We start from the raw sequence: 55,816 nt of genomic DNA, 5'->3' as shown, positions 1-55,816 counted from the left end.
GCCGGGTGCGGATGCGGCGGAACTGACAGACTGTCGATGAAGGTTTACCGGACGAGGACCACGGAGGCGGCGCGGTGTCGGATGCCAGGACCCCTGCGCAGATCGAGGCGGACATCATCAGCAGGCGCGAGCGGCTTGCGGTGGTACTCGATGAGATCGGGGTGCGGGTGCACCCGAAGACGATCATCGGTGACGCGAAGGCGAAGGTCGCCGGGACCGTGGACCGGACGGCCGGACGGGCGTACGTGGCGGTGAACCGGGCGGTGTCGGACGTGCGGGCCCAGTTCGTGTCCGAGACGGGCGGCCCCCGGCTGGAGCGTGTGATTCCGGCGGCGCTGCTCGCGGTGGGCGTGGTCGGCCTGGTGGTGGTGTCCTCGCGGCGCGGCAAGCGCTGACCCCTCGCGCGTGCGCGGCCCGGCGCCCGGTAGGTTGCGGGGCGTGAGCGAGAACAGCGACGACAAGCTGCCCATCCGGATGCTGCACGACCGAGTGCTGGTCCGGTCCGAGTCGCCCGAGGGCGAGCGGCGTTCCGGCGGCGGCATTCTGATTCCCGCGACGGCCGCGGTCGGCCGTCGGCTGGCGTGGGCCGTGGTGGTGGCGGTGGGGCAGAACGTGCGGACGGTGGAGCCGGGCGACCGGGTGCTGTTCGACCCGGAGGACCGGGCGGAGGTCGAGGTGCGGGGTGTGGCGTACGTGCTGATGCGCGAGCGCGACCTGCACGCGGTGGCCGCGGACCGGTTCGAGGGCTCGGAGGATTCGACCGGGCTGTATCTGTAGCTCCGTGGCGTGGGCGAGGGGCCTGGTGACAGCTGTCACCAGGCCCTTCGCCTGTTTTTTGCTACGGTGGTGGGACCCCGACGAGACGCGCCGTACCGGGTTCCGCAAAGACGACGCACCCGTGTGGTTGGCGTGTTCTGTCTCGTCGGAGGTGCTGTCGTGGCGTGGGTTCTGCTGGTCGTCGCCGGTCTGCTGGAAGTGGCCTGGTCGATCGGGATGAAGTACACGGAGGGGTTCACCCGGCTGTGGCCGAGCGTGTTCACGGGTCTGGGGATCGTGGCGAGCATGATGCTGCTGTCGCACGCGGCCCGGACGCTGCCGATCGGTACGGCGTACGGGGTGTGGGTCGGGATCGGCGCGGCGGGTGCCGCGGTCCTGGGCATGGTGGTGCTGCACGAGCCGGTGACGGCGGCCCGGATCTTCTTCGTGTGCCTGCTGCTGGTGGCCGTGGTCGGGCTGAAGGCCACCTCGGGGCACTGAGGCCCGCGCCGCGCCCGGTTCAGGGGCGGGTGCTGGGGGCCCGGGTGCCCTGGGGCCCGTCGAGGAAGCCGCCGATGTCGCCGCCCCCGTCCCCGCCGTCGCCCCCGGTGCTCCCGCCGCCGTCCCCGCCGCCCGTGTCCGCCCCGCCGCCCGTCGTGCCGCCGTCGCCGGTGCCTCCGGCCGGGTTGTCCGTGGTGCCGGGGGTGGTGCGCGGGGCGGAGGGGGTCTGGGACGGGGTGGTGCGCGGGGTGCGCCGGGGGGTGGCGGAGGGGGTGCGGCGGCCGGTGTCGCCGGGGGCGGTGGACTCGGCGGTGGGCAGCGCGGTGTCGCCGGTGCCCTCCTCCACGTCGAGGTCGAAGTCCTGGGCGGGGGTGCCCTTCAGGGCGGCCCCGGTGTACTGGGCCCAGGTCTCGGCGGGGGCGCCGCCGCCGTTGATGCGGGGGAGTCCCAGTGCGCCGTAGAGGGACTTCTGGGCGCCGGTGTCGGGGTCCTGGCCCATGACCGCGATGACGGTCGCGAGGCCGGGGGTGTAGCCGGCGAACCAGGCGGCGCGGTCCTCCTCGGCGGTCCCGGTCTTTCCGGCGGCCGGGCGGCCCGCGCCCTGGGCCGCGGTGCCGGTGCCGCCCTCGACGACGCTCTGGAGGATCGAGGTGGTGGTGTCGGCGGCCTCGCGGCTGACGGCCTGCTTCACCGTACGGCCGGGCAGGGCGACGTTCTCGCCGTCCTTGGTGACCTTGCTGACCAGGACGTGGGCGCCGTGCTTGCCGTGGGCGGCGAGGGTGGCGTACGCCTCGGTCATGTCGAGGACGCTGGCGGTGGCGACGCCGAGGGCAATGGACGGGGTGGGGGTGAGGTCGGAGGTGTCCTCGGGGATGCCGAGGCCGACGGCGGTGCGCCGGACCTTCTCGGGGCCGACGTCCTCGGCCATCTGGGCGTAGACGGCGTTGACGGACTTGTCGGTGGCGGTGGACACGGTGATGGGGCCGTAGCTGCGGTCGTCCTCGTTGGCGGGGTCGTAGCCGGTGGGTCCGTCGGGGCCTTCGACCATGCGCTTGTTGGTGCCGTCGTAGATGGTGCTGGGGGTGATGCGGCGGCCGTCCTGGGTGGTGGAGTCGTTGGCGACGGCGGAGGTGAAGACGAACGGTTTGAAGGTGGAGCCGACCTGGTAGTCGCGGCGGGTCGCGTTGTTGACGTACTGGCGGGTGTAGTCGATGCCGCCGTACATGGCGACGACGTGGCCGTTGGCGGGGTCGATGGAGGCGCCGCCGACGCGGACGTTGCGGTCGGGTGCGCGGTCGTCGTCGGTCTTGGACATGACCTTGTCCTCGACGGCTTCGACGAGGGCGGCCTGCTTCTCGCGCTGGAGCGTGGTGGTGATGCGGTAGCCGCGGGTGGCGAGGGTCTTCTCGTCCAGGATGTCGTTGCCGACGAGGTAGTCCTCGACGGCCTTGACGATGTAGCCGCGCTGGCCGGAGAGGCTGTTGGCGGGCTTGACGGGGCCGGGGACGGGGAAGGTCATCGCGGCGCGCTCGGCGGGGTCGAGCCACTTCTCCTTGACCATGCCGTCCAGCACGTAGTTCCAGCGGGCGACGGCGGCGGCCTTGTTCTCGGGGTGGGCGACGACGTCGTAGGCGCTGGGGGCGTTGAGGAGGGAGGCGAGGTACGCGCCCTGGGCGGTGGTGACGTCGCCGACGTCCTTGCCGTAGTACGCCTGGGCGGCGGCCTGGATGCCGTAGGCGTTGCGGCCGAAGTAGCTGGTGTTGAGGTAGCCCTCCAGGATCTGGTCCTTGGACTGCTCGCGGTTGAGCTTGATCGAGATGAAGAATTCCTTGACCTTGCGGACGACGGTCTGTTCCTGGCCCAGGTAGTAGTTCTTGACGTACTGCTGGGTGATGGTCGAACCGCCCTGTTTTCCCTTGCCGGTGAGGGTGTTCCAGCCGGCCCGGAACATCGCCTTGACGTCGACGGCGCGTTCGGAGTAGAAGTCGCGGTCCTCGGCGGCCAGGACCGCGTGCCGGACGGTGCGCGGGACCTGGGCGAGCTTGATGTTCTCGCGGTTGACGTCGCCGTCGCGGGCGATGACGGTGCCGTCGGCGTAGAGGTAGACGTTGGACTGGGCGGTGGCTTTGGCGTTGGCGGCGGGGATGTCGACCAGCTGGTAGCCGGCGAGGAACCCGCCGATCAGGATCAGGGCGATGAGGAGTACGCCGCCGAGGACCATGCGCCAGGTGGGGACGAGCCGCCGCCAGCCGGTGCGCTTGGGGCGCTCGGCCTTGCCGGGCTTCTTCGCGCCGGTGTCCTCGCCTGCCGGGGGGCCTTCACCGGCGGCGGGGGCGGCGGCGTCGGCAGGCAGGTCCCTGGGGGCCCAGCCCGGGGGGTCGGTGTCTCCGTTCTGCTGCTGTGGCTCGTCGCTCATGTCGGTGCAGACTCCTCGGCCGCGGTCAGTTCCCCCATAGTGCCCTTTTCTGGCGCATATCCCTCGGATCGACGGCCGAAAAGCGCTCGCGGCGGCCGGTCCGGCTGGATTAGGGTTCTGCGCTTTGGTGTCCACGCACGGTGCGGCACCCGTTGTCGGGGAGGCGGTTGCTGTGCGGGTCTACGCGGTGGTGGCGGCGGGCGGTTTCCGCCGTTACGCCACCTATCGGATCGAGACGGCGGCGGGGGTGTTCACCAACACCGTCTTCGGCTTCATCCTCGCCTACACGTACATGGCGTTGTGGGACGAGCGGCCCCGGCTCGGCGGCTACGACATGCCCCAGGCGCTCACGTTCGTCTGGCTGGGCCAGGCGCTGCTGATGACCTGCGTGATGATGGGCGGCGGCTTCGAGGACGAGCTGATCGAGCGCATCCGCACCGGCGACATCGCGGTGGACCTGTACCGCCCGGTCGACCTCCAGCTGTGGTGGCTGGCGCAGGACTTGGGGCGGGCGGCCTTCCACCTGCTGGGGCGCGGCATCGTGCCGATGGCCCTCGGCGGCCTCGCGTTCGACCTGGCGCTGCCGGGGTCGCCGGGGCCGTGGCTGGCGTTCCTGGTCGCGGTGGCGCTGGGTGTGGTGGTGAGCTTCGCGATCCGCTATCTGGTGGCGCTGTCCGCCTTCTGGCTGATGGACGGGGCGGGCGCGGCGCAGATCGCCTTCCTGGCGGGGCTGTTCTTCTCGGGGATGCTGCTGCCGCTGAGCCTGTTCCCCGGGCTGCTGGGCGAGGTGGCGCGGCTGCTGCCGTGGTCGGCGCTGCTCCAGGTGCCGGCGGATGTGTTCCTGGGCAAGCACACGGGCTGGGGTCTGGTGCGGGTGTACGTGTTCCAGGCGTCCTGGGCCGTGGTGTTGCTGCTGGTGGGGCGGATGGTGCAGTCGGTGGCGACGCGGAGGGTGGTGGTCCAGGGTGGCTGAGGTGGCGGAGGCGGCCGTGCCGGAGGTGGCGGCGGAGGCGGTGTTCGCCCCGCGCCCGCGGCTGGTCGAGGGGGTGCGGGCGTACGGGCTGATCGTGTCGATGTGGCTGCGTTCCACGATGGCGTACCGGGCGTCGTTCCTGATGACGGCGGTCGGCAACTTCACGGCGACGGCGTTCGACTTCGTGACGATCATGCTGATGTTCGCGCACGTCGACGCGCTGGGCGGCTACACGCTCCCGGAGATCGCACTGCTGTACGGGGCTTCGGGGACGGCCTTCGGCCTGGCGGACCTGCTGATGGGGTCGATGGACCGGCTGGGCCGCCGGGTGCGCGACGGCACGCTGGACACGTTGCTGGTGCGGCCCGTCCCGGTCCTCGCGCAGGTGGCGGCCGACCGTTTCGCGCTGCGCAGGCTGGGGCGGATCACCCAGGGGCTGCTGGTGCTGGGGTACGGGCTGGTGGCGGCGGACATCGACTGGACCCCGGCGAGGGCGGTCGTGCTGCCGCTGATGCTGCTGAGCGGGTCGGTGATCTTCGGGGCGGTGTTCGTGGCCGGCGGGGCCTTCCAGTTCATCGCGCAGGACGCCTCGCAGGTGCAGAACTCGTTCACGTACGGGGGCAACACGCTGCTCCAGTACCCGCCGACGATCTTCGCGAAGGACCTGGTGCGCGGGGTGACGTTCGTGGTGCCGCTGGCCTTCGTGAACTGGTTGCCGGTGCTGTACGTGCTCGGCCGGGAGCTGCCGTTGGGGCTGCCGTCCTGGGTGGCGTTCCTGCCGCCGGTGGTGGCCACCGTCTGCGCGGCCGGGGCGGGCGTGGCGTGGCGGACGGGGCTGCGGGCGTACCGGAGTACGGGAAGTTGAAGGACGGGAGAGGGAGCGGCATGGGTACGGACACGAGTACGGCCGGGCGTACGGGCGCCGGGTCGGCCTTCATCGAGCTGGACCGCCTGGAGAAGGTCTTCGACGTCCGCCGCCGGACGGGCTTCCTGCGCGGGGAGCGGCGCCAGGTGCGGGCGGTCGACGGGATCAGCTTCCGGGTGGAGCGCGGCGAGATGGTCGGCTACATCGGGCCGAACGGGGCCGGCAAGTCGACCACGATCAAGATGCTGACGGGCATCCTCACACCGAGCGGCGGCTCCCTGCGCGTCGCGGGCATCGATCCTTCGCGGGAGCGTACGCGGCTGGCGCACCGGATCGGTGTGGTCTTCGGGCAGCGCACGACGCTGTGGTGGGACCTGCCGCTGCGCGACTCGTACCGGCTGATGCACCGCATGTACCGGGTGCCGGACGCGCGCTTCCGGGCCAACCTGGACCGGTGCGTCGAACTCCTCGACCTGGGCGAGCTGCTGGACGTGCCGGTGCGTCAGCTGTCGCTGGGGCAGCGGATGCGCGGCGACATCGCGGCGGCGCTGCTGCACGATCCCGAGGTGCTGTACCTGGACGAGCCGACGATCGGCCTCGACGTGGTGTCCAAGGCCAAGGTGCGGCAGTTCCTGCGGGACCTGAACGCGGAGCGCGGGACGACGGTGCTGCTGACGACCCATGACCTCACGGACATCGAGCAGCTGTGCAGCCGGGTGATGGTGATCGACCACGGCCGGCTGATGTACGACGGGGCGTTGGCCGGGCTGCACGAGGTGGGGGAGAGCGAGCGGACGCTCGTGGTCGACCTGGAGCGCGAACTCCCGCCGATCCGGCTGGAGTCGGAGCCCTCGGTGCGGACGGTGAAGGTGGAGGGGCCGCGCCAGTGGCTGGCCTTCCCGGCGTCCGCGTCGGCGGCTCCGCTGGTGGCGCGGATCGCCGCGGAGTACCCGTTGGCGGACCTTTCGGTACGGGAGCCGGACATCGAGGCGGTGATCGCGAAGATGTACGCGTCCGAGACGGCCGGGGGAGCCGGTGACGTGAGCGCGGCCGTTCAATAGGCTGCGTTCCATGACGAGCGAACTCCCCGATATGCGCGCCTCCGACGCCGAACGTGAACGTGTTGCCGAGATCCTGCGTGAGGCGGTCGCCGAAGGGCGTCTGGAGATGGAGGAGTTCGAGCAGCGCCTCGACACCGCTTACAAGGCGCGGACGCACGGCGACCTGGAACCGCTCGTCCGCGATCTGCCGGCCGTCGGCTCCGCCTCGTCGGCGCCCGCCGCCGTGCGGCCCCGGTCGGGCTCGGCGGCCCGCTGGTCGGAGCGGATCGGCCGGCCCGCGACGTCCACCGGCGGTTTCGCCTTCTGGGGCGGTTTCCGCCGCCGGGGCAACTGGACGGTCGGCCGGGTGTTCACCGCGTTCTCGATGTGGGGCGGCGGCGACATCGACCTGCGCGAGGCGAACTTCGAGTCCCGCGAGACCGTGATCCGCTGCTTCACGATCATGGGCGGGCTCCATGTGACGGTCCCGCCGGACCTCAATGTGGAGGTCCGGGGCATCGGCATCATGGGCGGCTTCGGGGAGCACGCCAAGGACGAGTCGGCCCCCGCGCCCGACGCTCCCCGGGTCCGGATCACCGGCTTCGCGCTCATGGGCGGCGTCGGGGTGGAGCACAAGCGCGCCAAGGCGGAGAAGCAGCGGCTGCGGGAGGCCGAGCGCGAGCGCGGGCGCCTGGAGAAAGGCGACCGCTAGGGCCTGTCCGGCTCAGAGCGCGTCGACCGTCGCCTTCTGCCCGGTCAGGGCGTCCACGTCGAGCAGCCCCGCCAGACGGGCGTACCCGGCGTCGTTGAGGTGCAGGTGGTCGCCGGAGTCGTACGCGGCGAGCAGCTGCCGGGGGTGGGCCGGGTCGCGCAGGGACAGGTCGAAGTCGACCACCTTGTCGAAGACCCCGCCCGCCCGGATCTCCGCGTTGACGTGCTGCCGCACCTGCTCCCCGCCGGCCGTCCAGACCGCCGAGCCCCGGTAGGGCATGAGGGTCGCGCCGATGACCTTCAGCCCGCGCGCGTGGGCCCGCCGGGTGAGGTCGCGCAGGGCGTCGGTGATCCGCTCGGGGTCGGTCTCCCTCGGGAGCGCCTGGATGTCGTTGATGCCGAGCGCGATGACGACGGTCTTCGCGCCGGAGACGCCGAGGACGTCGCGGTCGAAGCGGTCGAGGGCGCGCGGGCCGATGCCGTCGCGCAGGAGGCGGTTGCCGCCGATGCCCTGGTTGGCCACCGCGTACCGGCCCTGCAGCCGGTCGGCGAGCACGTCGGGCCAGCGGGTGTTGGCGTCGGTGGTGGAGCCGGAACCGGCGGTGAGCGAGTCGCCGAACGCGACGAGCGTCCCGGTCGCCTTGGTGTCGCCGCCCCGCACGTCGACGGCGGTGAGGTAGCGCCACTGCGTGGTGGCCCAGGTGCCCCGGTCGTCCTCGGTGTACGAGGTCTGGTGGCTGTTGGGGTGCGCGGTGACCGGCCCGTCGGCGGTGGGGGTGCGCAGGGTGACCACGAGGTCGGCGTCGGCGGCGACCGGGACGGCCACGGCGTCGCTGACGGTCTGCCCGCCGGCGGCGACCGTGACGGCGGAGGCCCCCCGGAACGTCACGGGGCGGGTGTTGACGGTGACGCGGTCGATGAGGAGGGGCTGCGTACCGAACAGGTTGGACAGCGTGAGCCGGGCCTCGGTGCCGCCGGTGCTGGTGTGCACCACGTTGCGGATGACGCGCCGGCTCTGGTCCTCCGCCTGCGCCGGGTCGGCCACGCCCATCACGGGAGCCGCCGCCCAGGTGGCGAGCCAGTGCCCGGAGGAGTGCGCCGGGGCGGCCGGGCTGTGCGCCACGCCCTGGGGAGCCGTGGCGGCGGCGGCCGTCGCCCTGTCCCCGTTGAACAGCAGGGAACCGGCGAACGCCACGGCTGCGGCGAGCGCGGCGGTACCCGCCACGAGGGCTATGAGCAGGGCGTACCCCTGGCGCCTGGGCATGGGCGGTGTGTCTCCTTGCGGAAAAGAGGAAGAGCGGGAGTGGACCCGTTCCCATGATGCGGCAGGGCGCGGGGAACTCGACGTGCGGTCCGGGAGTAGGTCAGGTAGGCACAATGCGTAGCGGACGCCTGGGGCTGTGCGTACGCGGACGGGTGGAGCGGATGGAACGGATCGACGGAACCGGCCGGACCGAGCGGGGAGAGCTGCCCCCGGGGCCCGGTGGGAGGGCGAGGCCCGGCGGGCTCGCCTCGTTCGCGTACACCGCGGCGGACGAGGAGAAGCGTCGTGGCGTACGCCGTATGAAGACCACGGCCACCGGCCTCCTTCTGCTGGTCGCGCTGGTGTACGTCCTCGCCACCTGGGCGAAGAACGAGGGGGTGAGCGGCTGGCCGGGCTTCGTCGCGGCGGCCGCCGAGGCGGGCATGGTGGGTGCGCTGGCGGACTGGTTCGCCGTCACGGCCCTCTTCAAGCGTCCGCTCGGTCTGCCGATTCCGCACACCGCCATCATTCCCACCAAGAAGGACCAGCTCGGGGCCTCCCTCGGTTCCTTCGTCGGCGAGAACTTTCTCTCCGGGGACGTCGTACGTGACCGGATTCACTCGCTGGGCATCGGCAGCCGGGTCGGGGCGTGGCTCGCGGAGCCGGCCCACGCGGACCGGGTCACGGCCGAGCTGGCGACCGCGCTGCGCGGGGCGCTCACCGTCCTGCGGGACGCGGACGTCCAGGCCGTCGTCGGCGAGGCGATCACCCGGCGGGCGAACGCGGCGGAGGTCGGCCCCGGCCTCGGCCGGATGCTGGAGAAGATCGTCGCGGACGGCGGCCACCGCAAGCTGGTGGACCTGGTCTGCGCCCGCGCGCACGACTGGCTCGTGCTGCACGGCGACTCGGTGATGGACGCGGTGCAGGGCGGGGCGCCGGGCTGGACGCCGCGGTTCGTCGACAAGCGGGTCGGGGAGCGGGTCTACAAGGAGCTGCTGCGCTTCGTCACGGAGATGCGGGACATGCCGGGGCACCCGGCGCGCGGGGCCATCGACACGTTCCTCGCTGACTTCGCGACCGACCTCCGGACGGACTCGGAGACCCGGGACCGGGTGGAGCGCCTGAAGTCGGAGATCCTGGGGCGCGGCGAGGTCCAGGACGTCATCGCCTCGGCCTGGGCGTCGGTGCGGGCGATGGTGATCGCGGCGGCGGAGGACGAGCAGAGCGAGCTGCGGCTGCGCGCCCGGGCCTCGCTGATGTCGCTGGGCGCCCGGCTGGCCACGGACGAACGGCTCCAGGGGAAGCTGGAGGGGTGGCTGGAGGACGCGGCGGCGTACGTCGTGACGACGTACCGGACGGAGATCACGTCGCTGATCAGTGACACGGTGGCCGGCTGGGACGCGGACCAGACGTCCCGCAAGATCGAGGCCCACATCGGGCGTGACCTGCAGTTCATCCGCATCAACGGCACGGTGGTGGGGGCGTTGGCGGGGCTGGCGATCTACACGGTGTCGTGGGCGCTGTGGGGCTGAGGGGGCCCCGGGGCGGGGGCCCCGGGACCGCTTCGGTCAGGACGCCCGGCGGGTGACCGCCCAGGACGCGGCGGCCACCGTGCCCGCCACGGTGAAGACGGCGGGCCAGGCGCCGACCTTCTTGGCCAGCGGGTGGGAGCCCGCGAACGCCGCCACGTAGGCGGTGGTCAGCGCGACGGCCGCGCGCGGGCCCGCCTGCCGGTTCCACTCGTACGCGGCGACGCCGCCCGCCGCGGCGAGCGCGACCCCGCCGAGCGGGCGCTTGCGGGTCCACCGCGCGACGGCGTAACCGCCGACCAGTCCGCCCGCCGCCACCGCCGCTGCCGGCACCTTCGCCATCGCGGTCACCTCCGCCTTCGTCCATGTCATCGGTGTGCGCCCGGGGCGCTCGTACGCGCCCCGCGCCCGGCGCCGCACCGGCGCCCGGACCGAGGCTAACGCGCGCTTCCGCCCTCCCGTCGCGGAGGGGGTGCACAGGCGTTTACCCTGGGGGTGAACATCCGTGCACCCCCTTCATCCGCCACCGAGTCGGCAACGGAGAGCCATGCCTGCGGACATACCCGCCCCCGCCGCCCCGACGGCCCCCGCGGCCCAGGCCCCGCACCCTCGCTTCGCGGTGGGCGTGCTGGCCTTCTGCGGGGTCGTCGTCGCGGTGATGCAGACGATCGTCGTCCCCCTGCTCCCGCACATCCCCGAACTGACCGGCGCCACCCCGGCCGCCGCGAGCTGGCTGGTCACCGTCACGCTGCTGACGGGCGCGGTGTTCACGCCCGTGCTCGGCCGGGTCGGCGACATGTACGGCAAGCGGCGGGTGCTCGTCGCCTCGCTCGCGGTGCTCGTGGTGGGCTCGGTGCTCTGCGGGATCAGCTCCCACATCGGCGTGCTGATCGCCGGGCGGGCGCTCCAGGGCGCCGCGATCGCCGTCGTACCGCTGGGCATCAGCATCCTGCGCGACGAACTGCCGCCCGAGCGCGTGCTGTCCGCCGTCGCGCTGATGAGCTCCACCCTCGGCATCGGCGCCGCGGTGGGCCTGCCGATCGCCGCGCTCGTGGTGGAGAACTTCGACTGGCACACGATGTTCTGGGTCTCCGGCGTCATCGGCCTCGTCGACATCGTGCTCGTCCTCGCCTTCGTACCGGAGTCCCCGCTCCGCAGCCGCGGCCGCTTCGACGCGCTCGGCGCCCTCGGCCTGTCCGGCGCGCTGGTCTGCCTGCTGCTCGCGGTGACGCAGGGCGGCGACTGGGGCTGGACCTCCGGCCGCACGGTCGGCCTGCTCGTGGCGGCCGTCGTGGTGGCGCTGGTCTGGGGGGCGTACGAGCTCCGCGTCGCGACGCCCATGGTCGACCTGCGGATCTCCGCCCGCCCGGCCGTCCTGCTCACCAACGTCGCGGCCCTGCTCATCGGCTTCGCCTTCTACGCGAACTCCCTGGTCACCGCCCAGATGGTGCAGGAGCCGAAGGCGACCGGATACGGGCTCGGCGCCTCGCTCGTCGTCAGCGGTCTGTGCCTGCTGCCGGGCGGGGTCGCGATGGTGGCGCTCTCGCCGGTGTCCGCCCGGATCTCCGCCAAGCACGGCCCCAAGGTGAGCCTGGCCCTGGCGGCGGGCATCATCGCGGCCGGTTACGGGGTGCGGTACTTCACCAGCCACAGCCTGTGGCTGATCGTCGCGGGCGCCACGGTCGTCGCCTCCGGCACGGCCATCGCGTACTCGGCGCTGCCGGCCCTCGTCATGCGCGGGGTCCCGGTCGGCGAGACCGGCGCGGCGAACGGCCTGAACACCCTGATGCGCTCGATCGGCCAGGCGTTCTGTAGCGCCACGGTGGCGGCCGTCCTGGCCAACCTCACCTTCCGGGCGGGCGGCCGGACCGCGCCGACCCTGCACGCGTACCAGCTGGTCTTCGTCATCGCGGCGGGCGCGGCGCTGCTGGCCCTGCTGGTCACGCTCATGCTGCCGGGCCGCGAGCCCGCCGGGGCGGGTACGGTCGAGGAGAGCCGCACGGCGCCGGTCACCCCGACGGGGGGTGGGCGGCCGGCGGGAATCCAGGAGGGCGCATGACCGGCGGCCAGGCCATCGCCGCGACCCCGGCCACGGACACCGGCACGGGCCGGGACGCCATCCTGCGTGCGGCCCGGCGGGCGTTCACGCAGCGCCCGTACGCGGAGGTGACGATCCGGGGGATCGCGGCGGACGCCGGGGTGAGCCCGTCCCTGGTGGTCAAGCACTTCGGCCGCAAGGAGGAGCTGTTCAACACGGTGGCCGACTTCGGGCCGGCCGCCGCGGAACTCTTCGACGCCCCGCTCGACGTGCTGGGCCGCCACCTGGTGGTCACCCTGGTCACCCGCCGCCGGGCCCTCCAGTCGGACCCGCTGCTGCGCGTCGTCTTCTCCCTGGGCAACCAGGACGAACGCTCCCTGCTCCGCGACCGCTTCCAGGAACAGGTCACGGACGCGCTCACGGCCCGCCTCCCCGGCGAGGACCGCGCCCTGCGCGCGGAACTCCTGGCCGGCCACCTGCTGGGCCTGGGCGCGACGCTGAGCCTGCACCGGGAGGGCGCGGGGGCGTCCGCGACGCCGGAACGCATCGCGGACCTGTACGCGCCGGCCCTTCAGCGGCTGATCACGGGCAACACCTAGCCCCGCCGGCGTTTGAGGCGCGGGGTCCGGGGCAGAGCCCCGGTTTCGGGAGGGGGCGGGGTGGAGAACAGCCCCACCCCGGGCGCCCCTAGCGCGCCGCGTTCCGCCAGACCGTCACGTCAAGCGTGATGTAGTCACTCGGGGAGTCCTCCGGCGAGTGCCCCTGATAGGTCACCAGCGCCATGTGCCCCGTGCCCGTGGTGACGCACACCTGCCGCCCCTTCGACAGCTGCTCCAGGGGGATGGTGTCGGCGAACCGGGTCTCCGAACGGCAGACGTCCAACGAGCCCTCCTGCCCCGGGTCGAGCAGGGTGAGGCGACCGCCCTCGCTCTCCGCGTCAAGGTATCCGGATTCGTACGTCAGGTCGTACCCGCCATCCGTGCCGTCCTGCGGCCGGACATCCGAGTCCCCGAACGTCAGGTGATACCCCCGCGTGAGGTTGATCCCGTTGAAGTCCTCGGGCGTCGGACTCGACGTGGCCGTGGGCATCGGGTTGGTCTCGTCCGACGCGCCGTCGTCCCCCGACTCCGTCGGCTCCGCACTCGGCTCCGAACTGGCCTTCGGCGCGGACGAGTTCTTGTCCTGGGCGGTGGTGTCGCTCTGCGAACCCTTGTCGTCGTCCTTCTGCGACAGGAAGTACGCGGTCCCCCCGCCCGCCACACCGACCAGCAGCGCGGCCACGACCGCGATCGCGGCCACCCGCCCCCGCCGCTTCCTGGGCGCGGGCGGCTGCGGCGCCGGCTGCGTGACGTGCGACTGCGGCGGCACGCCCCCGCCGGGGTACGCGGGCCCCGGCCCCGGATACCCGTACGAAGGCTGCTGGGCGGCCGGATACCCGTACGCCGGGGTCTGCGCGGAGGGGGCCGAGGGCGCACCGTACGCCCCCTGCCCCACCGGCGCGGGCCCCTGCCCCGGCGCGGGCGTGACCGGCGGCCCGTACCCGGGGGGCGGGGTGCTCGGGGCCGGCGTCGTGGGCGAGTAGGCGGCCGGAGCCGCGGGCGCGGCGGCCACCGGCGGCGCGGCCGGGGCGGTCGACGGCGGCGGCGGCGTCTGCACGGGCGCCGGCGCGGCGGCCCGTACGGTGATGTCGGCGGCGACCGGCTGCGGCAGCCAGTCCTCGGGCCGCCGCAGCACCGTCTCCGCGTTCGCGGTCTGGCAGAGCCGGATCACCTCGGCCACCGACGGACGGTCCTGCGGGTCCTTCGCCAGGCAGCGCCCCACGAGCTCCGTCAGCCGCTCGGGCACGCCCGTGAGGTCCGGCTCCTCGTGCACGATCCGATAGAGCACCCCGTGCGAGGTCCCCTCGCCGAACGCGGGCGTCCCGGTCGACGCGAACACCGCGACCTGGCCGAGCGCGAAGATGTCCGTCGCGGCGGTCACCTTGCGCCCGGCGGCCTGCTCGGGCGCCATGAACGACGGGGTGCCGATCGTGACCCCGCTGCCCGTGAGCGACGTCGCGTCGGCCGCGTACGCGATGCCGAAGTCGATGACGCGCGGCCCGTCCGCCGCGAGCAGCACGTTGGACGGCTTGAGGTCGCGGTGGACGATCCCCGCCCCGTGGATGACGTGCAGCGCCTCGGCCATGCCCGCGATCAGCAGCAGCACCGCCTCGACGGGCAGCGCGCCGTGCTCCACGACCGCGTCGGCGAGCGAGGGGCCCGGCACGTAGGCGGTGGCGAGCCACGGCTGGGCGCCCTTGGTGTCGGCGTCGATCACGGGCGCGGTGAACAGCCCCTGCACGCGCTGCGCGGACTGCACCTCCTGCGCGAACCGCCGCCGGAACTCCGCGTCCTCGCCGAACTCCGGCCGGATCACCTTGATCGCGACGGGCCGCCCGCCGGGCGTGTACGACAGGTACACCTTGCCCATGCCGCCCGCGCCGAGCTTGGCGGCCAGCCGGTATCCGGCGATGGTGGTGGGGTCGTCAGCCGCGAGGGGCTGGAAGACCTGCGAGGCGCCGCCTCTGCGTGGCTGCTGACCGCTCATGTACTCGTAACTCCCCCGGAGAGCGCTGCTGTAGACACGGCACCTTATCCAAATCCCGGGGCCCTGCGGAGCGGTGGGAGCGCGGAGGTTCAGCCGGACGGGGGGAACGCGAACCGCACGCCCGTGGCCTCCTCCGACACCTCCCACAGCCGCCGCCCCGTCGCCGCGTCGGCCGCCCCGGCGGACAGCCGCACCCGGGTGGGCGCGCCGCGCAGTTCGCCCCTTCCGTTCGGACCGATGAACTCGCCTCCCGCCACGGCCGGTTCGGCCGCCGCGTACAGCTGCGGCAGCGCTCCTCGGCCGGGGGTCTGGGCGAGGGGCTTGAGCACGCGGCCGAACAGCAGGGAGACCAGGGCGACGGGTCCGCCGGTCTGGAGGTTGGTGGCGGTGTAGCCGGGGTGGGCGAGCAGGCTGCGGACCGGGCTGCCGGCCTCGGTGAGACGGCGGTGCAGCTCGTGGCCGAAGACGGCGTTGGCCAGCTTGGACTGGTTGTAGTAACCCATCGGCGAGTACCGCCGTTCGCCCGTGAGGTCGTCGAAGTACAGGTGGGCCTTGCGGTGGTTGGGCGAGCTGACGGTGACGACGCGTGGGTCGGTGCCCGCCGCCAGCAGGTCGAGCAGCCGCCCGGTGAGCGCGAAGTGGCCGAGGTGGTTCGCCGCGAACTGCACCTCGTGGCCCTGCGGGGACAGCGTCCGGGGCGGCGCCATGACCCCGGCGTTGTTCACGAGCACGTCGAGGTGCGCGTGGTCCGCGCGCAGCTTCTCCGCGAACGCGCGCACGGAATCGAGGTCGGCCAGGTCGAGCCGGCGCACCTCCAGCCGGGCACCGGGCTGCTCGGCGGTCAGCTCCGCCGCGGCGCGGCGCCCCTTCGCCTCGTCGCGTACGGCGAGGACCACGTGCGCGCCCCGGCGGGCGAGGGCCCGGGTCGTGGCCAGGCCCAGCCCGCTGTTGGCCCCGGTGACGACGAAGACGCGCCCGGTCTGGTCCGGGATGTGCTCGGCGGTCCAGCGTTCCTGCTGTGTCATACGGCATAGACTGCCTCGCATGGCACCAAGTGTCAACGTGGCATGTGGTGTCATGCAAGGCGTGGAGTACCGTGAAGGGGTGAGCACTCCCCGGACCACCCTGGCCGAACGCAAGCGGCGCCTGGTCTCCGACGAACTGACCGAGTCCGCCCTGCAGTTGCTGGCCCTGAAGGGCTTCGACGCGGTCACCGTGGACGAGATCGCGGCGGCGGCGGGCGTCTCCAAGCGGACGTTCTTCCGCTACTTCGCCTCCAAGGAGGACGTGGTCGTCCAGTTCCTCGCGGACATGGGCACCGGCATCCGCGCCGAGCTGGCCGCCCGCCCCGCCGCCGAACCGCCGTCCGTCGCCCTGCGCCACGCGGTCTGGGTGCCGCTCGGCGCGTGCGCGGACCACGGGGACCGGGCGCTGCGCGTCGTACGGCTGATCCTGCGCACGCCCGCGCTGCTGGCCCGCTTCCTGGAACGCCAGGCGCGGTGGCGCGACGACCTCGCCCAGGAGCTGGCCGAGCGGCTGGGGCGGGACGCCGAGGCGGACCTCTACCCGAGGCTGGCGGCGGGCATGGCGCTGAACGCCTTCGACGCCGTGCTGCACCGCTGGAGCGCCGACGGCTCCACGGAGACCCCGGCGGACCTCACGGACCGGGCGTTCGCGGTCATCGCCCCGGCGCTGGACAGCCCTTAGCCATGCCCGGAAGCCGTCATTCCCGTTGCCTGCCACGGGCACCCGTTCGATCATGAACGGCCGACGGCCTCCGCGTACCGGTGGCCGCCCCCGGACGAAAGGCTCCCCGTGCGCAAGCTGGTGTACTTCATCGCCGCCACCCTCGACGGCTTCATCGCCGCCCCGGACGGCTCCGACCCCACCGGCCCCGGCGGCTTCTGGCCCATCCCGGAGGACTACCTCAAGCACCTGATCGCCGAGTATCCGGAGACCCTGCCCGGCCCGGCGCGCGCCGCGCTCGGGGTGACGGCGGAGGGCACGCACTTCGACACGGTGGTGGAGGGCAGGCGCTCGTACGGGATCGGCCTCGACGCCGGGCTCACGGACGCCTACCCGCATCTGCGGCACCTGGTGTTCTCCCGCACCCTGGGCGAGAGCCCCGACCCGGCCGTGGAGCTCGTCGCGGGCGATCCGGTCGCGCGCATACGGGAGCTGAAGCAGGAGGACGGCAAGGACATCTGGCTCGTCGGCGGCGGCGAGCTGGCCGCCTCGCTCTACGCGGAGATCGACACGCTGATCCTGAAGCTCAGCCCGACGACGATCGGCGCCGGCATCCCGCTGTTCGGCAGGGGAGCGGCGTTCGAACCGGCCGCCTGGACGCTCACGGACCACACGGTCCTGGGGAGCGGAGCGGCGTATCTGACGTACCGGCGTGCCGGGGCCGCCGGCTGAGTCGCCGAGACCGGCCGGCCGGGGCCGCGAGCCCCCGCCGGCCGGCACCGGTCACGCGGCGGCGCAGGCCGCGCCGCTGAGGGTGAAGGCGGCCGGGGCGGCGTTCGTACCGCTCTGGCTGCCCGTGAAGCCCACGGTCACCGAGGAGCCCGGGGCGATCGTGGAGGTGTACGAGGCCGGCGCGACGCTCACCGAACCGCCGGACTGCGTGGGCGTGCCGCCCCACATGTTGCTGATGGTCTGCCCGTTGGCGAAGGCGAACCCGAGCGTCCAGCCGTCGATCGCGGCGGTGCCCGTGTTGCGGATGGTGATCTCGCCCTGGAAGCCGCCCGGCCACTGGCCGACCACCTTGTAGCCGACCGAGCAGCTGCCCGCCGGGGTGGTCGTGCCCTCGTCCGTGGTCACGTTCACGGCGGCCGACCGCGCCGAACGGTTGCCGGCCGCGTCCCGGGCGTAGACCGCGAAGGAGTACGCGGTATCGGCGGTGAGGCCGGTCACGGTGACGCCCGTCGTGGCCGACGAGGCGACCCTGGTCTCCGTACCGCCGCTGACGCGTACGACGTCGTATCCGGCGACGGCAACGTTGTCGGAGGACGCGGCCCAGGTCAGCGTGGCCGAGGTGTCGGTCACGGCGGAGGCGGCCGGGGTGCCCGGGGCGGTCGGGGCCTCGGTGTCCTCCTCGGCGGGGCCGCCGTAGACCGTGGCCTCGACGGAGGTCTCCGCGATGCCGTTCGCGCCGTGGAAGATGCGCTCGCCCCAGGAGCTCAGCTGCGCCGGGTCGAAGCCGATGGCCAGGTCGAGGATCGGGTCGGTGTTGCCGCTCCACGACCAGGCGATCCAGCCGAGTCCGAGCCGCTGCGCCTCGGACATCATGGTGTCCTCGTCCGGGTCGCCGTACTGGTCGGCGGGCCCGCCGAACTCACCGATGACCAGCGGCAGTCCGGCGTCCACGAAGGTGTTCAGATAGTCGGTGACCTTCTGGGCGGTGTTGTAGACGCTGTACATGTGGATCGAGAAGAGCAGGTTCCCGGTGGTGTCCGCGTCGTACACCGCCTGGGCGTTGTCCCGCATGACGTTCTGCCAGTCCTGGCCCCAGTTGGGCGCGTCGACCATGATCGTGTGCGCGAACCCGGCGGCGCGCAGCTTCTTGATCGCGGCGGTGGTGGGGGCGGTCCAGCCGGCCGGGTCGGTGTTGCCCCAGGGCTCGTTGCCGATGTTGATGACGACGTAGTCCTCCTGGCCCTGGAGGACGTCCTTCAGGGAGATCCAGTAGTCGGCCGCGTGGTCCAGCGTGCCGGCGGCGGAGTCCTCGCCGTATCCGGTGGTGTCGTGCACCTCCAGGACGCAGATGAGCCGGTTCGCCTTGCAGTCGGCGATGACGGCGGCGACGTCGTCCGGCCCGTTCTCGCTCCAGCGGTAGCCGTCGGACAGCACGACCCGGACGGTGTTGGCGCCGGTCGCCTTGATGTCGGCCAGGGACTGGGTTTCGCCGGGGTACCAGGTGTGCGCGTGGTTGACACCGCGCATGATGAAGTCGTTGCCGTTGCCTTCGACCAGCTGGCCGTCGCTGATGTGCAGCCCGGTACCGGCGGCGGGCGCTGCGTGCGCGGGGGCCAGGGCGCCGAGGGAGAGGAACCCGAGCAGGGTGGCCAGGACGGTGAGGATGACGGAGGCGGGACGCTTCGCCGGATGTCTCGCTGTTCTCACTGCGGCTCCAGAGGGGGAGGAGGGGTGGTCCACCGATGTGGGAGCGCTCCCACACCTGAGTGGACCCATGAAGCCATTCGGTCAGGGGCACGTCAATAGATCGGACGACTCGGGTTGAGGGAGGCAGGGTTCAGATTCGTTCCGCCGGACTGTCGGATTCGGTGGACACCGTTCGTCGTCTTCATGGAACGTTCGGCACGGCAGCTAGGAGACCGCTCATGAAGTACGTGTTGTTCATCGCCACCGACCCCGCCGGGGAGCACACCGACGAGAACCCGGAGGCGTGGGTCGAGAAGTGGAACGGGCGCGGCGTCCGGCGGGAGGGCATGCCGCTCAAGCCCGTCGGGGAGACGAGCACGGTCCGGGTCCGCGGGAGCGAGGTCCTGGTCACCGACGGCCCGTTCGCCGAGACGGCCGAGTGGATCGCCGGGTACGACCTGCTGGAGGCCGCCGACCTGGACGAGGCGATCGAGGTCGCCGCCTCGCACCCGATGGCGACCGCCGGCCGCATCGAGATCCGCCCCGTCGAACCGCTCGACCACGGCACGGGCACCGGCGACGTCCCGCACGAGGGCGACGCCCCCGCCTCCCGCTTCCTGGCCCTCGTGCGGACCGACCCGGCCGCGCCGCCGCACCCCGTGGACCCGGCCGAGGTGGCCGCGTGGGTACGGGACGGCCTGGCGTCCGGCCGCTACCTGGGCGGCGAGCACCTGAGCCCGGTCGAGGACGCCACGCTCGTGCGGCGACGCGGGGGCGAACTCCTGATCGCGGACGGCGGGTACGCGGACGTGCCGGAGTGGGTCACCGGGATCGTCTTCGTCGACGGGGACCGGGAACAGGCGCTGGAGTACCTGGGGCGGTGCCCGATGGCCCGGTCGGGGCTCGTGGAACTGCGCGAGTTCCGGCGGGACTTCGGGTGAGCACGGGGCCGGGGGCCGCCGGCGACACCGCGCCGGCGGCCGTCCGCGCGGCGCTCGCGGCCGCCCACCGCGCCGAATGGGGCGCCGTGTTCGGCACGCTCGTCCGCCTCACCGGTGACTGGGAACTGGCCGAGGACTGCGCGCAGGACGCGTTCGCCCGCGCCCTGCCGGCCTGGGAGCGCGACGGAGTGCCGCGCAGCCCGGGGGCGTGGCTGGTGACCGCCGCCCGGCGCCGCGCCGTGGACGTACTGCGCCGCCGCACGACCGAGCGCGACCGGATCGCGGAGGCGGCGGCGCTGGAGGAGGCGTACGAACCGGCGCCGCCCGGCGACGAGCGGCTGAGGCTGATCTTCACCTGCTGCCACCCCGCGCTCCCGCTCGAAGCCCGGGTGGCCCTCACGCTGCGCGCGGTCGGCGGCCTCACCACGCGCGAGATCGCCCGTGCGTTCCTGGTCGGCGAGGACACCGTGTCGCAGCGCATTCTGCGGGCCAAGCGGAAGATCGCCGCCGCGGGCATCCCGTACCGCGTACCACCGCCCGGCGCACGCGCCGAACGCCTCGGCGGGGTCCTCGCCGTGCTCTACCTGATCTTCACCGAGGGATACGCGCCCAGCGACGGCAGCGTCCTGCGCGACCAGCCGGCCGAGGAGGCCGTCCGGCTGGCCCGGCTCGTCGTGGCCGAGGCCCCGGACGAGCCGGAGGCCCGTGGCCTGCTGGCCCTGCTCCTGCTCCAGCACTCCCGCCGCGCCGCCCGGCTCGGCGCGGACGGCCGCCTGGTCAGGCTGGAGCACCAGGACCGCACGCTGTGGGACCACGCGCTGATCGCCGAGGGCGCCGTGCTCGCCCGCGAGGCGCTTCCGGCGGGCGGCCCCTACGCGCTCCAGGCGGCGATCGCCGTCGAGCACGCCCTGGCGCCGGACGCCACCGCCACCGACTGGGCGGCCGTCGTGGGCCTGTACGACCGCCTCCTCGCCCTGCGCGCCGGCCCCGTCGTGGCCCTCAACCGGGCGGTGGCCGTGGGCATGCGGGACGGACCGCAGGCCCAGCTGGAGGCCGTCGACGCGCTGGGTACGCCGAAGGAACTCGCGGGCCACCACGCCCTCCCCGCCGTGCGGGCGGACGCGCTGCGCCGCCTCGGCCGTACGGAGGAGGCGGCGCGGATGTACGAGGCCGCGAGGGCGGCGGCGCCCAACGAGGCGATCGCCGCGGAATACGCGCTCCGGCTGACCGGCCCGGGGCACCCGAGGAGAGGGACACCGCACGATGGCTGAGACCGACCGGAACGAGATACGCGCCCGCATCGCCAAGGGCCTCGTCTACACCGAGACCGAGGCGGCCTTCCTGGCCCCGGCCCGCCGTGCGGACGAGATCTTCGCGTACAACGGGACGCCCCCGTCCGACGCGGGGAGACGGCGTGCGCTGCTGACCGAGATCTTCGCCTCGGTGGGCGAACGCACGGTCCTCCAGGCGCCGTTCCACGCCGCCTTCGGCAGCAACGTGCATCTCGGGGACGACTTCTTCGGCAATGTGAACCTGACGTTCGTGGACGACGCGGAGATCCGCATCGGCGACGGCGTCATGATCGCCCCGAGCGTGACCCTGACGACGACCGGCCACCCGGTGCACCCCGCGCGCCGGGTGGATTTCGGCCGCTTCTCGGAGCCGATCGTCATCGAGGACAAGGTGTGGATCGGCAGCAATGTGGTCGTCCTGCCGGGCGTCCGCATCGGCTACGGCTCGGTCATCGGCGCCGGCAGCGTCGTGAGCCGCGACATTCCTCCGATGAGTGTCGCGCTCGGCGTGCCGTGCCGGGTGGTCCGGCCGATCACGGACGAGGACCTCGCCACGCGTACCTGAGAGCTGTCCTCAGGCGGCCGCGCTCACCAGGCCCCGTGGTACCGCACGCCCAGGATCAGAGCGGCGACCGCCGTCGCCAGGAACACGATCCCGCCGACGATGTTCCGGGACCCCACCCGCAGATGGGCGATGATCGCGCCGATGAAGTAGAGGATCAGCCCGCACGCGGCGAGCGTGCCGAGCGCGGGCACGGCGAACCCGGCGAGCAGCCCCAGGGTGCCCGCGGCCAGGCACATGCCGAGCCAGGGGACGTACGTGCGGGGGATGCCCTTCATGTCGGCCTGGGACTTCGGGTATTCGTGGCCGATGAGGTAGGTCACGGCGGCGGCGCCGTTGAAGAAGACGCCGAGGACGGTGACCGTGAGGTATGCGGTGCGCATGCTTTTCTCCGCTCCTGAGGGGAAATGTCGCAGGCCGCCCCGGAGGAGGGACGTCGCTCTCCCGCTCCGACGATCGAGGGCGGTGTTCCGTGAGGTGATCGGCCGGTCGGACGGGTGAGATCACGGTCACACCGTGCCGGCGGAGCTCGGGGTCCCCCGGCCGCCCGGCTCACCGCACCGACCGCCCCCCGGGGCGCTCGGTCAGCGACTCCGCCAGCCGGTCCGCGAGCGCGGTGATCCACTCCAGTTCGGGCCCGCCGCGGGCAACCCGGAATCCGTGCCGCCGGGCCCAGAACGCCGCCTGCACGGCGTGCAACTGCGCCCACCGCCGCACCCGTTCGCGCTCCAGCTCGGCGGCGTCCGCGAACACGTCCACGATGCGGTGCACGGCGTCGCTGAGGTCGTGGGCGCCCGGCCCCGCTACCGCGAGGGCGTACGCGCGGGACTTCATCAACGCCCCCGCGTCGTACGCCGGGTCACCCACGTACCCCTTGGGATCGACGGCGAGCCAGGGCTCGCGTCCGGCCCGCAGGATGTTCCGCCCGTGCAGGTCGCCGTGGACGAGCGTGCCGGGCTGCTCCCGCCCCAACTCCCTCACGGTGGCGAGGGCGGCGTCCAGGACGGCGCGCGGCAGGGCGTGCGCCAGCTCGGCGGCGTCCCTGCGCAACTCGTCCTCCCACTCCCCGGCCCGGTCGCTGAGCCGGGGCAGCCCGTCGGGCGCGGGCACGGCCAGCCGCCGCCCGAGCCGCGCGGCGACGGCCACCACCTCGTCCCCGTCGACCGCCTCGGCGAGCGTCACCGGCGAGACCCGCTCCAGCAGCATCGCGTACCGCTCGGCGTCCCGCTCGTACAGCGCGACGGCCCCGCGCCCGCCCCAGGCGACGAAGGCGTCGGCCTCGTGGTCGTTGCCGGGGTGCGGGAAGGAGACCTTGAGCACGGCGGGCGGCGTGCCGTCGCGGCGTACGGGGACGATGACCCCGACCCCGCCGTGCAGGACGTCGCCGTCGGGCGTGCAGCCCCACGCGTCGGCCACGTCCGCGACGAGTGCGGGGAGTCCGGCGATCCACTCCGCCCCGGGGTCCCCTTCGCGCGCGATCGTGGTCCGCGCGAACTCTTCCGGAATGACGATCACCCGGGCACCCTACGCGGTCGGGTCACGGCTCGACTCGCAGATGCCGCCCCCAGACCTGGGCCTTGCGGAACGGCCCGTCCCCGTCGCTGGTGTGCTGCGACGCGTCGAAGGCGACCCAGTACACGAACTCCCCGTCGTGCGCCTGAGGATGGCCGTTGGGCTCGGGCACGCCCAGGGCATCGATGGTCCCGGCGAACTCGACGGCCTGCCACGGCCCGTCCCACGCCTCGTCGCGTACCACGACGACCCGAGTGCCGGGGGCCATCGCCCCGGGCGGCCAGGCCCGGCTCAGAACCGGGAAGTGGGGCCGCCAGCCGGGCCGGACATACGGCACCGGCCCGTCCCACGGTTCGCGGTGGCGCCGCCCCTCGTGGTTGGCGTTGCGGGGCAGGTACCCCCGGAAGAGGTCGGCGCCGCGCAGCCCGTCGTGGAGCTGCCCGGCGCACTCGGTGACCGGCGAGAGGGAGGCGGGATCGACGGCCCGGAAGACACCGCCCTCCAGCCGGAACGCCTGGCCCTCCTCGGGGCCGGTGCCGCAGGCCGCGACGAGCCTGCCGTCGCGGAAGGCGGCCGCGTACTCGTGGAGCAGTTCCCCGCCGAAGGTGCTGTCGCTGATGACGACGACGGGTGCGGCGAGGCTGAGGAACGACCCCAGCAGGAGGTCGGTGTCGTCGAACGCGTCCAGCGGATCGGGCATCACGGGCACGCCCGCCGCCTCGCGCCAGGCGTCGAGCGCGGGTGGCGTGAGCGCGCGCGGGTCGTACCCGAGCCCGCTGACGGCGTGCGCCAGCTCCCAGGGGGCGGGCAGCACCCAGCCCTCCGGGAGGGCGGGGTCACCGGTGCGGGGCGCGTACGCGGACCCACCGGGGATCGCCAGGTCGTAGAGGGGCAACGTGCTTGCGTCGAGGGTGAGTGCGCAGTTGAGGTGAAAGCCCATGAAGAGCATCCTCGCGTACGCCCCCGAAGGAGACCCCGCGATGACCGTGACCATCCGCCCCGCCGGCCCGGACGACATCCCGCCCGGGGTGCAGTCGGATGGAGTGGATGGGGGACACGGACAACGCGCGGGCGCTGGGGTTCTACGGGGCGCTGGGCTTCGAGGTGGTGGAGGGGAAGGTGGTGTACCGGGTGGGGGCGGAGGGGTGAGCGGGCGGGTGCGGTGAACGGGGAGCTGCGGCGACTATGCGGCACGGTCATTTCGCAGGGCCTGGATGAGCCAGGGGTACACCGGGATCAGGTTCGGCACTACCTGCCAGCCGTTGACGATCCACACCAGCCGCCAGTACCGGTCCACCCGGGAATCGTGCGCCTCTTCGAACTGCTGGGCCATCCAGTCCCGGAACTCCGTGTCAGGGGTGCGCGCGAGCGCCTCGGCGAAGCGGTGCACGAGGTCGTCGATGACGGGTGCGCTCCGGTCGCTGAGCGGGTCGATGCCCGACTCCATGGCTTCGGCCACCTTCTGGCGGGTGAATTCCATCAGTTCCTCACCGGCACCGCATTCGACGTCGAGCGGGCGCCCGGCGGCCTGACGTACGGCCGTCCGGCGCATCCGGGCACGGAAATCCTCGTCGCCGACCAGCTCGGTGAGCTCCACCCATGCGGCGACCTGCTCGCTGGTCGGATCATCGGGGAGGTCGGGAGTGGCAGCGCGGACCATGGCCACCGCGGTCGGGTCGGCATCTACTGTGCCGAAGGTGCCCTCCACGAAGTCGTCGATCAGACGTCGGCGTTCCTCGCCGGACAACTGTGTGAGTCTGTGCATGAGTGTGGTCTCCTCAGGACCGGACCCGCGTCCGGCCACGACTCGCAGAACGCTCCGACGCAGTTGCAGCACCCGGATCTGGACGTCCATGGCGTCGGCGTGCGCCGCGGCGACTTCCGCCACCGAGAGCTCGCGGTCCAGTACCCGTTGAATGGTGGCCAGATCCATGCCCAGCTCGCGCAATGTGCGCAGGAGTTCCAGACGCATCAGTGCGTCGAGGTCGTAGAGCCGGTAACCGGCGGGGCTACGGGTGGTCGGCGCTACCACCCCCGAATCGGAGTAGAACCGGATGGTCCTCACGGACAAGCCGGTCCGCCGGGAAAGCTCCCCGATCGAGTAGAGGGTCGTAACGTCCATGTCCCCCACTCTGCTGTCTCCAGTCACTGGAGACTCAAGGCCATTCCCGAGCAGTGCCCGACCACGACACGTCCTCCGAGCGGCATGCGACACCGCTCGCTGGCGGCCTACGGTAACGGGCCCTTGGACCCAATCATCAGAGGCTCACCCCGCCCCCCCCTCGTCCTTCGCCCCCTCGCCTTCACGGCCGAGGAGATCCGCGAGGTCGTCGCCCTCTACACAAGCAACCCGGCGTACTGGCGCGTGGCGGGCGAGTACGACCCCGACGACATCCAGGCGGCGCGCGTCGAGGGCGATCTCAGAGGGGAAGCCGGCACGGAGGGCGGCGAGGTGCTGCTTGCCCGGGACGGGGGAGGGCGCCTCGCGGGGATCGTCTGTCTGCTCGACCGCCATCCGAAGGACGGCCTGCCCTGGATCGGGCTGCTCATGGTGGACGGCCGCTCCCGCCGCTCGGGGCTGGGGCGGCGCCTCGCCGGGCTGCTCGAGGAGCGGTTCCGGGACGAGGGGCGGAGCGGCGTCCGGCTCGCCGTACTGGAGAACAATCCGGACGCCCTGGCCTTCTGGGGCTCCCTCGGCTGGCGCGAGATCGACCGACGTCAGGACCTGGCCCACGACCGGCCGTGCGTCGTCATGCACAAGGACCTGACCTGAACGGGAGGCGCTCGCCGTTCTCGTCGCCACTCACCGCCGGGCGGCGGTGAGTGGCGCGGCCCCGTGACGGCGGCCGGTCGGTCGCTCAGACTGTGTCGAATTCCCCTGCCCTGACACCTTCCACAAACGACGAGAACGCGTTGGTGGAAACCGACATCCGAGGGCCGTCGGCCTGCTTGGAGTCACGGACGGGGACATGGCCGCTCGTGGTGGCGAGATTGACGGCGACCTCGATGCAGTTGCCGCCGTTCGAGCTGTACGAGGACTTGCACCACTGAAGGGAATCGGTCGTCACGGAGTGCCCTTTCGCAACTGGCTGATCTTGGCCACTGACGCCGCCTGAGACAGCGCCTCGCCTTGCAGTTGATGGTAGGCGGTGAGCATGGGCACTACGAACGACGGTTCTCGGTCCACGTGCCCTTGCGCTTGGGACTCGGCGTAGGCGACGACAGACCGGTCGGAGAGAGTCAGCAGGTTGACCGGCAAGTTGAAGGCCCGCCGGGCGCCTATGGCGAAGGGTGCCACGTGTAGCAACCAGTTGGGGCGCGCGGCCAGCTCCTCCAGCCGTTCCAGCTGGGCGTTCATGACCTTCGGTCCGCCGACGGCCTGAAGCAGACAGCTTTCGTCCATGACGACGAACACCATCGGTGGCCGGGGTCTGACCAGCGCGGCCTGCCGCTCCAGCAGGAACGAGACGCGTTCATCGGCCTGTTCGGCGGTGATGGACCCCCGTTGCAGATCGCCCTCGGCCACGGCTCGCGCGTACTCCGGGGTCTGCATGAGGCCCGGAACGATCCCGACCTCGAACAGCCGGATCTCCACCGCACGCGCCTCGTAACCCACGTACTCCGGGAAGCCCTCCAGCAGGCTGCCGTGCCTCATCTCGCGCCACTCACGCTCGAACGAATCCGGCGTGCCGACGAGTTCGAGCGCGACGTCCAATCTCCGCGAGAACGGCAGGGTTGCGGATTTGCGACCAGTTTCGATCGCGGAGACGTGGCGGCCCGTGCAGCCGACCATCGTGGCGATGTGATCCTGAATCCAGCCGCGCGCCTCCCGCATCCTGCGTAAACGCGCGCCGTACGCCGCCTGGGGTGACGCGTCCGGATTCAGCTCCTTGATGTTGACCAATATGCCCTCCCTGGCCGCCACGTTGATGACTTTGCGAGGCTAGGTCACGCTGAGCGCGTCTGGTAGTGAAACCGCTACGGAGGGACACGAAAGCGTGCCTGTCGAAGAGCATCGAACCGCGCCGGCTTCCGGCCCGCTCCCCACCCGAACCGACGACGAAGACCCCCCGGGCCGCGAGTCGCGGCGGGACCCGGACCTCTCGCGTTACGCGTCACTCGCGGCGTTCCCGCCCTGCCGGTGCGGGGCGCCCGTCTGCCCGGACAGCTCGCCGAAGGCCGGGGCGTCGGCGGACGACATCCGCGCCCGCGTACGGGAGACGAACGCGATCCACGCGAAGTACCGCCTGTGACGGCGCGCGCCACGTCGGCCACACGCAGACCGAAGAAGCGGAAGGGGATGAACGAGGTCATGAAGGAAACGACGGCGCCCGGCATCGCGGTACGCGTGGACGGGGGCGGGGACGGCCTGCCCGGCACCCCGTGGCCCGGCCCCCAGGACCCGCCCTCGCCGGACGGTGGTCCGGGCGTGCCGAACCCGCCGAAGGGCGGGGCGGCGGCATGAGCGAGCAGATGGTGACGGCGCGTCCCACCCGCGAGGAGGTGGCGTACGCCCTGACGAGTGGTGGCGTCCTGAAACCGGGCTGGGTGGATGCCTATGCGCGGGTGCCCCGGCAGGCGTTCCTGCCGGACACGATCTGGCCGTACGACATGGCGACCGGGCGGACGGTCCACGTGTCGCGGACGGAGGACGCGCAGGCGTGGCGCGGGTACGCGAACGCGGACGTGCCGATCGTGACGCAGTGGGACGACGGGGAGCACGCCGGCCGCGTACCGGGCCGGCTGTCGACGTCGTCGGCCTCGATGCCGAGCGTCGTCTTCCGGATGCTGGACGAGCTTGCGGTGGACGACTACTGCCGCGTCCTGGAGATCGGCACGGGGACGGGCTGGAACGCGGCGCTGCTGGCCCACAAGGTGGGCGAGGAGAACGTCGTCAGTGTGGAGGTGGACGAGGCGGTGGCGAGCCGGGCGCGCGAGGCCCTGGACCGCTTCTTCGGCGCCCCGGTGGAGGTGATCCACGGCGACGGCCGGGCGGGGGCGCCGGGGCGGGGCGTGTTCGACCGGGTGATCGCCACGTGCGGGGTGCGCGAGATCCCGTACGCGTGGGTGGAGCAGACGCGGCCCGGGGGTGTGGTCGTGGCGCCGTGGGGCACGGGCTTCACCCATGCCGACGCGGTGCTGCGGTTGACGGTGGACGCGACGGGGAAGAGCGCGACGGGCAGGTTCACGGGCCCGGTGGAGTTCATGAAGCTGCGGGCGCACCGGTCGGCCCCGATCGACCACGAGTCGTACGCCTCGGGACTCCCGTCCGCTCCGACGGCGACGACCACCTCCGACGCGGCGGCTGCCCTGGCGGCGACCGACCGCTTCAGCCCGCTGACCTTCGCGCTGGGCCTCCGCGTCCCCGCCTGCACGTACGTCGCCGCCGGGAAGGTGGGCGGCACTCAACCGCACTGGTTCTACGGCCGCAAGGACCGGTCCTGGGCGTGCGTGCTGGTGGAGGACGGGGAGGCGGTGAGCCGCGTGTGGCAGTGGGGCCGGCGGCGGTTGTGGGACGAGGTGGAGGGTGCGTATGCGTGGTGGGTGGAGCGGGGGAGGCCGGGGTGGGGGCGGTTCGGGGTGACGGTGCGGGGGGAGGGGGAGCGGGTCTGGCTGGATGAGGCGGGGGAGTGGGTGTGAAGGGCGGCGTCCGACGGGCCGACGGGACGGGGCCGGTCGACCGGGTGGCCCTCGGGAAGTGGCGGGATCTTGTGCGAGGCTGCCCCTGCCGACCCTTTCCGCTCAGGATGCCTTGTCCGAGAATGGGAACGGGCAACGAAACCCGAACTCCTCAGGAGAGCCATGGCACTGGAGATGCGCGAACGTTGCGAACGCTGCGAATCGGCGCTGCCGCCGGACGCGCCGGCCCGGATATGTTCGTACGAGTGCACGTTCTGCGTGTCCTGCGGCGATGCGCTGCTGGACACGTGTCCCAACTGCGGCGGTGAACTCGTCGTCCGCCCCCGCCGGGCGTAGGCGCCGTTGCCGGGCGGACGATCAGCGGCGTAGGCCGGTGCTCGACGGCATCGACGGCATCGACGGCATCGACGGCATCGACGGCACTCGGGGCCGGGCCCACCGCCCATCTCGAACAGGCGGTCTAAGATGCGTCGATGCTGCCCACCGCACCGCCGCAGATACCGGCGAACGAACTCAGACCCGGCCGTTTCTGGTACGCCGTAGCGGCCGCGACCGCACTCGTACTGGTCGTGCTGGGCGTGCTCCTCGGCGTCCACCGCTTCAACGACATGGTCGACGCGGTCGATGCCGAGCACCCGTTCGTCAACGATGACACCGTGTCCCTCCGGCTCGGCCCGGAGAGCGAGCGGACGATCTGGATCAGGGACAGGGGCCCGTCGGACGACCAGCATTGCAGCATCACCGGGCCGGGCGAGCTGCGCCTCGAAAGTCCGGGCATCGACGTGTTCCTCACCCGCGACGAGACCTGGAACCCCCTGTACGACATCGACGTCTCCCAGCCGGGCGACTACGAGATCACCTGCTCATCCGAAGGGCCGTCCTGGTACGCCTTCGGGGAGTCCGGCGGCATCGTCACCTTTCTGGGCGGGTCGATCCTGGCCGTCGTTCTGCCCGTCGCCGGAGTCGGCCTCGGTGCGGTCATCGTGATCGTCACGGCCGTCCGCCGCCGGGACCACCGCAAGCGGCTGCTCGCTGAGCGGTTCTGACGGCTGCGGAGGGCACCGACCCCCGAGCGCCTGGACCGACCCCGCAGGCCCCACGGGCAGAGCACGGGCCTATGGTTGAACGCGTTCAACGCGCAACGCGGTTGACGGGCGGGGAGGTTCAGTGGCAAGCAGGTGCTACGTGCGCGCCGGGGTGGCGGCCTTCAGCTTTCTTCTGGTGGCCTGCGCCGGGCCCGCCCAGTACTACGGCGGGTCCGGCGTCCATGACGCCACCGCCGCCGAAGTCGCCGGCGACTGGACGAACGTGAAGGGCACCCGTGTCGAGCTGCACGAGGACGGGACGGCGTCCCTCACGAAGCTCGACGGGCACGACTTCGACTACGACGAGGGCTGGCGCCTCTCCGGTACGGGGGACTGGCGGCTGGCCGACACCGACGGCGGGCAGGTCGTCCGGCTCGCGCTGAAGGCACCGACACGGGTGGACAGGCGCCCCTCGGAGGCCACCGGGACTCCGCTCCCCTCTGCGGACACCCAGCCCCCGTCCACGTACAACTGGTCCCTCTATGTGGACCGCTCCGAGCACAAGCACGAGTTGAAGCTGTTCTTCTTCTTCGGGGACCCCGACATCGGGAACACGTACGTGCTGACCCGAACGGCGCAGAAGTAGCCCGCCCCGTAACGGAGTTCATCCGGCTACGGTGGCCCGCATGACCCATGCCCCGACCCCTCTGACCCCCGACCTGATCCGCGCCCTCCTCCGCGACCAGCACCCCGACCTCGCCGGACTCCCCCTGGAGCCGGGCGCGCGCGGGTGGGACAACCAGTTGTGGCGGCTGGGGGACGAGCTCGCCGTGCGGTTGCCGTGGGCGACGGAGTCCGCCGATGAGCTGTTGCTGAAGGAGCACGCCTGGGTGCCCGGGCTGGCCCCCGGACTCCCGTTGCCCGTCCCCGTACCGCAGCGCCTCGGCGTACCCTCCGAACGCTTTCCCAGGCCCTGGCTGGTCACCACCTGGGTGTCCGGGGAGCCGGCCGACCGGGTCCCGGCGACGCGGGCGGAGGACGCGGCCGACACGCTGGCCCGGTTCCTCGGCGCTCTGCACCGGCCGGCCCCGGCCGAGGCGCCCGCCGGGCGGGGGCGCGGCGGGCCGTTGGGGCCGTACGGGGAGCACTTCGGGCAGGCGCTCGCCGCCGTCACCGAGAAGGGGCTGGTCACCGATCCGGACCCGGTCCGCCGCGTCTGGGAGGACGCGGTCGCCGCTCCTGACTGGACGGGGCCCGCGCTGTGGCTCCACGGCGATCTGCATCCCGCCAACGTGTTGACCGCCAACGGCACGTTCTGCGGCGTCGTCGACTTCGGTGACCTCTTCGCAGGTGACCCGGCCTGCGACCTCGCCGCCGCCTGGATTCTGCTCCCGGACGGCGCCGCCGACCGCTTCCACGCCGCCTACCGCCCCGCCCCGGACGTGGCGACTCTTCGCCGCGCCCGGGGATGGGCGGTCCTGCGCGCGCTGAGCGCCCTGCTCATCGCGGACGACGGCGACCGGGGGCTGCCCAACGGCAAGCCGACGTGGGGGCCGCCCGCTCGGAGGTCACTGGAGCGGCTGGTCATGTCCCTGGGGCGGTGACACGACCGGCTGGCGCTGCGGAGCCCGTAAAAGGTCCGTGAGTTGAGGCTTCCGCTCCGTGCCGGGCGGTGACCACCGGTACGGCGGCGACGCTCGGCCGCGAGCCGTGGTCGCCGGGGCGTGCCCGGTGGCGGCCGCCCCGTGCGCGTACCTCGCCGTGTCGGTGAACCGCAGTCCCGCGCTCAGCCCCCGTACGGCCCCGAGCTCTGGCTCTGCGCGTGCGTGTGCGCCAGGCCCTGCGCCTGCCCCTGCCCGGCCGCCCCGCGCTCCCAGGCCCCGCGCTCGCCGGAGCCGCCGCGCTTGCGGAGGGCGACGAGGCACGCGCCGAGGACGACGACGAGACCGACCACGACACCGATGACCAGAACCATGATTTCCCCCACTCTCACGGAGGACCACGGTCTGCGGGCCCTCGCTCGTGGTCTCCATAGTCGCTCGTAAGGAGTTCCAAGGGAAGCGAGTCCCCGGCCGGGCCTGCCGGCGCGTCCGGTCAGGCCGAATCGGAGAGGGACGCGGCGAAGGAGGCGAGAGCGGCGAAATCGTCGTTCCGCAGCCCGATCCGCGGATTGACGTGGTGGAGGAGCGCCGGGGCCGGGTGGTGGGCGCTCACGTGGGCGTGGTCGGCATCGCTCTGCTCGTCGTCCACCCAGGCGAACGGCCGCCCACCGGCGTACGCGAGCAACGCCTCGCACTTCCAGTGCACGCCGTCGGGGCGCTCGCGGAACAGCCCGTCCCCGAAGTCGACGAACGGCAGCCGGGGCAGGCCGAGGACGGGCCCGATCCACGTGTTCGCGTCGTTCATCCAGGTGGTGGCCCAGCACAACTCGTACCCGAGCGCCGAAAGCGCCTCGCCGTGGGCCGGGTTGAGCCACACCCGCAACGGCTTGGCGGAGGAGCGGAGCAGGCCGTGCCCCGGAGCGGCGACACCGTCCCGGGGGACGCGGATGGTGGTGTAGCCCGCAGGACGCCGTTCGGGCTTTGCGGCGTACGGGTTCAGCGGTCCGTCGACGTCCAGGAAGAGAAGGGGCCGGGCCGCCATGGGACTCCTTCGGGTGCGCGCGGGCGGTGCGTGGCGTGAGCGTACTGCCCGGGCGCGGAACCCCTTGACCTCAAGTCCGGTCGAGGTCGCACGATCGAGCCATGAACGAGACGCGCACCTCCCCGGACCTCCAGGACCACACCGAGATCGCCGCCCTCATCAGCGGCTTCTTCCGCGCCCTGGACGAGCGCCGCTTCGAAGACGGCTGGGCCGACGCCTACTTCACCGACGACCTCCACGTGACGACCCCGGTCGGCGTCGCCACCGGCGCCGAGGCGACCCGCCTCGCGGAAGAGGCCGTCAACCGCTTCGCCGCCACGCTCCACATCTCCTCCGACGTCCTCGTCCGCCCCGCCCCGGACGCCCGCACGGCCGACGTCACCTGGAACGCCCACATGACCCACGTACACCGCGAAGCCACCCTCCGCTCCCGCGGCGAGGAAGCCGACCCGCTCTTCACGGTGGGCGGGGTGTACGAGGCCCGGTTCCGGCGCACGGACGAGGGGTGGCGGGTGAGCCGGATGGAGGTGCGGGCGGTGTGGACGACGGGGGAGCCGCCTGAGCTGCCCGCTGAGGCGGCACGGGAGGTGCCGGTCGGCCCGGCTTGACGGGGCCCGGGGGCAGGTACCGGCGCGCCTGATGGCGCGCACCTGATTGTGGACCGTCGCCCTCGGCGCGTTCCAATCGATCCGGTAGAACCCGGGCTCCATCCACCCCGCGTAGGTGACCGCGCCCTCGTCCTGGGGCGAGCCGGGGGCACCGGCCGAGGCATGGGCGAGGGCCAGGGGGAGAAGGCGCTCGATGTACCGGTCGACCTCTTCCCACAGCAGCCCCGGGATGACGTCGTCGGCGAGTGCGATCCCGGCTTCCTGAGCCAGGATTCCCCCGGAGTCGAAGGTGTCCTCCATCCAGTGGATGCTGACCCCGATGTCCTGGTCTCCGTTGCGGATGGCCCAGTTGACGGGAATGGGCCCTCGGTATTTCGGCAGCATCGACGTGTGTACGTTGATGGCGCCCAGGCGCGTAGCCCGGAGTGCGGTCGGGGGCAGTCTCCAGGGGAATCCATAGCAGACGATGAGGTCGGCCTGATATCCGCCGATGATGTGCGGCAGCATGCCCTTCCGGCCCGGAACCAGCAGATCCATTCCGTCCGGCAGCGCATTGATGATCGCGCCAACGACGTCGCCTGCGCCGCTGCGCGTCGGCTCGCCCGGCCGCAGCGACCGGGCGTGCAGGTAGGCGACGGACGTGTGCCCGGCCCGCTCGCACACGCGGTGCAGGAGGGTGAACCCCTGGGCGGAGTACGAGATCAGGATGACGCGCATGCAATGCCGTCGGGTGCGAACGGTATTGGCCGAAATCTCATGTGCGCGGTCCGAGGCCGCGCCGACGCGCAGGCGGGCGGAAGGGGTCCCAATCCGCATCAGTGGCGAAGAAGGATCGGCTTCCCAGCCCCGAGTCATCACAACTCTCCCATCAGTCCTCCTGAAGGTAACCCAGGTCACATGCGGTGCGGTGTCGAAGAACGGCTTTCGGTCACCGGCACGTGGAGCCACGAAGCGCGGCGCGCCCTTCAAGGTCTCCGCCAACCGCTCGACGCGCGTTTGACCGCGTACCCGCACAGACGGGTGCCGTAGAGGTCCAGCGCGTCGTCGGGGTTCGTGGCGTAGTGGGCGGCGACCTCTTCCCAGCGGTCCCAGCTGTAGAGGCGGGCGTGGCGGCGGTCTTCGTCGGTGCGCTGGTCTTCGTCGGTGTCCGTCGCCGTGGCGCGCTGCTGGAGCCATGCCTGCCAGGCGGTGTTGGCGGAGGGATCGGCGGTCTGCGAGTGGGCGTCGGCCGACAGGCCGTCGTACGGAGAGGCGTCCGCCCGGTGGCGCAGGCGTGCGGTGATGTACGCGGCGGGGTTGGCGGGGCGCCAGGTGATCCACCAGGAGGTCAACTCGGCGGCGACGTCATTGGCGTCGAGCCCCTCGTCGATCAACGGCCGCAGCGCGTGGGCCAGTCGGCGCAGCCCCTCGCTCTGCGTCCACGGGACGAGCGGCCGGACGCGAGCGGCGACCCGGATGTCGGCGGCGACCCGCATCGGGTGCCTCAGTGCCGGACTCCCTGCCTGGGCGGTGGTGCGCGCGCTCGCGCGCCTGTGCCGGGTGTCTTTCAACCTCCCCCTCGTCTCAACTGCGCCTGTACGGGGGTGAGCGCCGAGAGATTGGGGCTCACGCCCGCGGCCGCCGGGCGCCCCGGTCCCGGCCTCCCTCGCGGGCGGCACCGGGACCCCGACGACCCGGGCTCCGAACCCCCGGCCGTCGACGCGGTGGGCGTGCGCCCGGTCGTACGCGTACGGGATGGTGGCCGCGTAGACCGTCGCCGTACCCGCGTACGCCCGCCCGGGCAGCCGCAGATTGCGTCGCGACCCGTGGCGGGCCCAGGCGAGGCACCCCAGCTCCCGGAGGTAGGCGACGTGCCGCTTGACCGTCGCTCGGGACAGCGCGCAGCGCGTGGCCGTCCCGTCGAGGTCGTACAGCACGGTGCCCTCGACGTAGTCCATCCGCCGCGCCAGGTCCCGCGCGACGCGTAACGTCGCCTCGCCCGCCTTCGGATGGAGCCGGGCCTCCTCCACCAGCCACACCACAGCTCGCAGCCAGGCCTGCGGCTGCGCGTGCCGTGCGGCGGTCGCCGCGACCTCCTGTATCGAGGGGGGAACGGGCTGCCAGTGGGAATCGGGGCAGGGCTGAGAGACGCGGCTCGGGGCCGCGTCGGGGGTACGACGCATCACAGTCCAGGGGTGGGAACGGGGCAGGCCGCGGCGGTAGCGCGGGCCATGGGGACCCTCGACAAAAATGATCCCATGGCGCGGTCGGTTAAGTGGCGGCTTACAAAAAAATCGGCAACGAACACGCAGCCGCCCGCCGGCCCCTCGGTATCGTTGCCCTCACGGCACGGGCGAAGGAGAGACATGGGCACCCCACCCGAGCGACTGCTTGACACCGGGGGGGTCGCGGAAGCCGCGGGGATCACGGCCGCCACGGTCCGTCTCTATCTCAAGCGCACACGCAAGCGTGTGGCCGGCGATCTTTCCCTGAGACCGGCGGACTTCCCACTCCCCGATGACCAGTTCGGGCGTTCTCCCGCCTGGCGGGAGAGCACCATCAGGGCGTGGCTCGCAGTCCGACGCAGGCCGGGCCGCCCGACTCCGGGCGCGTAGGCGATCCGGGCGGGCTACCGCTCCGCTTCGTCGGTTGGTCGGGACGGGCGCGCCTCCGGATGGTGACGCCCAGCTTCCTTCGGCAGGGGAACCGCCGACGCGCGGGGGCCGACGCCCGTACTCACCCCAGCTTCTCCCGGCGTACCGAGCTCACGAAATCGTTCCAAGCGGCGGCATGTACGCGGAACTGTCCTTCGCCCGGCCGCTTGCTGTCCCGTACTGCGGCACCGTCGCCGATGAACGCTGCCTCGACGCACTCGCCCCCCGTCCCGTTGCTGTAGCTGCTCCTACGCCACTGGGGGAGGGCGGGGGCCTGTCTCATCGGTCATGCTCCTTCAGGATGGTGCGCATCAACGAGGCCGACCGTTCGGGGCCGAGTGCGAGGGCTCTCAGAAGGTCGAACCCCTTGTTGTACATGCTGACATCCGCAGCGCTTTCGAGGTAGACGGAATCGGTCAGCCCCTCGCGATAGACGACGTCCGGGTCCTCCTGCTCGGGGAAGCCCAGGATGGTGAACGGGCCTGTCGCGGGGTAGGAACCGGCGTCGAACGGCAGGATCTGCACGGTCACGTTACGCAAGGTCGCGGCGTCCAGGAGGTGTTCGATCTGCTCGACCATGGTGGAGCGGTCACCGATGACGTGGCGGAGGGCGCCCTCGTGGATCACGGCCCACAGATCCGGCGATGGGGTCGCGGTGAGCAACTGTTGGCGGCGCATGCGTACCTCGACGAGGCTCGTGATCTCCTCGTCCGACTGGTCGGCGGACGCTCGACTCAGTTCGGTGGCGTACGCGGGCGTCTGGAGCAGGCCCGGGACGAACTCGCTCTGGTAGCTGCGGAGGTCGGACGCCGCCTGTTCGAGGCCGACGTAAACCGAGAACCAGGCGGGGACCGCGTCGCCGTGGCCGTGCCACCATCCCTTGGTCTTGGACTCCTTGGCGAATGACTTGAGCAGGTCCCTGAGTTCGGCGGACGTTCCGTAGAACCGACACAGGGCGTCGACGTCCGAGGGTTGGACGCGGCCGAGGCCGGTCTCCAGTCGGTTGACCTTGGACCCGCTCCAGTCGAGCTCCTTGCCGACGGCATTGCAGGTCAGACCGCTCTCTTCGCGGAGTTTCTTCAGTTCGATCGCCAGACGTCGGCGACGGGCGGTGGGGGAACCGGCCACTTCAACACCTACTCGAAGTCGGGGAGTTACATCCCATCGGCTACGACGAAGTTCGCCAATCACTCGTTGGAGGGAATCGCTTCCTGCATATTGCACGGCGGGATGTTGAGGTGTCACCGTATGGCGTCTGTGAGTCACCTCTCCTGAGCACAGGGTGAGGGAAGGGGCTTGATGGAGAAGGGGCGGTGGCGCGGTGGATGGAAACGACGGGTGCATGACGCGGAAGCCTTGGGAGCTTTCGTTCCCGGCCGAGTCCGCGGAGGTGGGCGCGGTGAGGCGTGCCGTGCGCCTGTGTCTGAGGCGGTGGGGACTCTCGTGTGTCGCTGACGTGGCCGAGACGTGCGTCAGCGAACTCGTGGCAAATGTGATCAGACACGTCGGCGAGGGCACCCCGACCACTCTCGTGGTCACGATGAACGGTACGCACGTACGGGTGGCGCTACGCGATCCGGAGACGCAAGCCCTTCCCACCCTCGTGCACGCGGGACCCGATGACGAGTCGGGGCGCGGCATGGCAATGCTGGAAGCGGTGTCGGACCGGTGGGGCGTGCTCCTCGGCGCGGAGTCGAAGCTCGTCTGGTGCGACCTCGCCACTTCCCTCGCTACGCCCGATGGGCATGTGGAAGGAAGGAGGGTCGCCAAGGGGGAGGCATGCCTGACGCTCTACGCGGATGGTGCGGGAGCCGGCGCGGTGGAGCCCGGCCGCGCGAGCGTGGCGGTCCTGGAGGAGGCGGCGATCGACCTGATCGCCGACCTCCTCCGCTGGCTGCATGTCCACGGGCGCGACGTCGACGAGGCCGTGGACCGGGCTCAGGACCGGTTCGAGGCGGAAATCGACGCGGTCCGATGACGGCTCGGTCAGCGCAGCGCCTCGTGGAAGAACCCGATCGACGGGTCCTCCGGCGTTCCGATCAGCAAGGCACGGTCCAGCAGGCCGTTGTTGTGCTCACAGCTGGTCTCCGGCAGCAGGACGCACGCGTGGCAGGCCGCCAGGTTGATGCCGCCCACGCCGCTTCCGGTGGACTCCACGCAGAGCGGGTCAGCCGAGCACCATTGCGCTCGGCGGAGGGCCGAGTGCAGGGCGGACTCCAGGCGCTCGGGCTCTCCCTGCGCGACCAGGCCGCCGAGACTTCCGGCGGAGTCGCTGGTGGCTGTGCAGACGAGGAGGCCGGCCATCGACTCGTCCGTGTACAACCGCTCCCGCAACGAGGCGGCCGGGTAGCCACCGTCGAGGCTCCACTCGTTGATCAGGGCGTGCGACAGCGTGTGCAGGAGCACCATGCGGGCATCCGCCGGCGACTCCAAGACGTTCGCGGGGTCCTGGGCGCGCTCCCGGAGCATGCGCAGGTGGTTGGCACGGATGCGGTCGGCCCGGGCTGCGACGGCGGTGCTGCGTGCCCAGTCGTCGAGGCGCTGTTCGTCCAGGCGCAGGAAGACTCCTTCGCCCTGGACCTCCATCGCGGGCAGCCAGTCCATCGGGGCGAGCGACAGGGCCGCCTCGTGGACGTCGGTGTGGGTCTCTGGTGTGTCGACGCGGGAGAAGGCCTTCAGTGCGCGGACCTCCCGCAGGCGCTTCACCAGCATCGGTCCCGTCACCCCGTAGGGCGTGAGGACCTTGGTGGAGGAGCGCGGTGGCTCGCAGACGAACTGGTCCTCGTGGTCCGTCTCGCTCTCGAGACGGCCGGCGACGAGCCGTTCGTACTCCTGCTTGCGCAGAGCGACGTAGGCACTGTCGGTGCCCTTGTCCTCGTCCTGGGCGGAGTCCTCGTGGTTCTCCGCCTCCAGGAGGCCCATGACCTTGTCGAGCGAGAACTCGTAGTTCTCCTGCAGGCCGAGGATCTTCAGGTACGCCGCCAGCTCGACCTGGTTGTCCTTCATCTTGCGAAGGTTGTCCCAGTGCAGCTCCAGGCGTGTCGCGTGGCCGTCGCTCCAAGGGGGAATCGAGAGGGCCGTCCTGACGATCGGCTGCCACGCGACGGACGAACCGCGCTGAAGCGTGCGTGGCTTCTCCGTGCAGTCCTCGTCGGCCGCGTTCCCGAGCCAGGGACGCCGTCCGTTGCAGTAGACCTTCAGGTCCGAAAGGGCGGCACGGCGGAACGCGCCCTCCATGGAAACCTCGGGGATCCCGCACGTGCAGGAGATCAGGATCGACCGGAGCGACGCGGTCTTTCCGCTGGTCCGCAGCCGCAGTTCCCCGCCGCACAATCCCGCGTCACTGTCCTTGCGGTTGTTGCGGTGCGCCCACTTCCAGTAAGGGAAGTCCTCGATGTGTCCCTTCGGGCAGGCCATGACGAAGCGCGAGGGCACCAGCTCCTCATGGCAGTCGCCGCACTCGTTCTTTCCCGGTGGGGAGTTGAACCGGCTCACGTGCTGAAGGGCGTTGCAGCCGGGACACGAGTGCCAAAGGGGGAAGCGGCGGACCCGGACTCCGTCCTTGCTGGTGTCGTCGGAGGCGGGCGGCAGACGGAACGACCTCACGCCGAGCACGCGTGCCAGGCGGTGCTCGTGGACGGTCGGCGCCTCGTTGACGTTCCACGAGTCGATGCCGCTCACCATGAACGACTCGTTGTCGACGGCGACGATCGAGCCGACGCCGTACGTGGTGATCATCTGCGCACGACGTACCGAACCGCGTCGCGGGTAGCTGCGCTCGGGGACGCCGGCCCGGCGGCGCCGGGCGGGGGGCGGGGTCATCGGGATGCCTCCATGAACAGGGCGGATTCGGCGTCGACGTCGCGCAGGCTCCACAGGGTGGGCCAGGCGTCCTCGTCCTCGTTGTCGAACGCGCTCAACAGGGACGGTGTCCGGTTGCCGCGTTTGGGTTCGTACAGAAGACCGCCGTGCGCTTCGGCCTCGCCCTCCCACCAGTCGACGAACTCGTCGAAAGCCGCGGCCGTCGCCGGGTGCTCGTCCGGAGCGACCGATCGGACGCGTGCGAGGAGCGCGGTGCGGACGACGTCCTCCAGTTCCGCGCGGTACTCCCGGATGCGGCCGGCTCCGTCGTTGGGCGCCGCCGCGGGGATCAGGATGCGTGCCAGGGCGACGATCACGGCGTGCAGTCCCCGGTCACGGGCGCGGGACGAGAAGGGCGTCACGCTGGTCGACTCGACCTCCCGGTACAGGGCCGAGTGGAAGTGCTGGAAGCTCTCGTAGTGGGAACGGTCGCGGGACCGCGCGGAGTTCAGCATCACGGCGACCAGGCCTGGATGGCGACGTCCGACGCGGCTGGTCGCCTGGATGTATTCGGCCGTGGTCTGCGGCTGTCCCATGACCGCCATCAGTCCGAGCCGGTCCACGTCGACACCGACCGAGATCATGTTCGTCGCGAGCAGGACATCCACGGTGTCCGGATGCGGCAGGCGCTGTTCCAACTGCTTGAGGCGCTTCGGGATGTCGCTGGAGTTGGCCCGGCTCGTGAGCTCGGTCTGCTCCAGCACCTTGCGCCTCGGACCGTCCTCGCGTGAGGCCAGGTACTCCAGGTAGGCATCGACGTCGTCGTGGACCTGGAGCTCGGCAGCCGCCAGGAGACGGAGGCTGTTGAAGTAGCCGACGAGCGTCCAGTACGCGTCGCGCACTCCGTCGTCGACGTCGGCGAGGGCGGCCCGGTGGAGAAGATTGGCATAGGTGCGGACCAGCAAGGTCGCCTGGCTGGTGCTCGGGGTGAGGAGACCGACGTACTGCCTGCTCGCCTTGCGCTCCCTCGGGGTCTCCACGGCGAACCAGGAGTCCCGGGCGTCGATCCCCGCCGGGGGGAACTGTGCGACCTCGCGGTCGAAGAGCATCTTCCCCTGGTTCGACGCACGACGGATCGTGGCGGTCGAGGCGATGACCTTCGGGCCGTCGGACAGGAGGTCCACCGCTGTCTCGTACAGACCGGTGAGGGTGCCGAGCGGCCCGGAGATGAGGTGCAACTCGTCCTGCACGATCAACTCCGGGGGAGGAGTGCCGTCCTCGCGGTCGAGGTTGAAGAGAGCCGCGGTCTGCACCCGCCACGGCATCGCGGCGAACTTGTCCACGGTGGCGATCACCAGGGTGGGGCGTGCATCGTAGACGGCCTCGTCGACGAGATGGACCGGCAGGCCGTCACGGAAGTCGCACCAGCCGTCGGGGCAGCGGACACGCATCCGCTTGGCCTCCTCGTCGACCTCGTACTGGTACGCGTCCAGACGGGTACCGCACCAGGGGCAGGCGTGCAGTTGCACAGGGTTGCGCTCCTGGAGATCCTTCTCCTTGCGCAGCTCGACCAGGCTCTTCTCGGCGTCCGAGAGCCGGTTGGGGGTGGCGGACTGGCCGACCCACATCCCGATGGAGATCGGCTCCGCGCCGAGCGTCCCCTCGTCGCCGAGCCTGATTCGTTCCATGGCGCAGATGAGGGCTGCGGCCCGCTCGAACTGCTGCAGAGTCAGCAACCGCAGGGTGTAGCGCATGAGCACGGTCACGCCGGCGCCCCGCTCCTCCAGCCGCAGGCGACGCAGGAACGTGGTGAAGGCGATGAGGCCGAGGTACGCCTCGGTCTTGCCGCCACCGGTGGGGAACCACAGCAGGTCGGCCACCGACCGGTCCTCGTGGTTCGGGTCGACGATGCCTTCCAGGCAGAGCAGCATGAAGGAGATCTGGAACGGCCGCCACCGCCCCAGGGTCTCGTCGGGAGCTCCGTCGCGTCCGTTCCGCACCCACTCGCCCCTGGCCCGCTGATGGGCCATGGCGCGGTTGGCGAGCCGGAACGCCCGCATCGCGTCCGAGTTCTCACCGAGCACCCGGATGCCCCGCCGCATCCGGGCCAGCGCATCGCGGCACTGCTCGATCCGCTCCCGCGCCGGCGTCTCGTACGACGTCCCCCGGAAGGTGTCCGCCTCCACCTCCCTGCGGTCGATCCACTCCGCGTAGTCGGCCATCAGCTTGTTCAGGGCGGCGAGCACCTCGCTCTCCGGCCGGGTCGCCAGGCCGTGCATGGTGAGCGCGGAGTCGTCGATGTCCGGGTTCGAGTCGGTCAGCAACACCTCCTGGGCCGGCAGGAACTGTGTGCGCACGGCTGTGATCGCGGCGCGTTCATGGTTCGGCTCACCGATGGCGGGCGGGGACCAGTCCCACTCGGCCGCACAGCCGTGGCCCATGGCGAAGGTGGGGGCGTGCCGGTGGAGCAGCCGGCTCGTCGCCACTTCCGGGTCGTCCGCGCGGCGACCTGCGGGACGCTCCACGAAGGCCCGAGCCCCCGAGGGCGTCGTCACGGTGAGGCGGGGCTGGTAGAGGCAGTACGCGTCCTGGAGTTCGCGCTCGCTCACCGTCTCGGTGTTGACCAGGGTGACGGTGATCGTGACCGTCCCGGCGGCCGCCGGGCGTACGAAGACCTCGACGCCCGCCCCTTCACCCAGCGGCGTCCGATGCAGCTTCGGGACCGTGACATCGATCGTCAGCGGTGCCAGGTCGAGGGCCCGCCGACGCCAGTGCTCCCTCTGGTCCGAGGTGCTGCGGGCCTCCGCCCGCTTGGCCGAGGTGGCACGCCCCTCGGGATCGATCGGGTCGTACCTCGCGGCCTCCGTGTGCACCACGATGCTCGATGCGACCGACGGGTCGACGGCGAACGTGATCCCCATGGAGGACGGGCGGCGGTCCCCGGAACCGGTGCTGCCGAGATCCGGGGCCGATTCCTCGACGTCCCGGCTCCCGCGCAGGAGCGGGGCATCGTCCAGCCCTTCGGTCTCCGCCTCGTCGTCGCTGCGAGCCTCCTCCGCCTCTGGGTTCGCGGGCCGAGGGAACAACACTCCGATGGGGTAGGCCGTGATCGGCGGGTCCTGGGTCAGGATCTCGTCGGGGGCACCGGGGCCCATGAGGTCCCGCCGGAGCTGATCGACGAGCTCCTCGCGCACCGCGTAGTGCTCGGCGTGCGGGCCGGACGTGTTGCTCATCGATCGCTCTCCTCGTGTGTGTGCGCGTCGGTCCACCGGTAGCGGCCGAGTCCCAACAACCGGGGAACCGTCCAGATCCCGTGCTCGCCCAGCCCCGCGCGGGCACCGGACGCGGCGCTGCCGGCCGCGCTCTCCAGGCAGTCGACGCGGAATCCCTCGATGCTCGTGGGCCAGCTGATGTCCCAGGTCTTGCTGATCTTGAGCGACGTGTACAGGTCCTGCCGGAACCGCTCCGAGACGACGGCGACCGGCCGGTCCCGGTGGAACACCGTGTACGGCGGACTCTCGTCCGGGGCCAGGGGCATCGCGTGCTGAAGACGGAGTTCCAGCGCGTCCCCCGGGGCGACTGATGCGGCTAGGTGGTCCTGGAGGGCCCCGGCGTCGCACTCGAATCCGTCGGTGCCGGGCGGCTGCTCCCGGGAGACGTCCGTGCTCGCGGCGGCGATGCCGTAGCGCTGGTAGGCCTTCCACCCGCCGACGTAGTACCGACCGGTTCGCCGGTCCCGGCGGATCAGGGCGGTGTCCGGTGCGTCGAGGCGGAACAGGTCGTCCCTGGGGCGCGTCATCGCGACGTAGAGGGCGCGGGCCTCCGCCGCCGGGTCGATATGCGTGTGGTGCTTGCGCAGCTCGGCCATGGAGGCGGGTTCGACCACGATCACGCGGTCGAACTCGAGCCCCTTGGCCCGGTGCACGGTCGACACCATGAGATCGGCGGGTTCTACGGCGGCCAGGTCGTCGGGGAACCGGCCCTGAGCCACGGCCCGCCGGACGGCCGAGACGTCCACCAGCCCCCGGGGCGCCCCCGCCACTCCGCGCAGCGACCGCCAGATCCTCGTACGGTCCCCGACCGGTGCGAGCGGACCCGAACCGAGCAGGTCCAGGAAGCGGTCCTCCGTCAGCGTGGTCGAGCCCGTGCCGCGCAGCACCGCGGCCACCCAGGCCGGCACCGGGCGTTCCCGCAGGTCGCGCTGGAGGCGATGGTGCACACCGTGCGCGAACAACTTTTCCGAGAGCACCAGGGCCTGCCGGTTGTCCCGGCAGAGGATCGCGCACGTGCCCCGGAACTCTCTCAAGGAGTCGAGCGTGAAGGCGTCGTCGACGGTCCCGAACGAGGGGCAGCCGCGCAGGAGATCGGTCAGGTCCCGATGGAGACCCTCGCCCGCGGCCTCCGCCGCCGATGTCTCGGACGGCAGCCGCTGGAGCGAACCGCCCAGGGGCAGCGCGACACCCGCCTCCGGGGTACGAGCTCTGAAGTTGGCGGACAGGTGGAGCTCCACCAGGTCGTCCGCGTAGGAGGCTCGCAGCCAGTCGAAGAAGTAGTTCGTCTCGGCGGCCCGCGCGTCCTCGTCGGACACCTGGAATCCGTAGATCGCCTGCGCCCCGTCGCCGACCACGGTGAAGCCGCACGCGTCCTGGAACCGGTCGAGGAGCGTCTCCACCATGTCCCGCCGGTCGCCGACCAGGTCCTGGACCTCGTCGATCACGACGTGGGCGGGGGCGCCCTGCTCGCTCTCCTCGACGGCGCCCCGCAGGATCGCCTCCGTGGCCTCGGCGATCCGTTCGTCGAAGCGCAGCGTGCTCCAGTCCCGATCGGGCTGCTCGCCGCGCAGCACCGCGTACGCCCAGGAGTCGAAGGTCTGCACCCGCACCCGGCGGGCCTCGCGGGCGTGGAGCGCGATTCGTTCCCGCAGTTCACGTACCGCGGCCCGGGAGAAGCTGAGCACCAGGATCTCGCGTGCTTCGAGCGCCTCCTCCTCGTCGCTCATGAGCGCGTCGAGTCGGCGGACGAGGGTGTGCGTCTTGCCGGAGCCGGCACCGGCGGTCACCAGAAGCCGGGTGTCCCAGGGCTGCTCGACGACGGCCCGCTGCTCCGCCGTGAGGGGCGGGCTGCCCAGGTAGGCGTCGGTCACTTGGCCCTCCACAGGTGCTCGAACTGGGTGAAGGCGAGGGCCTTGTCGTAGTTCGTGATGTTGTCCCGGACATTGAGGATCAGGCACTCCTCCTTGCCGCCGTTCCCGGGGCCGCGGAGACCACGACCGATCATCTGCTGGTAGACGTTGGGGCTGTACGTCGGTCGGGTGATGACGACCGCCCTCGTGGCCGGGGCGTCGAAGCCCTGGGTCAGCACGCCGTAGTTCGTCAGCACCCGGACCCGACGGCGTTTGAAGGCGTCGATGCTGTGCCGACGCTCGCCCGCGGCGGTGGCCGAGTCGACCGACGCGGCGGTGATGCCCAGACCCTTCAGCTTCGCCGAGAGGAACTTGGCATGCGCGACGGACGTGGCGAAGACGAGCACGGGCCAGTCGTCCGGCATGGCGGCGATCTCTTCGAGGATGCGCTTGTTGCGGTCCTGGTCGTCGGCGAGCCGTTGCTCCGCGGCCTTCGACAGCAGGCTCATCTGATCGGCGCGGGTCTTCTCGTCCTGGGTCAGCTCGATCGTGCCGCCGAGCAGCTCCCGGTGGGTGACCCGCGCCAGCATGCCGAGTTCCTGCAGCTCCGCGTACGGATCGCCGGACGGGAAGACCCCGTCGTCGAGCCGGTGTGCGCCGAACCGCTGCACGAGGCGCTGGGTTTCCGCGTCGTTGGTGTTGCGGAACGGGGTGGCGGTCAGACCGAGCAGGTGTCGCTTCGTCTCGTACGCCGTCAGCCCGAGGTGCGTCAGAATCTCCGTGTACTGGGGCGAGATGGCGACGTGTGCCTCGTCGACGATGACGAGGGCCGCGTCACGCAGCCAGCCGTAGGAGTCGGTGTGCAGGCAGTTGCGCAGCTTTGCGTCCGTGGCGACGACCAGGTGCGGACGGTCCGCGATCGGCCCGGCCTCATTGGTCGTCCAAAGCCTGCTGATCGTCAACGGGGCCTCGGCCCCGACCTTCGACCAGACGAAGCTCCAGCTCTGTACGGCCTGTTCGCAGAGTTCCTCGGTCTGGGCGATCCACAGGATGGGGCCGCTCAACTCGCCCATCTGCTTGACCCAGCGGATGACGGCCTCCGCCGCCACCCGCGTCTTTCCCGCGCCGGTCGGGAGGGAGAGCATGCCGCGCTGCGGGGTGAAGCGATCGAGCATGGCGAACACCTTGGTCGCCAACCGCTCCTGGTAGTCGTGCAGGCGTGGGAACTCCGTGGGGCCCGGCACCTCGACCCGGGGCGGCAGCGACGGCGTGCGCGCACCGGCGAAGGAGTCGGGGAAGCCGAACTCGGCGACGAACTTCACGGCCGCGGACGACCCGGTGAAGCCGGAGGGAGCATGGCTCGGGTAGGCGGCCTGCAGATCGCGGGCGTGCATCTGCAGCACACCGTCGCCATGGGCGTTGTATGCCAGGCGCGCGACGCGACGCGGGGACGGAACCCCGCCGTCCGGCTCGGGCGGCTCGCTCTCCAGCAGGCCCGGGGGGAGGCCCGCGCGGAGCGCGGTCGCGCCGATGAGCAGCTCCAGCTTCTCCTCGACGCTTTCCGCCTCGCGGACACGCCGCAACGCCGCTTGGAGTTCTTGGTCCGCTTCCTGCCGTTCCTGTGCGGCGAGAACGGCCCGGCAGCCCGACTCCTTCAACCCCCAGCGCAGTTCGCGGTCGGCCGCGACCAGCGTCGCGAGGCGGTCCAGGGAGGCCGGCACCAAGACGGTCGTGCCCTGCACCGCGCTGTCGAGCGGCGTGGTGGTGGAGCCCTGGGGCGTACGCAGGACCTCTTCCAGCTCCGAACAGCGCAACACCTGCTGGTCGTTCACCGCCGAACCGAGCCGTTGGCGAAGCGTGGGGAACTCCTCCTTCAGGAGGACAGGCTCACCGGCGGGAACGTGCCGGATCTCCTTGCTGATGACGTCGGTGTAGCGCAGCATCCCCCACGTATCGACCAGCAGGTCCGCGTCTTCCGGACCACCGGCCAACAGGGCAGGGATCTGCTCGGCGCGCAGTGCGCGGTACTCGCCCTCGGTCGCGGCGACGGCGATCTCGTTGTCCTCGCGGGCACCCCACTCGGCGCCCACCCGGCAGTGGGTGAGCTGATCCGGGAAGTCCACTTGAAGTCGGGTCAGCATCACGTAGGTGCGTCCGACGAAAACGTCGTCGTCGCTGGCGAGGAGCTGTTCGAGGAGGCGGTTCCACTGCTTGGTCGGGACCTCGTCGATTACGACGGGGAGGTGCAGCTTGCGCGCCTTCTCCGCGCTGATCTCGGCGACGGGCAGTACATCCGCGTACGCCCGCAACTGAGGGCCGACCGCGTCGGAGAGCGGCACGATGCCCTGGGACGTGGACACGCGCCCGTACCGACGCAGCATCCAGCGCAGCGGCGAGTAGATCACCTTGCGGGTCGACGCCTGGACACCGACCTGGAGGGTCCAGGTGTCGACGACACTGTCGTCCGGCAGAGCCTTGACGAAGGCCGCGCGGCCCTCGGTCGAGAGCACCTCCAGAAGGTGCAGAGGGCCGCCCACGGGGGAGCCCTCCAACTTGATCCGGGCCAGGGACGGGCGGGACGCGCCGGCGCTCAAGGTCTTGCAGTAGCTGTCGTACATCGCGGCCCGATATTCCTCGAACCACGACTCGGTGGCGGGCCTGTGCCCGTGCGTCGGCCTGTCCCGCATGCCGAACTCCCGCAGGACGAGCAGGTCGTCCGAGTGGAAGGACGGGTCCACGGCGACCGACGCGTCCCGGGTGCCGTCACCCGGCACGACCGGGCCCGGCAGCAGGCAGTCCCGCATCCGGTGAAACCGTCCGTCGACGGTGCGTACGAAGAGGGTTCCCGACGGATCGGGCACCCGGGCGGTCACCTCGCCGCTGACCCGACTGCCGCCCGCGCTGTGGAACAGCTCCCAGAAGCGGGTCCAATCCTGGGGCCCGTAGTTGTCGATGCCCTGTTCCAGCACCCCGATGAAGCGCCCCCGGGGGTCCGCCTCCCGGATGCCGATCTCCGTGAGGTCGCCGATCAGCGACTCGTCCTCCGACAACCTCGGATCGACGTACGTCGTGCCGTCGCGAAGGCCGTCCTGGACCGTGCGGCGGAAGACCTTGCCCACGACGGGCGCCACCAGTCCGCTCTCCTCGGTCAGCACGATGCGTGCCGTCCGGGCCTCAGCCGAGAAGGGGGAGGCGTTGCGGATCATGGCGGCCAGGATGCGGATCGCCACGGCGGACGCCTCGACCGTCTCCTCGGTCACCAGCGCCTCCAGCCACTCGCGCACGGTCGCGCGCCGCCGCTTGGCCTCCTCCAGGATGTGTCCGACCTTGCCCGCGCGGAATTCGGCGGCCTCGACGGAGGGGTGGATCCAGTTCGACGGCCGCCCGGGGCACTCGCTCCACATCCGCAGCCATTCCGGCTTGAGCGGCACCTTGTTGTGCGGGGCGGGGTGTACGTGGATGTCACGGGGGACACGCAGCACACCGTCCTGGTCGGGGAGGGAGGGACGCTCCGCCGCCAGCTTCCAGATCTGTTCGGTCAGGTACTTGTCTGCCCAGTTCAGGGTCTCCGATTCCTTGCTTCGGCCGGGGAGTAGCGGAAGGTAGGCCGCCGGGTCCTGGGCGGGAGCCAACTGCGGCAGGGAGTCGACGACAAGTCGGGCGGCGACCTGAATGATCTCCTGGTTGAACGGGCTGGAATCCAGGAGGTTCTGGCGGTCCTCGTTCGTCTTCCAGGCACCGTTGAGCGCCCCGCGCAGAGTCATCGGGTATTTCGTCGGGAAGAAGGACCAGAATTCGCCTCGGCCCCGAGGCGTGCTGAGCACGGTGTCGCCCGTGTACTCGGGGACGGCCCACGCGATGTCGATGGTGCCCCGGTCGTGCATCTCGCCGGCGCTCGCGCGGGCGGCCTCGGAGGGACGGTGGGCGTGCGAGAAGACCTTCCACGCCGAGGTGGACCGCGGTCGTCCTGTGCGCGTCTCGTGGATGGTGTGCAGAAAGCCGTCGTGGTCGACCGTGATCTCACGGCGGACCGGGGGCATGGACCGGGTGTCCTCCAGGACCACGGTCCCGACGTGGTGGGAGAACAGCTGGAACCTGGCCGGGAACTCGCGGTTCTCCTGGCCCTTGTGCCCGGTGTCGTAGATGTCCTTGCCGAGGCGATCGGCGGCTCCCGGCAGCAGCGGGAGCCGCACCACGGTGGTGGCCCAGCCGAGCAGGGCGTTCAGGACGGGGTCCGCCAAGCGCTCCTTCTCGGCGTCCAGTGGCCGCGCCATCCGTAGTACGGGCGCCTCGAACTTCTCCTCGGAGGAGGAACCCCGAGCCTTCCTGATCTCCTCGTGGGACCAGGTCCGGTCGAATCCGAACGCCCCCGAAGTACTGAAGAACTGCGGGGTGTTCGTGACGGCCAGGATCGATTTCACGCCGACGCCGAACCGGCCGATCTGCCCTCCGCGCTTCTTCGACACGCTCATGCGCAGAATGGTCTCGGCGCCCTCGGGCGTGACGGGTGTGCCCTCGTTCGCGCAGTAGAGGTGCTTGTCCGTCAGGACGACGTGCACCTTCCCGCCCGGCGCGGCGGCGATCTCGTCCGCGGCGTTCTGTACGAGCTCGAACAACTGGCGGTCTCCGTAGCCGCCCTGAGTGATTCTCCGCTCGCCGTTGGCATGCTCCAGGATCAGCCCGGGGTCCACGCGGTACGTCTCCAGGACGCGCGCCGACTGTTCGAGGATCTTCCGGATGACGGGCGAGGCTCCCGAAGTACCCGTCACGTCGCTGTGGTTCAAAGTGGTCCCGTTTCGTGGCCGTGGGATGAACGTGGGGGGAGCGGAGCCGGCCGCTGCGGGGGTGCGGCCGGCCGACGAACTCAACGATAGGTGGCGGGGGTCCGACGGGGCGTCGGGTTCAGTCAAGCCTGATGACGATGACGAGCACGACGGTGCGGGGCGCACGCCGCCGGGAGATGTACCGGATGTCGGTCCGGTTCGACGGACGCGTCGACGTCACCCGGGGGCGGCGGGGCGAACGCGCCCGGAGCCGACTCGGCCTGCGGTGCGGCGACTTCGGGGCGGGCCGGGCGTCCGCCTCGCGGGCAGCATCCCGCCGGGCCCGGAGGGCGTCGATGCGGGGACGGGTCGTGCCGATGGCGTCGAGGAACTCCGACCGGAGCCACGGGTCCTCGATGGAGTCGTACTGGTCGACGAGGCGGAATTCGTCGTAGGCGTCGTGCTCGCTGGAAGTCATGGTGGTGGGCCCCCTGCTCTCGTGTGAATGGTGCGGGCGAATGGTGCCGGGGTCGGCAATTACGATGGCGCACTTGCAGAGGGCTGAATACACGTGAGGTGGGGGAGTGTGAATTCGGCAGATGAAAGGTTTTTTCGTTGGCTTTGGTGAACTGGGATCGAACGAACAGGTGCGAAAATGTAAGCGCATTTCTTGGATGCGAGCAAGGGGGTTCGCGACCCGTTGAAATCCCGTGATCGGACGTGCGGATGGCGTCCGGGCACAGCAAATCAGGCACCTGAAGGAGCGCGCCTTCCGAGCCCCGATGAGGGCTCGGACAGCAATTGACCCTACCCGCTCGGCGTGGCGCCTTCAAGGGGGTTACGGGTGGCGTTCACGGGGGTCCTGAGCGACACCTGGAAGGTCAATTCGGACTGTTCGGGCAATGGGTTTCAAGTCGTGCGAGAGCGGCTTTTTCTGGCCCTATTGGTTTAATTGGATTTCGAGTGACAGTGAACGTTCGGACTGTCTCCAGCGAGTGTCAAATTTCGTTGTCACTCATGGGCGAGTGTCAAATTTGCGGTACGGTGACCCCATGGTCACGCGCGCAGCCGAGGAGTGGTGACGTTGGACAGCCGCATGGAGTTCGGGCCCTGGCTCGCCCGGCAGTTGAGGCAATCCGGGATGAGTCAGGCCGTCCTCGGTGAGCGCATCGGGATGACGCGGGCCGCCGTCTCGGCATGGATCACCGGGCGGGCGACCCCCCGCGAGGACACCATCGCCAAGATCGCGGAAGCTCTCGGCACCGATCTCGACACCATCCACACCCGTACCGCGGACGCGCTGTCCGGCCTGCCCGTCAGCTGGTACCACCGTCCCGGATACGCCGACGGAGGGCGCGACTTCGGAAACGCCGCCGCCTTCGCCTTCGAGGCCGACGTCGAGGTGCTGGCCCGCGAGGCCACGCAGAACAGTCTCGACGAGCGTCTCGACCGCAAACAGCCGGTGCGCGTGCGGTACACCCTCCACGAGCTGACCGGTGAGGCCCTGGCCCGCTTCCGCGAGGAGATCCGCTGGGACGAACTCATGCCGCACTACGAGGCGGCGTCGTCACAGCAACAGAAGGTCGGCCGGGTCATCGCCGCGGGCCTGCGCGACATGTACGAGCGCGACCGCCTGGTGCTTCTGCGCGTGGACGACTACAACGCCTCCGGTCTGACCGGCGACGACTACGAGACCGGTCGATTCGCGGCCGTGGTGCGTCGGCAGCTCGACAGCCACAAGACCGGGAGCGGCGCGGGCGGTTCGTACGGCCTCGGGAAGGCAACGCTCTGGGCCACCAGCCGCCTCGGTCTCGTCCTCATCAACTCCACCCTCTCCGAGCCCCATGAAGGGCGCACAGAGCGGCGTCTCATCGGCCGGCTGGACCTTCCCTGGCGCGAAGTGGGCGGCCGTCCCTGGGCCGGTCCGGCCTGGTTCGGCCGCCCGGACCCGGACGCGGACGATGCGGACGTCGCCCGCTCCTGGTGGGCGGACGAGGACAAGGTCGAAAGGCTCCACCTCACACGGGAGAGCGACGAACCGGGGACGTCGTTCCTGATCGTCGGCGCCCACGACGTGGCGAGCCTCGTCGACCCCGAAGCCGAGAAGAACGGTGTCGAGGACGACGACAGCGTGCACCGGATGCACAAGCGCCTCGTCCAGGCACTCGGCCGCAACTTCTGGGCTGCCATGGCCGTGGGCGAGACACGACGCCCGTTGCTGGAGGCATCCGTCAGGACGCTCCGCAACGGTGAGGAGGTCATTGAGGAGGAGCGGGTCGACCCCAGCACCGAACAGCCGGCACGCACCCGCGCGTTGCAGGCGTTCCTCGACGGTACGACCGTGGAGCGCCTCACCGAGTCCGGCCAAGTGGCCATGGCGACCGTCCCGTTCAACGTGCCGGCCGGCTCCGGTGGACGGGAGAAGGTCGAGCACCGGGCCGTCGTCCTGGTCACCGACGCCGACGACGTGGGTAAGCCGAACCACGTGGTCACGATGCGGGGCAATCGCATGACCGTGAGGGCGGCCCGGGTCGGGGACCTCACCGTCGGGACGAACCCCTTCCACGCCGTACTGCTCACGGGTCACGCCGCCGGGGAGGACGCCCCGGGCGCGGACGAGGCGGAAGCCTTCCTCCGCGCCTCCGAGCCGCCCGAGCACAACAAGTGGGGCCAGACGGAGGAGCTGCGGATGCTGTACTCGCCGTCCGCGTACCGCCGGATCGCCAAACTCACCACCGACACCAACAAGGCGGTGCGCGAACTCGTGGCCGTTCCCAGGGCCAAGCGGTCGAAGGGGTCCGAACGCCTTCGCAAGAAGCTGACGTTGGGCGGCAAACGGGCCCCGCGACCCGCCGGCCCATCGGCGCTGCCGACGCTGGAGGAGCTGGATGCCTTCGTCGACGGGAACGGAGCGTGGTGCGTCACCGGAGAGGTGAAGATCCCTTCCGGTGGTGACGCCTTGCGGCCGAGTCCCGTGGCGAAGCTCGATGTGCGATCGGGCCCGCGCCCGGTGCTGGGATGGGCCGATCTCGTCGGCGTTCACAACTGTGAAGTGGTCGACGGGTCGATTCACTTCGCGCCGGGTGCCCGGAAGGCGACGTTCAGGGGCACGACCGACGTCTCCACGCACCCGGTGAGGGCTGTGTTCACCGGCCTGATCGTCGAGCTCGGAACCGACAAGGGGGGCCAGGCATGAGGGGTTATCCGTACAGGCGCCTTCCTGGCACGGTGACGTTGAGAGTGACCGCCGTGGAGCTGCGGGGTCCCGGCGAGGCCCGGGAACCGCTCGACACGAAGACCTTCTCCACCGTTGAGCAGGTGGTGGCCCTGGGACTGGCCGAGCGGGACGACTGGGAGAGGGCCAGGTTGACGCTCACGGCCGCCGTCCCCGGACGCGCGACCGACCCCGACGGTCCCTGGTCCGACGTGTCCGTCATGGTCGTGCTCACCGAGGGCGCCACCAACGCGCGAACAACGGTATGCCTCGAAGTCCGTGACGAGGACGGCCGCGAATGGTCCGGACACCTGGACCTCTGGCGGGCGGACCACCTCGACCGCGCGACGATGACCGTGCATGTGATCGCCACGGTCGACGGGGTGAGGGGTCGCATGATCGCCTCCTCCGAGAAGGACTGGATCGTTGACATGAAGTCCGACGCTCCACTGCGCGAGCGGGAGTTGGAGGTGTCCGAGATCGGGTTCCGCGAGGGCCCCGAGTGGCTGCGCCCCTTCGCGGACGTTCCATGGACCGTCGACACCTCCGGTGACGTGCCCACCGTGCACGTGAACACCGACTTCGAGGGTGTTACCGAACTCGTCGACGGCCAGGGCACGGCCGTCGAGAGCCTGGTCCGGGACCTTTTGATCGCCCAGATGTGCACCGACGTGTGGACGGCTGTCTTCCACACGGCCATCGGCGACCTGGAGGTCGAGGACGACGGTACGCCGCTCTTCCCTCAGGACTGGCGGGGCGAGGTGCTGCGCGAGATGCTTCCGGACGTCGTGCCCGGGCGCCCCCTGGGGGACGCGCTCCGGGAGGTCCACGGTCGAAGGACCGGAGCGTCCGGGTGGACCGACCTGCAGCCGCGCATCCATTACGCCGCCACGCGCAGGGCGGAAGTACCGAAGGCCCTGACGGCGACCATCCGCGGCCTCGACCGACTCGACCGGGGGACCGACGCGTGACCGACAAGCCCAGCCACCTGCCCGAGCGTCTGGCGTTCCTGGCGGACCTCAACGCTGCCCGCTACATCACCGAGGGCCTGCTCATCGGCAAGGAGGACGTCCCTGCCATAGCACTGAACAAGGTCACTGAACCTCTGCCGGGGGAGGAGGCCAGAGGGGCGCTTCAGCCGGTCCGCGATCTGGTGGACGACGCGATGCACGCGTTCGGCGGTGAGAAGGTCACCGGCGCCGATGCATGGTTGGCCCCTCGGCTGCACGCGACGCTGCGGCTCACACGCCGGGAGGCGGCCGACAGCAGGTTGTGGAACTACCTGGCCCTGGGGGTCGCGCCCGACTACGTGGTGTGGCGGCACACGACGGACCCCGGGAAGGGCGAGGTTCCGAAGGTGGCCGTCAAGCGGTTCCGCGGTATCGCCGACTCGCAGGCATTCGCCCGACTGTGGTGGGCGGCGGAGTTGTACCGCAACGGCTCCGACTACGGTCCGGTCGTGACGGCTTGCGGCCAACAGGAGATGCTCAACACCGCGCTTCGGCTTTCCGTCATCGATCATCGTCCGACGGCACAGGCACTGGTCGACCTGATGGTCCGAGGTACCGTACGCACCGGCCGGGAAGTCAACGCCCTCGTCAAGGCGGTCAACGCCTCCGCAGCCACGATCATGTACGACGTCATGGCTCCCGATGTCGAGCGGGACGGCCGGCCGTTGGCACAGTGGATCGCTGACGCGGAATGGGCACCGGCAGTGCCACGAAGGCACCTCCCGGAGGGGCCCGCCGAGGAGAGGGCGCCGGAGGAATCGGTGGCCACCCTTGCCGCGCACTTCGCGGAACTCTTCGCGGGCGCTCCCGTACGGGGGAAGAAGTCCGAGGGCGACGAGGCTGAGTGACCGGGCGGCCCCGAAGGTCCCGTGTCAGGAGCCTTCGGGGAAGTCCTGCTCCGCCGAGCCGGCCGGCGGCTTCCATTCCGCGAGCCGGGTGAACCATTCGTTCTTCGGGCGTCCACGCAGCAGCGCGGCGCTCAGGATGTGCAGGGAGAGACGCGGCGGGATGGCGTTCCCGATCTGCTGGGCCACATCGGTGGACCGCCACGGGTAGCGCGCGGGGAACGACTGGAGGAGCCCGCCCTCGTCGGGTTCGAGCCGGTCCAACTCCTCCCCGATCTCCTTCTCGCCCGCCTCGTTCTCCTTCAGGAGGAAGAGCCGGTTGCGGCGGAACTTGCCGGTGATCGTCGCGGCCGGCTCCTCGGAGGTGCGGCGTCCCCTGTTCTTCGGGTCGCCACCTGAACCGTAGTTGGAAACCAGGACGAAGTCGTGGGGACGGGTGGCGGCGAGGGCGTCGCCGACCGATACCCACGGCTTCTTGGTGTTCTTCGGCGGCGCGAACAGGGCACCGTCCTGCGGATCGTCGGCCGGGGTCTCAGGTGTCGTGGCCGGCAGGCGCTCGACCCCCTTGCGGTACTGCTGGTGAGTCGCTTCGGGGAAGTACACATCTCTCCCCGTGTCCTTCGGATCCCACTGGGCGATCAGCACGGCGCGTCTGCGCGTCTGAGGCACGCCGAATGCCTCGGCGTGCAGGACGTGGGCCTTGGCCGCGTAGCCGATGCCGTTGAGCAGCTCTGCGTAGTGCTTCCACACAGGCAGCACGGTGGGTACCTGCTCCAGCACCACCACCTCGTAGGGCCTGCCGCGCTTGAACTTGGCCTCCATGATCCAGCGCAACGGTTGGAGCACGAATCCGGTGCGGGCGTCGGACATGGAGTCGGTTTCGCGCTTGACCTTGCTCCAGATGTCGTCGAATGCCTTGCGATCCTTGGCGTTGACCAGGTAGCCGGCCAGCCGCTTCACGTCCTCCAGGGCCTTGTGGCCCTCCCGGTTGCCGGCCACGGAGAACGACTGGCAGGGCGGCCCGCCGGTGAGGACGTTCGCGTCCTCCACCTCGGGATCGCACGGGCCCAGGGCGGCGACGTCCCTCACCTCCGTGGTTCGCAGGCGGGCCGCGTCGCGGGTGGCACGCGTCGGTTCGTCCCACTCGACCCCGATGCTCTCCACTTCCATGATCGTGGCGGCGATGTCCAGGCCCCCGGGGCCGGCGAACAAGTCCACGATGCGGAAAGCCGCAGGTTGGAAGGGGGGCTGAGGTGCGTGGGTCATGGGATTGAAGTGTAGCCGGCCGTTCAAGATCGATTGACCCTCGTGCTCGGACGGCTCCCCGCCCTCAACCACGCAACGCCTCCGCGACCGCGAGCCCCAGCGCCTCCCCCACCGCCGGCGGCGAGGCATGCCCGATCTGCCGGTACCGAGCCGTCTTTCGGCCCGCGAACAACCACT

At 71.3% G+C, this 55,816-nt stretch carries 52 protein-coding genes, 1 pseudogene and 1 riboswitch (1 of these 54 cut by a window edge); of the genes and pseudogenes, 28 read left to right on the top strand and 25 right to left on the bottom strand.

Translation table 11 applies throughout. The features are described 5' to 3' along the window. The first annotated feature begins 74 nt into the window (after positions 1-74). From ACFUJY_RS16125 to ACFUJY_RS16115, 3 genes are all read left to right on the top strand, one after another. Entirely contained in the window at positions 75-395 is a 321-nt protein-coding gene (locus tag ACFUJY_RS16125) for a DUF3618 domain-containing protein (RefSeq protein WP_383299276.1), read from the top strand. A gap of 43 nt (positions 396-438) precedes the next feature. Next, complete coding sequence (locus ACFUJY_RS16120; protein ID WP_164399948.1) at positions 439-777, top strand: co-chaperone GroES; 339 nt, start codon at positions 439-441, stop codon at positions 775-777. A 55-nt stretch (positions 778-832) separates the two neighbouring features. Next, a riboswitch (guanidine-III (ykkC-III) riboswitch) is annotated at positions 833-897 on the top strand. 39 nt (positions 898-936) lie between these two features. Next, positions 937-1,257 carry a multidrug efflux SMR transporter gene (locus ACFUJY_RS16115; RefSeq protein ID WP_018105629.1) on the top strand — a complete coding sequence of 107 codons (321 nt, stop codon included), beginning with the start codon at positions 937-939 and terminating at the stop codon, positions 1,255-1,257. A 19-nt stretch (positions 1,258-1,276) separates the two neighbouring features. Here the strand turns inward: ACFUJY_RS16115 and ACFUJY_RS16110 are convergent, their stop codons facing one another. After that, entirely contained in the window at positions 1,277-3,673 is a 2,397-nt protein-coding gene (locus tag ACFUJY_RS16110; RefSeq protein WP_383299272.1) for a transglycosylase domain-containing protein, read from the bottom strand. Between the two features lie 172 nt (positions 3,674-3,845). On the opposite strand from ACFUJY_RS16110, the gene ACFUJY_RS16105 reads away from it, so the two are divergent. The 4 genes from ACFUJY_RS16105 to ACFUJY_RS16090 are packed head-to-tail and all read left to right on the top strand — an operon-like array spanning position 3,846 to position 7,263. Next, complete coding sequence (locus ACFUJY_RS16105; protein ID WP_383299269.1) at positions 3,846-4,646, top strand: ABC transporter permease; 801 nt, start codon at positions 3,846-3,848, stop codon at positions 4,644-4,646. Then, a complete protein-coding gene (locus tag ACFUJY_RS16100; protein ID WP_383299267.1) occupies positions 4,639-5,511 on the top strand; it encodes an ABC transporter permease in 873 nt (290 codons plus the stop codon). The genes ACFUJY_RS16105 and ACFUJY_RS16100 overlap by 8 nt, the downstream gene beginning before the upstream one ends. A gap of 20 nt (positions 5,512-5,531) precedes the next feature. Next, positions 5,532-6,572, top strand: a complete 1,041-nt coding sequence (locus ACFUJY_RS16095; RefSeq protein WP_383299265.1) for an ATP-binding cassette domain-containing protein — start codon at positions 5,532-5,534, stop codon at positions 6,570-6,572. A gap of 31 nt (positions 6,573-6,603) precedes the next feature. Beyond that, complete coding sequence (locus tag ACFUJY_RS16090) at positions 6,604-7,263, top strand: DUF1707 domain-containing protein (RefSeq protein ID WP_383299429.1); 660 nt, start codon at positions 6,604-6,606, stop codon at positions 7,261-7,263. 12 nt (positions 7,264-7,275) lie between these two features. Here ACFUJY_RS16090 and ACFUJY_RS16085 read toward each other — a convergent pair whose 3' ends face one another. Further along, the gene (locus ACFUJY_RS16085; RefSeq protein WP_383299262.1) at positions 7,276-8,526 is read right to left on the bottom strand and encodes an SGNH/GDSL hydrolase family protein; all 1,251 of its coding nucleotides are present in this window, start codon (positions 8,524-8,526) and stop codon (positions 7,276-7,278) included. 113 nt (positions 8,527-8,639) lie between these two features. Between ACFUJY_RS16085 and ACFUJY_RS16080 the strand changes: the two genes are divergently transcribed. After that, complete coding sequence (locus ACFUJY_RS16080; RefSeq protein WP_383299259.1) at positions 8,640-10,037, top strand: DUF445 domain-containing protein; 1,398 nt, start codon at positions 8,640-8,642, stop codon at positions 10,035-10,037. A gap of 36 nt (positions 10,038-10,073) precedes the next feature. Here ACFUJY_RS16080 and ACFUJY_RS16075 read toward each other — a convergent pair whose 3' ends face one another. Beyond that, on the bottom strand, positions 10,074-10,406 hold the full coding sequence (locus tag ACFUJY_RS16075) for a hypothetical protein (RefSeq protein WP_143616173.1): 333 nt from the start codon (positions 10,404-10,406) through the stop codon (positions 10,074-10,076). Positions 10,407-10,581: 175 nt separating this feature from the next. Here ACFUJY_RS16075 and ACFUJY_RS16070 point away from each other — a divergent pair, with 175 nt between their 5' ends. Continuing rightward, on the top strand, positions 10,582-12,093 hold the full coding sequence (locus tag ACFUJY_RS16070; RefSeq protein WP_383299255.1) for an MFS transporter: 1,512 nt from the start codon (positions 10,582-10,584) through the stop codon (positions 12,091-12,093). Beyond that, positions 12,090-12,671 (top strand): TetR family transcriptional regulator, encoded by a 582-nt coding sequence (locus ACFUJY_RS16065; RefSeq protein WP_383299253.1) that lies wholly within the window; start codon positions 12,090-12,092, stop codon positions 12,669-12,671. Before ACFUJY_RS16070 ends, ACFUJY_RS16065 begins: the two co-directional genes overlap by 4 nt. Before the next feature lie 88 nt (positions 12,672-12,759). On the opposite strand, the gene ACFUJY_RS16060 is transcribed toward ACFUJY_RS16065, so the two are convergent. Beyond that, positions 12,760-14,658 (bottom strand): protein kinase, encoded by a 1,899-nt coding sequence (locus ACFUJY_RS16060; protein WP_383299250.1) that lies wholly within the window; start codon positions 14,656-14,658, stop codon positions 12,760-12,762. A gap of 89 nt (positions 14,659-14,747) precedes the next feature. After that, positions 14,748-15,683, bottom strand: coding sequence for an oxidoreductase (locus ACFUJY_RS16055; RefSeq protein ID WP_383299247.1), 936 nt, complete (start codon positions 15,681-15,683; stop codon positions 14,748-14,750). Between the two features lie 52 nt (positions 15,684-15,735). On the opposite strand from ACFUJY_RS16055, the gene ACFUJY_RS16050 reads away from it, so the two are divergent. Both ACFUJY_RS16050 and ACFUJY_RS16045 read left to right on the top strand, forming a co-directional pair. After that, the gene (locus ACFUJY_RS16050; protein ID WP_383299426.1) at positions 15,736-16,365 is read left to right on the top strand and encodes a TetR family transcriptional regulator; all 630 of its coding nucleotides are present in this window, start codon (positions 15,736-15,738) and stop codon (positions 16,363-16,365) included. A 108-nt stretch (positions 16,366-16,473) separates the two neighbouring features. Next, complete coding sequence (locus ACFUJY_RS16045) at positions 16,474-17,076, top strand: dihydrofolate reductase family protein (protein ID WP_383299244.1); 603 nt, start codon at positions 16,474-16,476, stop codon at positions 17,074-17,076. Positions 17,077-17,127: 51 nt separating this feature from the next. On the opposite strand, the gene ACFUJY_RS16040 is transcribed toward ACFUJY_RS16045, so the two are convergent. Further along, on the bottom strand, positions 17,128-18,783 hold the full coding sequence (locus ACFUJY_RS16040; RefSeq protein WP_383299241.1) for a cellulase family glycosylhydrolase: 1,656 nt from the start codon (positions 18,781-18,783) through the stop codon (positions 17,128-17,130). Between the two features lie 218 nt (positions 18,784-19,001). Between ACFUJY_RS16040 and ACFUJY_RS16035 the strand changes: the two genes are divergently transcribed. Genes ACFUJY_RS16035 through ACFUJY_RS16025 form a run of 3 tightly spaced genes read left to right on the top strand, consistent with a single transcriptional unit; the run spans position 19,002 to position 21,560 of the window. Continuing rightward, positions 19,002-19,703, top strand: coding sequence for a YciI family protein (locus ACFUJY_RS16035; RefSeq protein WP_383299238.1), 702 nt, complete (start codon positions 19,002-19,004; stop codon positions 19,701-19,703). Next, on the top strand, positions 19,700-20,974 hold the full coding sequence (locus ACFUJY_RS16030; RefSeq protein WP_383299235.1) for an RNA polymerase sigma factor: 1,275 nt from the start codon (positions 19,700-19,702) through the stop codon (positions 20,972-20,974). Before ACFUJY_RS16035 ends, ACFUJY_RS16030 begins: the two co-directional genes overlap by 4 nt. Next, positions 20,967-21,560 (top strand): sugar O-acetyltransferase, encoded by a 594-nt coding sequence (locus ACFUJY_RS16025; protein WP_383299232.1) that lies wholly within the window; start codon positions 20,967-20,969, stop codon positions 21,558-21,560. The genes ACFUJY_RS16030 and ACFUJY_RS16025 overlap by 8 nt, the downstream gene beginning before the upstream one ends. Positions 21,561-21,583: 23 nt before the next feature. Here the strand turns inward: ACFUJY_RS16025 and ACFUJY_RS16020 are convergent, their stop codons facing one another. The 4 genes from ACFUJY_RS16020 to ACFUJY_RS16005 form a co-directional block, all read right to left on the bottom strand. Further along, positions 21,584-21,940, bottom strand: a complete 357-nt coding sequence (locus ACFUJY_RS16020) for a DoxX family protein (protein WP_383299230.1) — start codon at positions 21,938-21,940, stop codon at positions 21,584-21,586. A 169-nt stretch (positions 21,941-22,109) separates the two neighbouring features. Continuing rightward, on the bottom strand, positions 22,110-23,072 hold the full coding sequence (locus tag ACFUJY_RS16015; protein WP_383299227.1) for an aminoglycoside phosphotransferase family protein: 963 nt from the start codon (positions 23,070-23,072) through the stop codon (positions 22,110-22,112). A 22-nt stretch (positions 23,073-23,094) separates the two neighbouring features. Beyond that, positions 23,095-24,009, bottom strand: coding sequence for a hypothetical protein (locus tag ACFUJY_RS16010; protein ID WP_383299225.1), 915 nt, complete (start codon positions 24,007-24,009; stop codon positions 23,095-23,097). A 243-nt stretch (positions 24,010-24,252) separates the two neighbouring features. After that, positions 24,253-25,191 carry a MerR family transcriptional regulator gene (locus ACFUJY_RS16005; RefSeq protein ID WP_383299423.1) on the bottom strand — a complete coding sequence of 313 codons (939 nt, stop codon included), beginning with the start codon at positions 25,189-25,191 and terminating at the stop codon, positions 24,253-24,255. Positions 25,192-25,314: 123 nt separating this feature from the next. Between ACFUJY_RS16005 and ACFUJY_RS16000 the strand changes: the two genes are divergently transcribed. Continuing rightward, a complete protein-coding gene (locus ACFUJY_RS16000) occupies positions 25,315-25,842 on the top strand; it encodes a GNAT family N-acetyltransferase (protein ID WP_383299222.1) in 528 nt (175 codons plus the stop codon). An 85-nt stretch (positions 25,843-25,927) separates the two neighbouring features. Here ACFUJY_RS16000 and ACFUJY_RS15995 read toward each other — a convergent pair whose 3' ends face one another. Continuing rightward, positions 25,928-26,137 (bottom strand): DUF397 domain-containing protein, encoded by a 210-nt coding sequence (locus ACFUJY_RS15995; RefSeq protein ID WP_383299219.1) that lies wholly within the window; start codon positions 26,135-26,137, stop codon positions 25,928-25,930. After that, on the bottom strand, positions 26,134-26,973 hold the full coding sequence (locus tag ACFUJY_RS15990) for a Scr1 family TA system antitoxin-like transcriptional regulator (RefSeq protein ID WP_383299420.1): 840 nt from the start codon (positions 26,971-26,973) through the stop codon (positions 26,134-26,136). Before ACFUJY_RS15990 ends, ACFUJY_RS15995 begins: the two co-directional genes overlap by 4 nt. 94 nt (positions 26,974-27,067) lie before the next feature. Between ACFUJY_RS15990 and ACFUJY_RS15985 the strand changes: the two genes are divergently transcribed. The 7 genes from ACFUJY_RS15985 to ACFUJY_RS15955 all read left to right on the top strand — a co-directional run bounded on the left by ACFUJY_RS15985 (position 27,068) and on the right by ACFUJY_RS15955 (position 31,338). After that, the gene (locus ACFUJY_RS15985; RefSeq protein ID WP_383299216.1) at positions 27,068-27,322 is read left to right on the top strand and encodes a hypothetical protein; all 255 of its coding nucleotides are present in this window, start codon (positions 27,068-27,070) and stop codon (positions 27,320-27,322) included. Positions 27,323-27,369: 47 nt separating this feature from the next. Continuing rightward, positions 27,370-27,534: a hypothetical protein gene (locus ACFUJY_RS15980; protein WP_383299213.1), complete on the top strand. Its 165-nt coding sequence runs from the start codon at positions 27,370-27,372 to the stop codon at positions 27,532-27,534. Continuing rightward, positions 27,531-28,709 (top strand): methyltransferase domain-containing protein, encoded by a 1,179-nt coding sequence (locus ACFUJY_RS15975; protein WP_383299210.1) that lies wholly within the window; start codon positions 27,531-27,533, stop codon positions 28,707-28,709. Before ACFUJY_RS15980 ends, ACFUJY_RS15975 begins: the two co-directional genes overlap by 4 nt. 162 nt (positions 28,710-28,871) lie before the next feature. Continuing rightward, positions 28,872-29,045: a DUF1272 domain-containing protein gene (locus ACFUJY_RS15970; RefSeq protein ID WP_383299207.1), complete on the top strand. Its 174-nt coding sequence runs from the start codon at positions 28,872-28,874 to the stop codon at positions 29,043-29,045. A 137-nt stretch (positions 29,046-29,182) separates the two neighbouring features. After that, on the top strand, positions 29,183-29,755 hold the full coding sequence (locus ACFUJY_RS15965) for a hypothetical protein (protein WP_383299204.1): 573 nt from the start codon (positions 29,183-29,185) through the stop codon (positions 29,753-29,755). Positions 29,756-29,876: 121 nt separating this feature from the next. Further along, positions 29,877-30,380 (top strand): hypothetical protein, encoded by a 504-nt coding sequence (locus ACFUJY_RS15960; RefSeq protein ID WP_383299201.1) that lies wholly within the window; start codon positions 29,877-29,879, stop codon positions 30,378-30,380. 40 nt (positions 30,381-30,420) lie between these two features. Beyond that, positions 30,421-31,338 carry an aminoglycoside phosphotransferase family protein gene (locus tag ACFUJY_RS15955; RefSeq protein ID WP_383299198.1) on the top strand — a complete coding sequence of 306 codons (918 nt, stop codon included), beginning with the start codon at positions 30,421-30,423 and terminating at the stop codon, positions 31,336-31,338. Between the two features lie 182 nt (positions 31,339-31,520). Here ACFUJY_RS15955 and ACFUJY_RS15950 read toward each other — a convergent pair whose 3' ends face one another. After that, positions 31,521-31,709, bottom strand: a complete 189-nt coding sequence (locus ACFUJY_RS15950) for a hypothetical protein (protein ID WP_383299195.1) — start codon at positions 31,707-31,709, stop codon at positions 31,521-31,523. Between the two features lie 119 nt (positions 31,710-31,828). Then, positions 31,829-32,377 carry a hypothetical protein gene (locus ACFUJY_RS15945; protein WP_383299192.1) on the bottom strand — a complete coding sequence of 183 codons (549 nt, stop codon included), beginning with the start codon at positions 32,375-32,377 and terminating at the stop codon, positions 31,829-31,831. A gap of 101 nt (positions 32,378-32,478) precedes the next feature. Between ACFUJY_RS15945 and ACFUJY_RS15940 the strand changes: the two genes are divergently transcribed. Continuing rightward, on the top strand, positions 32,479-32,985 hold the full coding sequence (locus ACFUJY_RS15940) for a nuclear transport factor 2 family protein (protein ID WP_383299189.1): 507 nt from the start codon (positions 32,479-32,481) through the stop codon (positions 32,983-32,985). A 246-nt stretch (positions 32,986-33,231) separates the two neighbouring features. Here the strand turns inward: ACFUJY_RS15940 and ACFUJY_RS15935 are convergent. The 4 genes and pseudogenes from ACFUJY_RS15935 to ACFUJY_RS15920 all read right to left on the bottom strand — a co-directional run. Further along, a pseudogene (locus tag ACFUJY_RS15935) lies at positions 33,232-33,492 on the bottom strand (formyltransferase family protein); the annotation flags it as partial. 458 nt (positions 33,493-33,950) lie between these two features. Continuing rightward, a complete protein-coding gene (locus tag ACFUJY_RS15930; RefSeq protein WP_383299186.1) occupies positions 33,951-35,006 on the bottom strand; it encodes a cell wall protein in 1,056 nt (351 codons plus the stop codon). A gap of 694 nt (positions 35,007-35,700) precedes the next feature. After that, the gene (locus ACFUJY_RS15925; RefSeq protein WP_383299183.1) at positions 35,701-35,901 is read right to left on the bottom strand and encodes a DUF397 domain-containing protein; all 201 of its coding nucleotides are present in this window, start codon (positions 35,899-35,901) and stop codon (positions 35,701-35,703) included. After that, positions 35,898-36,746, bottom strand: a complete 849-nt coding sequence (locus ACFUJY_RS15920; RefSeq protein ID WP_383299180.1) for a helix-turn-helix domain-containing protein — start codon at positions 36,744-36,746, stop codon at positions 35,898-35,900. The genes ACFUJY_RS15925 and ACFUJY_RS15920 overlap by 4 nt, the downstream gene beginning before the upstream one ends. A gap of 214 nt (positions 36,747-36,960) precedes the next feature. Here ACFUJY_RS15920 and ACFUJY_RS15915 point away from each other — a divergent pair, with 214 nt between their 5' ends. Then, positions 36,961-37,596, top strand: coding sequence for an ATP-binding protein (locus tag ACFUJY_RS15915; protein WP_383299178.1), 636 nt, complete (start codon positions 36,961-36,963; stop codon positions 37,594-37,596). A gap of 8 nt (positions 37,597-37,604) precedes the next feature. Here ACFUJY_RS15915 and drmB read toward each other — a convergent pair whose 3' ends face one another. The 5 genes from drmB to ACFUJY_RS15890 form a co-directional block, all read right to left on the bottom strand. Then, a complete protein-coding gene (gene drmB, locus ACFUJY_RS15910) occupies positions 37,605-39,440 on the bottom strand; it encodes a DrmB family protein (RefSeq protein WP_383299175.1) in 1,836 nt (611 codons plus the stop codon). Further along, positions 39,437-42,652 (bottom strand): helicase-related protein, encoded by a 3,216-nt coding sequence (locus ACFUJY_RS15905; protein ID WP_383299173.1) that lies wholly within the window; start codon positions 42,650-42,652, stop codon positions 39,437-39,439. Before ACFUJY_RS15905 ends, drmB begins: the two co-directional genes overlap by 4 nt. After that, on the bottom strand, positions 42,649-44,562 hold the full coding sequence (locus tag ACFUJY_RS15900; protein ID WP_383299171.1) for a UvrD-helicase domain-containing protein: 1,914 nt from the start codon (positions 44,560-44,562) through the stop codon (positions 42,649-42,651). Before ACFUJY_RS15900 ends, ACFUJY_RS15905 begins: the two co-directional genes overlap by 4 nt. Further along, positions 44,559-49,325: a DEAD/DEAH box helicase gene (locus ACFUJY_RS15895; RefSeq protein WP_383299168.1), complete on the bottom strand. Its 4,767-nt coding sequence runs from the start codon at positions 49,323-49,325 to the stop codon at positions 44,559-44,561. Before ACFUJY_RS15895 ends, ACFUJY_RS15900 begins: the two co-directional genes overlap by 4 nt. Before the next feature lie 118 nt (positions 49,326-49,443). Continuing rightward, positions 49,444-49,782: a hypothetical protein gene (locus ACFUJY_RS15890; RefSeq protein WP_383299165.1), complete on the bottom strand. Its 339-nt coding sequence runs from the start codon at positions 49,780-49,782 to the stop codon at positions 49,444-49,446. Between the two features lie 618 nt (positions 49,783-50,400). Between ACFUJY_RS15890 and ACFUJY_RS15885 the strand changes: the two genes are divergently transcribed. From ACFUJY_RS15885 to ACFUJY_RS15875, 3 genes are read left to right on the top strand one after another with little or no spacing between them, the layout of a single operon-like run. Beyond that, the gene (locus ACFUJY_RS15885; protein ID WP_383299417.1) at positions 50,401-52,500 is read left to right on the top strand and encodes a helix-turn-helix domain-containing protein; all 2,100 of its coding nucleotides are present in this window, start codon (positions 50,401-50,403) and stop codon (positions 52,498-52,500) included. A 53-nt stretch (positions 52,501-52,553) separates the two neighbouring features. Further along, positions 52,554-53,489, top strand: a complete 936-nt coding sequence (locus tag ACFUJY_RS15880; RefSeq protein ID WP_383299163.1) for a hypothetical protein — start codon at positions 52,554-52,556, stop codon at positions 53,487-53,489. Beyond that, positions 53,486-54,376: a DUF6339 family protein gene (locus ACFUJY_RS15875; RefSeq protein ID WP_383299160.1), complete on the top strand. Its 891-nt coding sequence runs from the start codon at positions 53,486-53,488 to the stop codon at positions 54,374-54,376. Before ACFUJY_RS15880 ends, ACFUJY_RS15875 begins: the two co-directional genes overlap by 4 nt. Before the next feature lie 24 nt (positions 54,377-54,400). On the opposite strand, the gene ACFUJY_RS15870 is transcribed toward ACFUJY_RS15875, so the two are convergent. Continuing rightward, the gene (locus ACFUJY_RS15870) at positions 54,401-55,639 is read right to left on the bottom strand and encodes a DNA cytosine methyltransferase (RefSeq protein WP_383299157.1); all 1,239 of its coding nucleotides are present in this window, start codon (positions 55,637-55,639) and stop codon (positions 54,401-54,403) included. Between the two features lie 64 nt (positions 55,640-55,703). Beyond that, positions 55,704-55,816 carry the 3' portion of a DNA cytosine methyltransferase gene (locus tag ACFUJY_RS15865; RefSeq protein WP_383299154.1) on the bottom strand. The gene runs 856 nt beyond the window's last position, so only the last 113 of its 969 coding nucleotides appear in the window; the start codon falls outside the window, past its right edge; it ends in the stop codon at positions 55,704-55,706.

The sequence above is a fragment of the Streptomyces sp. NPDC057249 genome (assembly GCF_042669245.1).
Classification (GTDB): Bacteria; Actinomycetota; Actinomycetes; order Streptomycetales; family Streptomycetaceae; genus Streptomyces.
This window is presented reverse-complemented; position numbering and strand designations above follow the sequence as displayed.

What these genes read in the sequence shown, in the direction of transcription:
- ACFUJY_RS16070 (WP_383299255.1), top strand. Translation starts at nt 10,582, where the DNA reads ATGCCTGCGGACATACCCGCCCCCGCCGCCCCGACGGCCCCCGCGGCC.
- ACFUJY_RS15885 (WP_383299417.1), top strand. Translation starts at nt 50,401, where the DNA reads ATGGAGTTCGGGCCCTGGCTCGCCCGGCAGTTGAGGCAATCCGGGATG.
- ACFUJY_RS15870 (WP_383299157.1), bottom strand. Translation starts at nt 55,639, where the DNA reads ATGACCCACGCACCTCAGCCCCCCTTCCAACCTGCGGCTTTCCGCATC.
- ACFUJY_RS16050 (WP_383299426.1), top strand. Translation starts at nt 15,736, where the DNA reads ATGCAAGGCGTGGAGTACCGTGAAGGGGTGAGCACTCCCCGGACCACC.
- ACFUJY_RS15945 (WP_383299192.1), bottom strand. Translation starts at nt 32,377, where the DNA reads ATGGCGGCCCGGCCCCTTCTCTTCCTGGACGTCGACGGACCGCTGAAC.
- drmB (WP_383299175.1), bottom strand. Translation starts at nt 39,440, where the DNA reads ATGACCCCGCCCCCCGCCCGGCGCCGCCGGGCCGGCGTCCCCGAGCGC.
- ACFUJY_RS15970 (WP_383299207.1), top strand. Translation starts at nt 28,872, where the DNA reads ATGGCACTGGAGATGCGCGAACGTTGCGAACGCTGCGAATCGGCGCTG.
- ACFUJY_RS16110 (WP_383299272.1), bottom strand. Translation starts at nt 3,673, where the DNA reads ATGAGCGACGAGCCACAGCAGCAGAACGGAGACACCGACCCCCCGGGC.
- ACFUJY_RS16035 (WP_383299238.1), top strand. Translation starts at nt 19,002, where the DNA reads ATGAAGTACGTGTTGTTCATCGCCACCGACCCCGCCGGGGAGCACACC.
- ACFUJY_RS15890 (WP_383299165.1), bottom strand. Translation starts at nt 49,782, where the DNA reads ATGACTTCCAGCGAGCACGACGCCTACGACGAATTCCGCCTCGTCGAC.
- ACFUJY_RS16085 (WP_383299262.1), bottom strand. Translation starts at nt 8,526, where the DNA reads ATGCCCAGGCGCCAGGGGTACGCCCTGCTCATAGCCCTCGTGGCGGGT.
- ACFUJY_RS16005 (WP_383299423.1), bottom strand. Translation starts at nt 25,191, where the DNA reads ATGGACGTTACGACCCTCTACTCGATCGGGGAGCTTTCCCGGCGGACC.
- ACFUJY_RS15950 (WP_383299195.1), bottom strand. Translation starts at nt 31,709, where the DNA reads ATGGTTCTGGTCATCGGTGTCGTGGTCGGTCTCGTCGTCGTCCTCGGC.
- ACFUJY_RS15925 (WP_383299183.1), bottom strand. Translation starts at nt 35,901, where the DNA reads ATGAGACAGGCCCCCGCCCTCCCCCAGTGGCGTAGGAGCAGCTACAGC.
- ACFUJY_RS15975 (WP_383299210.1), top strand. Translation starts at nt 27,531, where the DNA reads ATGAGCGAGCAGATGGTGACGGCGCGTCCCACCCGCGAGGAGGTGGCG.
- ACFUJY_RS16080 (WP_383299259.1), top strand. Translation starts at nt 8,640, where the DNA reads ATGCGTAGCGGACGCCTGGGGCTGTGCGTACGCGGACGGGTGGAGCGG.
- ACFUJY_RS15965 (WP_383299204.1), top strand. Translation starts at nt 29,183, where the DNA reads ATGCTGCCCACCGCACCGCCGCAGATACCGGCGAACGAACTCAGACCC.
- ACFUJY_RS15915 (WP_383299178.1), top strand. Translation starts at nt 36,961, where the DNA reads ATGACGCGGAAGCCTTGGGAGCTTTCGTTCCCGGCCGAGTCCGCGGAG.
- ACFUJY_RS16075 (WP_143616173.1), bottom strand. Translation starts at nt 10,406, where the DNA reads ATGACATGGACGAAGGCGGAGGTGACCGCGATGGCGAAGGTGCCGGCA.
- ACFUJY_RS15905 (WP_383299173.1), bottom strand. Translation starts at nt 42,652, where the DNA reads ATGAGCAACACGTCCGGCCCGCACGCCGAGCACTACGCGGTGCGCGAG.
- ACFUJY_RS15940 (WP_383299189.1), top strand. Translation starts at nt 32,479, where the DNA reads ATGAACGAGACGCGCACCTCCCCGGACCTCCAGGACCACACCGAGATC.
- ACFUJY_RS15980 (WP_383299213.1), top strand. Translation starts at nt 27,370, where the DNA reads ATGAACGAGGTCATGAAGGAAACGACGGCGCCCGGCATCGCGGTACGC.
- ACFUJY_RS16020 (WP_383299230.1), bottom strand. Translation starts at nt 21,940, where the DNA reads ATGCGCACCGCATACCTCACGGTCACCGTCCTCGGCGTCTTCTTCAAC.
- ACFUJY_RS15955 (WP_383299198.1), top strand. Translation starts at nt 30,421, where the DNA reads ATGACCCATGCCCCGACCCCTCTGACCCCCGACCTGATCCGCGCCCTC.
- ACFUJY_RS16055 (WP_383299247.1), bottom strand. Translation starts at nt 15,683, where the DNA reads ATGACACAGCAGGAACGCTGGACCGCCGAGCACATCCCGGACCAGACC.
- ACFUJY_RS16065 (WP_383299253.1), top strand. Translation starts at nt 12,090, where the DNA reads ATGACCGGCGGCCAGGCCATCGCCGCGACCCCGGCCACGGACACCGGC.
- ACFUJY_RS16060 (WP_383299250.1), bottom strand. Translation starts at nt 14,658, where the DNA reads ATGAGCGGTCAGCAGCCACGCAGAGGCGGCGCCTCGCAGGTCTTCCAG.
- ACFUJY_RS16090 (WP_383299429.1), top strand. Translation starts at nt 6,604, where the DNA reads ATGCGCGCCTCCGACGCCGAACGTGAACGTGTTGCCGAGATCCTGCGT.
- ACFUJY_RS16010 (WP_383299225.1), bottom strand. Translation starts at nt 24,009, where the DNA reads ATGGGCTTTCACCTCAACTGCGCACTCACCCTCGACGCAAGCACGTTG.
- ACFUJY_RS16025 (WP_383299232.1), top strand. Translation starts at nt 20,967, where the DNA reads ATGGCTGAGACCGACCGGAACGAGATACGCGCCCGCATCGCCAAGGGC.
- ACFUJY_RS16095 (WP_383299265.1), top strand. Translation starts at nt 5,532, where the DNA reads ATGGGTACGGACACGAGTACGGCCGGGCGTACGGGCGCCGGGTCGGCC.